This is a genomic window from Wenyingzhuangia aestuarii (genome assembly GCF_011927765.1).
GTDB lineage: Bacteria > Bacteroidota > Bacteroidia > Flavobacteriales > Flavobacteriaceae > Wenyingzhuangia > Wenyingzhuangia aestuarii.
In genome coordinates this window covers 288,358-342,126 of the sequence record NZ_JAATJG010000002.1, presented here as the reverse complement: position 1 = coordinate 342,126, position 53,769 = coordinate 288,358, and the positions used below count along the sequence as shown (strand labels likewise).

Sequence of the window (53,769 nt, the reverse complement as noted above, 5' to 3'; positions counted from 1 at the left end):
ATCGAAAAATTGACTTAGTTACTGAGAAATCATTGAAAAACCCATATTTCATTGAAAGTATTAATGAATCTAAAGAATTAATATATGAAGCGTGAGGTTAAAAAGTATCTTTACGATATAAAAACATCGATAGAATCTATTAATGAATATTTAGGAAATGAAAGAGATTTCTTCAAATACGAAGAAAACAAGATTCTGAGAAGAGCTGTTGAACGTGAAATTGAAATTATTGGAGAAGCGACTAATCGAATATTAAAAATTGAACATGAAATAGTAATTGAAAATGCACGAAAAATAGTTGACACTAGAAATTGGGTAATTCATGCTTATGACAGTGTTGACAATACTATAATTTGGGGAATAGTAACAATTCATTTGCCGAAACTTTTAATAGAAGTTGAACAGTTACTAGAAAAATAAAAAGCCAGCAGTTAACACCGACTAAACTTCATGCGGGTTTTGTGCCAACTTCGAAGTTTTGTGCATATTTATTAAGTCCGCCAAATCTGGCCGATTTCCAAGCCCGTACAAAGCCTAGCCAAAACCGTTGTAAGGCATTTCATAAACTAAGCCTCTATTCAATAACTTAAGGCAACAAACCTTATTGTCTCTATACTTTAGACAGCTATAAACAACGGCTTTCCAGCAAGTATTTAAAACAGAAACAACTTTTATTTTACGGGATACTTAACATAAAAAAACGTTATTCTAAATAGAAATACGTAGTTTTATAAAAAAATGGAACGGAAGCATACCATACAAGAGGTATGGTTATTCGGAAGTTGGGTAACATTAAAAAGTAGCAACGAAAAACTATATTCAATTAGAATTTTATTACTTTTGAAATATGGAAATGAATATTCAAAATACTAAAATAGAATTAATACAATGGTTAACAACTCTTAACGACAAATCACTGATTGAGAAAATATTAGAGCTTAGAAAATCTGAGACAGCAGATTGGTGGAATGAAATTTCTGAATCTGAAAAAAAATCTATTGAAAAAGGTATTATAGATGCTGACAATGGAAATCTAAACTCTCACTCTGAAGCTAGAAAGGTATATGAAAAGTGGTTATAAGGTTGAATGGACAGATAACGCTTTAAATGAATTAAAGGAAGTTTTTGAATATTTAGAATTAAAATGGACTGAAAGAGAATCTAAAAAACTTTCTCAGAAAATTGAAACTACAGTTAAACTAATAGCTGAAAATCCTTCTTTATTTCCTCAGTCTAAACATCTAGAAGTTAGAAAAGCTGTAGTACATAAATTGAATACTATCTATTACAGAGAAAATAACAATAATAAAACTGTTCAAATATTATCTTTTTTTAGTAATCGAAAGAATCCTAATAAATTGAAAGTATAAAACGTTACCCAACACCGGCTAAACTTCATGCGGGTTTTGTGCTTACTTCAAAGTTTTTGCTATATTTACTAGGTCGCCAAATCTTATTGTCCCGATGCTTCGGGATGACTTAGTTTTAACCAAAAGAAACCTAACAAAAAGCTTCGGCTTAGTCCGTGTTCAAAAATCTAGCCGATTTTCAACCCCTCACAAAGCCTAGCCAAAACCGTTGTATTTAATTTATGAGAAAATTTGAAATATTATTTATCACATTTCTAATTCTAGGTTTATTTAAAACTTATTCCCAAGATATTAAAGAAATTGATAGTATTTTAAAACTTGAAAAATTAGAATATTTTGAAAAAGAATTAAGAGTTTATGTTTTTCAAAGTTTGAGATCAAACAATAAGTTATATAGGATATTTAAAAATAAAGAAAGTCAATGGAAGCTTGAAAAATATTTTATCTACGCTGAAATAGAATCTATTAATTATTTTGACGAAAATGGTTCACTCAAAACTTATAAAACTGATAAATTTTCGAAAATAAATGTTATGCCTGCTAACAATTTTGAAAAGGAATGGTTAGAATTACTAGCAACAAATATCTTGAAACTCCCTGATTTTTATGAATATAAGTATAAACTAAGTGAAAAAGAAATTAAAATGGAAAATGGAAAGTATGAATTATTTGATAAAATAATTGAAATTACTGACGGTGATACTTATTTAATAAAAATTAAGAATGAAAATGAATCTAATGAATTGATTGTTCACGAACCTTTATCATATTTTAAATTATATCCTCATGTTGATGAACTAGAATATTTATCAACTTTTTTAAATAAAATAAATAAACTCTTTCATCCAAAAAACTAGATACAACACAGACTATACTTCATTTGAGTTTTGTCCAAACTTCAAAGCTTTGTGTATATTTACTAAGTCGCCAAATCTTGTTGATTTTCAATCCCGAAATTGCCCAAAATAGTAGCAGACGAGATTCAGAAAAAGAAACAAAACCGTTTAAAAGAAAATGGTTAACTCAATGTTTTAGGATTCGTAAACAAGATCTCTACAATGCTTGAAAAAGCATCAATTTGGTAAAACAATGTCCTTACAGAATTGGTATCAACTTAAAGTCTTTAGATATTTCTCATTTCCTACTATTTATTTTATGCATTAAAAACCTCTCCTAATTTTAAGGATAATGGGTATATTGCAACATTCAACCCCTTATTTTGAGACAAACAGACATCTACAACTATTCCATTTTGATATAATTTGCAGTTAAGAACATCTAAAACTATTAACTAACTAAAAATTATTACAAAATGAAAAAAATACTACTTTTTTTAATTACATTATTTTCTATTACGCTAACAAATGCACAGCTATCAGCCGGAGCTGTATTTTCTGATTCCTTATACGATTATCAAGTAACTACTGATACTGAACCTGGCTCTCCTAATACAGTCTCAATTACAGCTGTAACTACAGGTGCAACTCTACCTAGTACCCTAGTTATACCAGCATCTGTTACAGAAGACGGTTTTGAATATGCTATTACATTAATTGCCAGTACAGCTATAAAAGGAAAATCCATCACTTCTTTAACCTTAGAAGGAAATACACAACCTGGACATCAATCTTTTATGGATTGTACTAGTCTTACTACTGTTACACTACCTCTTACAACTACTATTGGTCTACAAGCTTTTAGAAATTGTAGCGCATTAGTAACTTTAAATATCCCTGAAGTAACTCATATTGGTGTACAATCATTTAGAGCTTGTACATCACTTGTAAACTTAAATCTTCCTAAAGTAAAATTTATAGGAGAAACAACTGGTGCAGGTTTAGCATTCTGGCAATCTACAGGAATAAAAACTGTAAGCATGCCAAATATAGAAGCCATTTATGTAGGTGCCTTTAATGGATGTACTTCGCTTGAATCAGTTACATTACCGGCAACATTAACAACACTTGATCAAACGAATCATAATCTATTTAAATTTTGTTCAAGTTTAACAGAAATAATTGTAGAAGGGGAAACTCCTATAACACTTACAGACAATGGTCTATCATCTATATTTGAAGATCCAATTGCTGCAGGTGCTATTTTAACAGTTCCTAACGGTACTAAAAGTGCATATGAGGCTGCAGATGTATGGAAAAATTTTGCGACAATTAATGAAGCTCCTACCTTAAGTAATACTTCTCTAGAAGAATTAGACTGGAGTATTTATGTAAACCCTGTAACAAGTGTAATTTCTGTAACAAACAGCAATTTAAAAAGTGCTACAATTTCTGTTTACAACTTAACAGGTAAAACTCTATTAACAAAACAGTTTAACAGCAAGCAATCAGATATCAATATTTCTGAATTAGCTACTGGTATCTATTTGTTTAAAGTTGAAACTGATAACGGAGCCTTTGTTAAAAAAATTATAAAGCAATAACATCTTTAGAAAAAACCCCCTATTCATAAAGTCCGATTTTAAAAATCGGACTTTTTTTATGTTCTAAAACTTTAGGTATTCCATTGATCTTAGTGTTTATCAAAAACAAAATGACAAATAATTAGTTTATACTTATTCTAAAAAACGGTAGTTTAGCAATTGCTATAGATTTCATAATTATTTAAGTACAAACTAAAAAATACTTTATTGAAAAACATTCCTAACATATCGTTTCAAAGTACAGACAATACAAAGGATTTTGAATTCTTAAATGTATCTAACTTGTTTGCTAGAATTCCTAGTATTTCAGATCACAACCCCACGCAACCCCACAGAGTTACATTTTTTGCTTTGCTTATTGTTACACAAGGAACAGGAACTCATCAAGTAGATTTAAAAGAATACAAACTAGAAACTGGTTCTGTTTTAAAAATTGCCAAAGGTCAAGTACATGCTTTTCAAAAAAATGCTACTTACCAAGGATTCTTAATTTTATTTACCGAGGATTTTGTGTTAAACTATTTTTCAAAATCATCTATCAATATTATTTCCCATTTATACAATTACCACATTACCCCACCTATTGCTAACGACAAAGCCTTAAATCAAACTTTTCTTCATCATCTTTTAGAGAAGTTTAAGGTAGAAAACACCTATGCACAAAAAAACATTATTGCAGCCTTGTTAGATTTGTATTTTTTAAAATTAGAACGCAAATCACACCATAATAAATTACAAAGCAACAATGCAAAACAATACCATCTCTTTATACAATTTAAAAATTTAGTAGAATCTAAATACACCACGACTAGAAATGTTAAAGATTATGCCAACATGCTGTTGATTACAACCAAACTTTTAAACCAAGTAGTCAAACACTTTACCCTAAATACGGCTAAGTCTTTTATAGATGAATATGTTATTCTAGAAGCCAAACGTGCTATGGTAAGTACCGAAAAAAGCTTAAAAGAAGTTGCTTATACCCTTGGTTTTGATGAAGTCACTAATTTTACCAAGTTTTTTAAAAAACACACCCGCAGAACCCCTAAACAGTTTAAAACAGACTTGTAAAAACCACCTGTCTCATATTTACCATTATTAACCTAAGATTCACCTTTCCAATTCTTCTATATATTCCCAATTTTGTTTCAACATTTAAAACCTATAAAAATGAAATCAAAATTAGTCACCACCCTTTTGTTATTTGTATGTGTTATTAGTTTTGCACAAAGTAAGACCTCTAAAGAAAATAAATTTGAATTTGAACAAGCGGAGCATTTCTTAGACGGATATTCGTTAAACTTTCAATACCAGAATGGAACAGCCATACATATGGAATTTGATAAGGGACAAGCACAATATGAATGGGTAGCAGGACCTGCTAAAGGAAACGGAAACAAAGACATTCCTTACCGTTCTCGTAAAATTGGCGATAATTTATATTTAGTTAATTGGCATGAAGTTGGTTTAAAAGATTACCTAACCATTGTTTTTGACTTTAACACTATGGTTGTACATAGTTCTATTATTGTAGGCTATGAAAACAATCCTAAAAGAACTTTAAAAACTGTATTTAGAAGTGGAATTATTGATCATTTAAAAAAAGCTAAATAACTAAACTTTCTTAAAAACAATAAAGATTCAATCTGATAGTGATATACAATCACTATCAGATTGAATCTTTATATCCTAATTTAGCAAACTCAAAAAAAGTCTCACATTCACCATTTTTAGATCAACTTTGATCACTTCTACTGTTTAATGTTTCATCAATTTTGTACTCTAATCAAAACACATTTATAAATGAAACCTTTTAAATTAAAATTTTTAGCATTACTTCTATTCACCATCACAATCTTTTCTTGTAGTAATGATGATGATGACAATGCACAAGTAATTATCGATTTTGGAACGGCTCCAGCTAGCTCTATTATTACCACAGGTACGGTAGATGTAATTACCGAAAACACGGTGAGATATCACACTATTAACTTTAGTACAGAACCTTACACCGTTACACTTGTTGAAACAGAAAACAATATTGTTTTAATAGACTTAGGTCCTGCTCCCGCTTTTGCTGCAGAGTTAAAAACCTATTTTGATGCCATTAACAAACCTGGAACTGTAATTATTACACACAACCATGGAGATCACTATGGTGGTGCAAGTAGTTTTACCGATTTAGATTTTTATGCAGAAAGCGTTGTTGCCGATCAATTAAACAATACGGACGATTTTACAAGCTTATACAGTAAATCTGTAATCTCAGTAAGTGGAACTCAAAAAATTGGAGACTTAACCTTTGCTTTTGACAAAGTATCCAATGCAGAAACTGGTGAAAATGGGTTTATTTACAATGAAGAACATCTAGCTTTATTTTCTGGTGACCTTGTGTACAATTTAACGCACCCATACATTAGAGAGTATACTCCAAAAGATTCTGTAGACGAAATAGACAATTGGATTGCAGGTTTAACAACCTTAAAAACCAACTTTTCAAATTACAATCACTTATTTGTAGGACACAATGGTTCTCGTGCTGATGTAGGAACTGCTATTGATGAAAACATTAACTATTTACAAACAGCAAAAGGTTTAATTAAAGGAACCCAAACACTTACTGCTGGTGGTACAGCTACTACCAATCAAGAAGTAATCGATGAACTTGAATTGTTATATCCTAGTTATAAAGAAGGAGGACTTTCATTATCACTTCCAAATGCCTTTTTCCCTGGAGATACAGGTGCAGATTGGTTCTAATTAACATTTAACTCTAATAGATAGCTGTAGGAATAGGTAGCATGTATTCCTGTTCCTACAGTTTTTACAAAAATAGTATGGAACTTACATTAGAAAACCAAATCAACAACACCTTAAATGAATTGTATCATGAGGCTAAAAAAGATCAATTTAAAATTCTAAAAAAAATAGCTCAAAAGACTCTTAAGAAAATTCAGCCATCAGACTTAAAGGACGTTTATCTTTCTATTTCAAAAAAACAAGGGGAATATTTACAACAATACATAAAGACATACAGGCTAAAAAACATTGTTGAATTTGGAACCTCTTTTGGTATTTCTACCCTATTCTTAGCACAAGGAACGTTAGAAACTAAAGGTCAAATTATTACCACAGAGCTAATTCCCTCTAAGGGGCAAAAAGCAATTGAAAACTTTAAAAGAGCAGGAGTGCACAAGCTGATTGAAGTAAGAATAGGAAATGCTTTACAAACTCTAAAAGACTATCAAAAACCTATAGATTTATTGTTATTAGATGGATGGAAAGATTTATACCTGCCTCTATTTCAATTATTAGAACCCAACTATCACAAAAAAACAATGATCTACGTAGACAATGCAAACATGCTAGAAACTCAGAAATTTTTAGCAACTATAGCTCAAAATTCTAAATACAAAATAACCCCCCAACACAACGGAAAAGCCGCACAAATTACCATGGCTTAGTGTTTACTGAATCTTAATACATCTCACATTTACCATAATTAGCTTAAGATTCACCTTTACCCCTTTTCTATTTCATACCATCTTTGTTAAAAAATATTTATTATGAGTGATGTAGCCTTATGCCCTACTTGTGGCAGTAAATCAAAAATTAAAGAAAAAAACGGAGTCACCACCTACCAAGCCGTACAAGATGAAGAAGCTTTTAAAAAAAAAAGTTCAGCATAAAAAAGCTATGGAAAAATTTAAAGCCAAATCTGAAGCTTTAGAAAAAGAATTGGCCGACTTAAAAGCAACACACTAATTTTAAAAACAACGATGCAATTTATCAAAAAAAATTATGGGTGGATTTTAGTATCCTTATTGGCTTCTCTACCCCTGTTGGTCATTTTTAAAATGGTAGACATTAACTTTTCTAACGGATTCTCTCTGAATCTTATAGAAGGTGCTGGTGCCGAAGGAAAAACAACCTTAGAAATGTTGTATCATGTATCTGGAGAATTTGCCATTCGTTGGATGACAGCCGTACTAACCTGTACTCCCTTTTTTATTTTATTTGGAGTTCACAATCTGTATGTAAGACAAGCCATGGGAATTGCTACTGCTGTGTGGAGCTTTATACATTTTATCATTTTTATATTGGCAGAAGGTTTTTTAGAAACTTTTACACAAGTAAATTATATAGCAGGCTTTATAGCTATTATATTCCTTATCCCTTTGTTTTTTACCTCTAACAAAGGATCTATGAGATTTTTAAAAAGTAATTGGAAAAAATTACAAAGTTTCGTCTATCCAATTATTCTTTTAAGTCTTTTACATATTGTACTTTTAGACAAAACATGGTTAATTTATGCCATTGTTGTAGGTTTAGGAATGATGCTAAGAATACCTTTTGTAAAAAAATATTTTATCCAACGTAGAAAAAAAAGAAAAACAATTAAGTCTTAAATCCTATGAGCATACTAGAAAACTTTTTAAAAAAAGTAGTGTTGCAACAAGCAATTATTTCTAAAAAAACACAACTATCAGACTCCGTATATCACTTACAGCTAAAAAGTGAAAGTATCAAAACAGCTGAATTTCTACCTGGTTATTTTTTACGCTTAGGTATAGGAATTGGAAATGATGAACTTGCTTTTAAAGACAAAGTTAGAAGTTACAGCGTGTGGAACATCAATAAAACGGAAGGAACACTAGACCTAGCCATTGCTACCGAAAGCCATGGAATTGGAGCCCAATGGGTGGCCAATTGTTTGGTAAATGATGTGGTTTATTTTAAGTGGAAAAAAGGAACTTTTGTGCTTGATAAAACTGCTGATAGTTATTTAATGATAGGTGATCTATCTGCCCTATCACACTTGTATGTAATTCACAGATCCTTGCCTAACAACAAACAAGTAGAAAGCCTTATTTACAGCTCAAATACGAATCGTTTTTTTAATGATATTGAGGGTACTAGTCCCTTTAACTTTTATGAATTAGACCCCAATGCCATCACAGAAATTTTACGTTTGGTCAAAGAAATAACGCCAAAAATGAAAGGCACTAAAATGGTTTATATTGCTGGAGATAGTAGAGTATGTATAGCCTTAAATCAGTATTTTAGAAAAGAATTAAATTGGAATACCCAACAAATTAAAACCAAACCTTTTTGAAATCCAGACAAAAAAGGATTGGAATAAATGAAAATAGCCATCACCCAAAAAATTTAATCCCCAATGAATTTAAGTGAATCCTATACAACTATTAGACAGCAAACACTGGATTTTTGCCGTTATCTACAGCCTGAAGATTTTTCTATACAAGTAGTAAAGTTTGCAAGCCCTGCCAAATGGCACTTGGCACATACCACTTGGTTTTTTGAAACCTTTATTTTAAAAGATCAAGTAGACAACTACACCGAATTTGATAAGAATTTTAATTTTTTATTCAACAGTTATTACAACAACGTAGGGAGTAGAATTTTACAAGCCAACAGAGGAAACATGTCTCGCCCCAGTACCGATGAGATTTATGCTTATAGAGCCTATGTAGATGCCCAAATGCAAGCGTACATACAAACAAATCCTCCTAAAAAAATAGTAGATTTAATTGTATTAGGACTCAATCACGAACAACAACATCAGGAATTGTTAATTACCGATGTAAAATACATGTTAGGGCACAACCCTTTGTTTCCTGTTTACAATGCAGATTACAATTTAACAGCCGATAAAAACACGAGTACAGAAAGTGTACAAATTAATGCGGGAGTTTACAAAATAGGTCATCAGAATAAGGACTTTTGTTATGACAACGAACTAGGTGTACATCAAGTATATATAGAAAATTTTGAAATTCAGAACTACTTAGTAACCAATGGTGATTATATCGCTTTTATGGAGGCTGGTGGTTATACCGATTTTAATCTTTGGTTAGATGAGGGATGGTCTTGGGCAAAAAAACTAGAAAGCAAAGCTCCTATGTATTGGCATCAGATTGATGGAGAATGGCATATGTACACGCTTGCTGGATTACAAAAAGTAGACAAAACAGCCATTTTAAGTCACGTAAATTATTACGAAGCTTGTGCGTATGCCGAATGGAAAGGCATGCGTTTGCCTACAGAGTTTGAATGGGAAATAGCTGCACAACAATTAAACTGGGGACAACGTTGGGAATGGACCAACAGTGCCTATTTACCTTACCCCAATTTTGTTAAAGAAAACGGAGCTGTTGGGGAATACAACGGCAAATTTATGAGTAACAAAATGGTGTTAAGAGGAGCTTCTGTAGCCACATCACCCAACCATAGTCGTAGTACTTATCGTAATTTTTTTCACCCTTCGGAACGCTGGCAGTTTACCGGAATTAGATTAGCAAAATAAGATGATAGAAACCTTTAAAAAAGACGTAGATCAGGGTTTAAAGGCAAGCACTAAAACCTTGCCTTCTAAATATTTTTACAACAAAAAAGGGGATGCTCTTTTTGTAGAAATTATGAAACTTCCTGAATATTATTTAACGCGTTGTGAACTAGATATTTTTGAGAATAAAACACAGGAACTAATTGATGGCTTGGACATACAGCCAGAAACTTATTTTGAGTTGATAGAATTAGGAGCCGGTGATGGGACCAAAACTAAAAAATTATTGGCCTCTTTAGCCAATCAAAACTATGCTTTTGATTACTTACCTATTGATATTTCTGCCAATGCTTTGGACTTATTAGAAAAAGACCTTTGCAAAGAATTACCAAAAGTATCGGTACAAACCCAACAAGGAGATTACTTTGAAGTATTGGCTTCTTTAAAAAAGAGCAAAAAGCCCAAAGTAGTTTTATTTTTAGGTTCTAACATTGGTAACATGACCGATGATTTGGCGGCTGAATTTATTTATAATTTAGGAGCTAATCTACAAGCCGGAGACAAGTTATTATTAGGGGTAGATTTGATCAAAGCCAATGATATTGTATTGCCCGCCTATAACGATAGCAAAGAAATTACCGCCAAGTTTAATTTGAATTTATTAGACAGAATCAATCACGAATTGGGTGGGAATTTTAATCAGGAACAGTTCAAACATCAACCTGAATACGATGAAAGCGAAGGAATTGCAAAAAGTTTTATTGTAAGTACTACTCATCAAACCGTAGAAATTAAAGCACTAGGAAAAAGCTATCATTTTACCGAAGGAGAAAAAATTCACACAGAAATTTCTAGAAAATACAATGATGATTTGCTTCAAAAAATCATACAAAACACTGATTTTACTTTAGAAACTAAAATCTTAGATAGCAAAGGCTATTTTGCAGATTACATTCTTAAAAGAAACTAAACATGAACAGCATAAGGTTGGGTATTTTAGGATTGGGAAGTCAGACCACTACGTTTTACATAAGTGAGCTGAATCGTATGTATCATAAAAAACATGGAGGGTATAGCACCTGTCCTTTTGTTTTGTGGAACAGCAATTTTCATGCAATCAACTCTCGTTTGCCAACTATTTCTAAGGAGCTCAACACCCTTGTTCAACAAGAAATTCTACAATTAGAAAACTTAGGAAGTACACATTTAGTCATTCCAAATATCACTTTACACGAAAGTATAGATCAGCTAGAGCTTTCCAAAAAAGTATTACATCCTGTGTATTTAACCGTAGAAAAACTAAAAGCAAACACTATTTCTAAAGTGGTATTACTAGGGTCGGAACACACCATGAACTCCACTTATATTCGTTCTATATTTAAAGAGAATGCTATTGAAGTAACAATTCCCACAGCAACAGACAGACAACAAATTGATGCTTTTAGACAACAAGTCTATGCCCAAAAAGAAACGGCTGAGAGTATTTACAACTATCATCAAATAATTCAGAAATACAGTGCTACAAATCCTGTATTGCTAGCTTGTACGGAATTGTCCATTTTTAAACCCAAAGAAAACAAACAACTAATAGATATGGTTACTGTTCAAATTAGAGCAGCCATCCATCAATTATAAAACAAAAAAGAATATGAAAGTAGCAGTAACATCAGCAAACGGAAAATTAGGATCTAGCATTGTTAAAAACCTAATCCAACTACTAGGAAAAGACAAGGTAGTAGGTATTGCGCGTAGCCCAGAAAAAGCAGCACACTTAGGTATAGAAATTAGAAAAGGAGATTACAACAGTCGTGAAGAATTTGAGCAAGCTTTACAAGGAATTGACAAAGTTATCTTACTTTCTGGTATGGATGAACCGCAAAAAAGAATTCAGCAACATCGCAATGTAATTGAAGCCGCAGTAAGCAATGGGGTGCAAAAAATTGTCTATACCAGTATTATTGGTGATGATGAAAACAATGCATTTAGTCCTGTGGTACAATCCAACCGTCAAACAGAAAAAGACGTTCAAAACGCTGGTCTTGATTATGTGATTGGTAGAAACGGAATTTACATAGAACCCGATTTAGAATACATAGACACCTATGTAAAAGAAGGAGAAATTAGAAACTGTGCAGGTGATGGAAAATGTACTTATACCAGTAGAGAAGAATTGGGAGAGGCTTATGCCAAAATGCTGACTGAAGACAAACATAATGGTAACGTTTACAATTTAGTTGGGGAAGCTATTACTCAAAGTGAATTAGCAGACGGTATTAATAAAGTATTTAACACACAGTTAGTTTTTACTTCTGTTTCTGTTGCCGATTATTTAACTGAAAGAAAAACTGCTTTAGGTGAATTTATAGGTACGATTATTGCAGGAATTTATGAAGGAATTAGAAATGGAGCCAATGAGGTACCTTCTGACTTTGAAAAAGCAACAGGAAGACCCCACAAAACTCCTATAGAAATGATGAACGTATTTAAAAATTAATAATAAAAAACAAAAGTCACCTACAGATTATTTTTCTTTCTATTATGTACATTCAACAAAAAATTCGTATTTTAAAAGAAAGTGCTAAAAAAAAAACATGAAATAGGAAATAGTCAGTATGGAAACACATTATAAATTTATAAAAGAGCATCAGCTTTTAGTCCAAAAAACCTTTGGTAATTATTCCATAGAGGACTATATTTCTTATATAAATTCTATCTACACTAAAGAAAACATGTTACATGTAAAAAAAGTGATTACAGATTTAAGAGGAACAAATTTAGAATTGGCTTTTAAGGATATTGATAAATTAGTGGAGTTAAGAGAACAAATTATTCTTTTTGAATATGTAAACGTGAATATTGTAGACACACCTACTTCCAATGCTGTTGTACATCTTTATCAGAAAAAAATAACTGACAAAAGATTACCCAAACACAAACAACATTACTGTAGTACTCCACAAATGGCTATAGATTTGTTACAAATAGACATGCCCCAAGAAGAACTGACGAACCTACTAGATAGTTTTTAAGAACATCCATATACAAAACTGCTACTAAATATTTAGTAGCAGTTTTTTTTTGATTCCTGTTTAAAAACTATGATGCTGTACGTGTAATGCGTAATTTTATAAAAAATTAGTGGCTTCTAAATGCCCTACACCAAAGCAGTACGCTATGTTTAGACATCAAGGTAAAAACAGAACTTTAAAACACAATCTTCAAATTGCTTCTGTTCTATCTTTTGTTGCTGGAATTGTAAACGTTACAGGATTTTTAGCTTTTAAACAATTAACCACCAATGTAACAGGACATTTTGCATTATTTATTAATGATGTTGCCAATTTTAATGTATGGAAAGGAACCATTTACTTTCTATATATTTTTTCCTTTTTATTAGGTTCTTTTGTCTCTAGTTATTTGATTGAATTTTTTAGAAAAAACAAACAATTGAATATTTATGTATTGCCTACGCTATTAGAAGCCTTGGTATTAATTTCTATTGGAGTTCTTAGCAATTTTAGCCTATTGGCCAGTCCTAACACCACAGTATGTTTATTACTTTTTGCCATGGGAATGCAAAATTCTTTTGTCACCAAAATATCTAATGCCGTAGTAAGAACCACCCATTTAACAGGGCTTTTTACCGATTTAGGAATTGATGTTTCTCACTTATGCTTTCCCAAACTGTACACCCAACGAAAAAAACTAAAAGCCAACATTAAATTAAGATTTTATATTATTTCTTTCTTTTTTTCTGGAGGTTTGGTGGCAGGACTGTTCTATTCTAGATTTCTGTTACAACTAAACACTTTGCTTTTAGCGGCCCTTATTTTAGTATTAAGCTTGTTATACGATGATTTTAGATACAGATTCATCAAAACCAAACGAAAATACCACCAAAGAAAAAGAAGTTCTTCTGCCCCTAGCCCTTTGTAAAACAAGACATTTAAATTTTTTATAAAAAATAAGATAAAAAATTTGCCAACAAACTACTTAATCGTAATATTGCAATATACAAATACAACCAAATGGGATTAATTAAAACGGAAAAATTTAGCAAGGAACAAAATGAAATTGCTTTGATCGCTAAAGTCATTGGACATCCGGCAAGAGTAGCCATTTTGCAACACTTGTTTAAAATAAACGCTTGTGTTTGTGGAGATTTGGTAGACGAAATTGGTTTGGCACAATCTACCATTTCACAACATTTAAAAGAGCTAAAACACATGGGCTTAATTAAAGGAAATGTAGAAGGAACGAGTGTTTGTTACTGTATAGACACAGAAAATTGGTCTAAAATGAAACAAATTATGAGTCAGTTCTTAGATCAAGATGTTAGCAATAGCACTTGTTGTTAAAAAAATTTAATTGTATTCATCGTAAAAACGCAATAAACAAATAATATAGTATGAAATTATCAGAAGTAAAAAACATCTTAAAGCAAGTAAAAACCATTGCTTTTGAATTGCCAAATGGAACTTTGGTTCCCAACCATTTTCACGTAACAGAAGTAGGAGAAATCACTAAAAAATTTATTGATTGTGGTGGAACTGTTAGAGATGAAAAAGTAGTCAACTTTCAGTTGTGGAATGCTAATGATTATGATCACAGACTACATCCAGAAAAATTGGTCAACATTATTGAATTGTCTGAAAACATATTAGGAATTGAAGATGCTGAAGTAGAAGTAGAATACCAAGCCGATACCATTGGTAAATATGGATTGGACTTTAACGGAACGCATTTTTTATTAACCAGCAAACAAACCAACTGTTTGGCTCCAGACCAATGTGGAGTTCCAACCAAACAAAAAGTTAAACTAGCAGATATTCCTGTAAACAACAGCTGTGCTCCTGGTAGCGGATGTTGTTAATCATTTTAAACTCTAAAACAAAAAATAATCAAAATGGCACTATTTAATTCTATTGAAAACTTGCTGTCTACCTTAGACCTAACAACCGTTGCTAACGATCGTAAAGAAACACTACAACCTTTAGTCGATTACATTCAAACCAAAGTCAACGAAAACAAGCCTATTAGAATCAACTTTATTTGTACACACAATTCTCGTAGAAGTCACTTGTCTCAAATTTGGGCACAAACCATGGCTTATCACTTTGGAATTCACAACCTAACTTGTTACTCTGGAGGAACCGAAGCTACCGCCCTATTTCCAATGGTTGCAGAAACCTTAAAAAATTCAGGTTTTGAGATTCAAACCCTTTCAGAAGGAAACAACCCTGTGTACAGCATTAAGTATGCAAACAACGAAGCTCCCATTATTGGTTTTTCTAAAAAATTAGACAGTCCTTTTAATCCTGCTTCAGAATTTGCTGCGATCATGACTTGTTCTCAAGCCGATGGTGGTTGTCCTTTTATTGCAGGAGCCGAAAAGAGAATTCCCATTACTTTTGAAGACCCTAAAGCGTTTGACAACACTCCGCAACAAGCAGCAAAATACAACGAAAGAAGTAATCAAATTGCGACAGAACTATTCTATGTATTCTCACAAATCAACGCTTAAAAATGACTACAAAAAAATTAAGTTTTTTAGACAGTTACCTAACCTTATGGATCTTTTTAGCCATGTTGCTAGGTGTAGGCTTGGGCTATTTTATTCCCACATTTCCTAACATTATTAATAGTTTAAGTAGCGGGACTACCAACATTCCTATTGCTATTGGATTGATTGTAATGATGTATCCGCCATTGGCAAAAGTAAACTATACCTTGTTGCCCAAAGTATTTAGAAACACCAAAATACTTTCTATCTCGCTAATCTTAAATTGGATTGTAGGCCCTTTATTAATGTTTGTATTGGCCATTACCTTTTTAAGAGATTATCCGGAATACATGGTAGGGTTAATTTTAATTGGATTGGCTCGTTGCATTGCCATGGTCTTAGTGTGGAACGATTTGGCCGAAGGAAGTAGCGAATACGGAGCAGGTTTGGTAGCCTTAAACAGTATTTTTCAAGTATTTGCTTATAGCTTTTACGCATGGTTATTTATTACTGTATTGCCACCTTATTTTGGTTTTGAAGGTGCTATTGTAGATATTTCTGTAGCTACCATAGCCGAAAGTGTGGCTATTTATTTAGGAATTCCATTTGCTTTGGGAATTTTAAGTAGAGTTGTTTTAATCAAATTAAAAGGAGAAGAATGGTACACACAAAAATACATTCCTACCATTTCTCCCCTAACCTTAATTGCTTTGCTATTTACCATTGTGGTTATGTTTTCTTTAAAAGGAGAGTTAATTGTAAGCATTCCTATGGATGTACTTATTATTGCCGTACCGCTATTAGTGTATTTTACTCTAATGTTTATTATTGGTTTCTTTTTTACCAAAGCCATGGGAGCTAGCTACGATAAAACGGCTTCTGTAGCCTTTACCGCAGCGGGTAACAATTTTGAATTGGCCATTGCCGTTGCCATTGCCGTGTTTGGATTGAACTCCGGACAAGCCTTTGCAGGTGTAATTGGTCCTTTGGTAGAAGTACCTGCTTTAATTTTACTGGTGCGTATTTCTTTTTGGTTGCGTAAAAAATATTACAAATAAGAATTTCTTATATACACTTAAAATCATCCCGCTAGTTTTTCTAGCGGGATTTTTTTATGCTTAGCATTTGTTAAGAACTTTTAGGCTTTGTGGAAAAGTATCTGTTGATGTTATCAGTCTATAAACGTAGATTTATATAAAAAAAATTGAACTGAAGAATAAGACAATGCAAGCTAGGATTGTTGTTTGGAGGTTAGACTACAATTAAAACTATTATGACACGAGAAGCAGACTATACAATCAAAGGATTTATTTATCAATTTAATAAAACTCTTGAACAAGTATTAGCAGAACCTAATGGAACTGAAATAACTGTAGAAGGAATTATAGAAGATATTGACGTAGTATCAGCTGGAATAACAAAAGCTATTCAATGTAAATATCACGAAACAAAAGATAAATATAAGTCATCTGACATTTCAAAACCAATTTTGCAAATGTTAGTTCATTATGCTAACAATAAAGATAAAAACATTCAATACATACTTTACGCTCACTTCTCAGGTGAAACTGAAGGGGAAAAAACAATTTCTAAAAGTGATATTGAAACAATTTTAAAGTCAAAAGACAAATCTTATCTAAATTATATTTCAGCCCTAAAACCGCCAAAAAAACAAGCAATAAAAGACCTCCTTTTAAAATCTAAAAAAAGTGCAGTAGAAATTAAAACAATTACTACGTATTATGAAACTGCTACAGATTTAGAGTTACAAATAGATATAGACGAATTTTTAAAGCCTGATAAATTTAAATTCATAATTGGAAAATCTTTTGATTCATTAATATTAGATACAAAACAATTACTTGAAACTAAGAGTAGGTTTTCAAAAGATGATATTGAAGAGCTATTTTATCCCAATGCTATCCAAAAAATAGCAGACAAAAGTATTCAACACAACTCGGACGATAGAAAAATTATCAATACAAATTTTATATTAGAATTAGAAAAAAATAAAAAAACAGCAATTACAAGATGGACTAAGGAGCTTTTAACTTATACTGAGCTTTTAAATATAAGAAGAAACCAGTTAAAAAGTAACTTACAAGTTAATCACAGATTAAGATACTTTATTTTCGATGAATCAAACATCAAGGATTTTGATAATAAAATAGTTAAGTTCATTTCAGATTATATCGGTAAATATCACTACAAACCGAAACTTCATAACAAAACCCCAATCTTTTGCATTAAAACACAAAACAAAAACTTAAGATCTGAAATAGAAAGTCGATTGCACAAAAAAGAAATAAAATTTCAAAATGGACTAAAAGGAAATGACTTTTATCAAGGAGAATTTTTAAGAGAGCCCGAAACAATTGCCACAAAATCTTGGAGAGAGTTCCAATTACGAATTTGTGATTATAATATAGAGACTGTCAAAGCTATAAATAGTAAAAAAAGTGATGACCTATTTATAATTGGAAAGGAAGAATTTAAAGAAATTGATACTCAAGATATGAATATTGAATTGTTAGAAGTTTCTAACCTAAAAGAACTGCAATATTTATTAATGCTAACTAACAATTTTGAATAAATGGAAAATAAAGAATTAATAAAAATAGGAACTGTTATTGAAAGTGCTTCAAATTCAATAATGATTAGAATTGAAGATGATGAAACATTTGAAAAAAACAAACACGAAATTCAGATTGGTAAATATCTACAAATTAAAGAAGGTAATCACAATTATGTAATTTGTGTCATTCAAAGTATAAAAATAAATGATGATAACAAAAAGTATATAATCAATTCTCAACCAATAGGTATTTATTCAGAAGACTTCAAACAAGGTAGTTCTATTTTACCTTCACCGACAGAAGAAGTATTTATTATATCAGAATCTGTAATGAGTAAAATTTTTAGTAAAGACAGTAATTACTCATTTAAATTTGGTGAATTAATTCAAAATAGAAATATAAATTTACATATAAATGGAAATAGTTTTTTTAGTAAACACATTGCTGTTGTTGGTTCTACTGGTTCAGGAAAATCTTGTACGGTTGCTAAAATATTACAAGATGTTGTTGGTATAAATAAAAAAACTAACTTAAATAATGGTAATCAAAAAAATGCTCACGTAATTATTTTTGACATTCATTCTGAATATAAATCTGCATTTGAGATTGATAGCAAAGAAAATTTTAATCTAAATGCTCTTGATGTTGACAAATTAAAACTTCCTTATTGGTTAATGAATTCTGAGGAATTAGAGTCACTTTTTATTGAGAGTAATGAACAAAATTCACATAACCAAGTTTCACAATTTAAGAAAGCAGTAACCCAAAATAAAGAAAAACATAATCCTGGCTTATCAAAAGTAAACTACGACACACCTGTTTACTTTAGCATTGAAGAAGTTTATAACTACATTTCAAATATGAATAATGAAGTTATAAATAAAGTGGATGGCGAAGAGCAAAAACCAAAATTACTTGATGGAACTTTAATATCTGATTTGAACAAATACTTTGACAAAAAATTAGATTTTGTAACAACTAGTACAGCCAAAGCAACAAAAGCAAGTAATGGTGCTTTCAATGGAGAATTTAATCGATTCTTATCAAGATTGGAAACGAAAATATACGATAAAAGATTAGAGTTCTTATTACAACCTAATAAAGTTGATGGCACATTATATAAAACTGATGATTTTGAAGAAATATTAAAACAATTCTTAGGCTATTTAGACAAGTCAAATATTACAATAATTGATTTAAGTGGTGTTCCTTTTGAGGTTTTAAGCATAACTGTAAGTTTAATATCAAGATTAGTATTTGATTTTGCCTTTCATTATTCTAAATTAAAACACAGTACACAAGAACTAAATGATATTCCATTTTTAATAGTTTGTGAAGAAGCTCACAATTATATTCCAAAAAATGGTGGAGCAGAATATAAAGCTTCAAAAAAATCAATAGAAAGAATAGCAAAGGAAGGAAGAAAATATGGATTGAGTTTAATGGTTGTCAGTCAAAGACCATCTGAAGTTTCAGATACAATTTTTTCTCAATGTAATAATTTTGTTGCTTTAAGACTAACAAATATTAGTGACCAGAATTATATAAAAGGATTGCTACCAAATAATGCAAATTCCATTACAGATATATTACCAACACTATCTGCTGGAGAATGTTTAATTGTTGGAGACGCAACACCTATGCCAGCAATAGTGCAAATGGAAATGCCTGACCCTGAGCCAAAATCGGAAAGCATTAAATTTCATAGCCAATGGGAGAACGGGTGGACAGATGTTACATTTAGTGATGTAATAACCAGATGGAGGAAAGAATAACTAACATATCGTAACAATTTATATAAAATCACTATATACAATAACAACAACACTCCCATGAAAAAAAGCCTAAGCTATTTGGTTTTAATAGTACTACTAAGTGCTTGTGCTAAAAAAATAAATCCGGTAACGGCCTATAGTGAATTAACCGTTTCTGCTGTACAAAAAGAAAAGTTACCTATTGTTGAATTGGCTTTAGACAAGCCCCTAAAAGCAGAACTAAAATTAGAAGATAATGTAATGGCAAACGACAGTATATTGTCCTATTACCATGAGTATACCTACACTCCTAACGAAACAAAAAACTATACGGTAGAAATTTTTAGCTTGTGTAACTGTTTTGGTTTTAAAAAATATATTTTTAATCCTACTATTAAAGTTGTAGACAAAAACCATCAGGAAATAAAACAAGTACTAGAAACCCAATCTTATGATTATCAAAAGGGACCTATATCTTTAAATAAAAAATGGAGGTTTACAGGAGTTAAAAATCAACCCATAACTATTGTTGTTTTTTCAGACAATTATGCGCTTGAAAAACCTATACATCAATTTAAAGCAACATCCACTTCATTTGCTTCGGGTATGATTATTCCCATAGTAGCTCCCATAAAATTAAAAGCTACATTGGTCGGAAAATACTATATAGAACTAAGCCAAAACACAACAGCTAACAAGCATTAAATTAATAAGAACTACTATTACTGCTGTGCTTTTTTATAATTGAACTAAAACATTTACTTTAGTTTGGTATTAAAACTTAAAAACAATGAATATTAAATATACTATTGTATTCATACTACTTGTGCTTACTACCAACTCCTTTTGTCAACATAAAAAGGACTTATTAATTCGTGCTGAAATTGTTACTAGGTGTTGAACAATTTAATAAGCAATAAAAAAAATTACCTCCTAACATAAGTTGCCCATGAATACAGAAATATTAATTAACGAACTAACGTTTAAAGCTAGTAGAAGTTCTGGTGCAGGAGGACAACACGTAAACAAAACATCTTCTAGAGTAGAAGCTTTTTTTGATCTATCTACAACGCAAGCACTTACGCAAAGAGAAAAAGAAATGATTCTCTTAAAGCTAAAAAACAGAATTAGCAAAGAGCAAACTCTTAGCCTAAGTTGCGAAGAAACTAGATCTCAGCATAGAAATAAAGAGTTGGTTACAGAACGTTTAATTGCATTATTAAAAGCAAGTATAGTCCGTCCTAAAATTAGACGAGCTACCAAACCCACCAAAGCATCGGTAAAGCGAAAAACAGAAAACAAAAAAAGACAGGCCTCTAAAAAAGGCTTGCGAAAACCTCCTACATTAGACTAAGAGTCATGGCTCTATAAAAACACAACCCCAGCATATAACCAGCAATAGCATGAATCCCCAAAAAGAAACCTACATAGCTCAACTTAAAAAAGCGATGCATTCTTATTCCAAAATTTCAGAAGAAACTTGGGAGTTGATGCTTGACCTTTTTGAATTTCAAACCCTTAGCAAAGGAGAAACACTTATAAATGCAGGACAAACAGCAAAGAACATTCATTTTATTTGTAAAGGTATTTTACGAAGTTTTATTACCGATGCTGAGGGAAGCGTATATTCCAAAAACATTTTTTTAGAAAATAGTTTTGCTGCCACCAAAGTTTCTTTGTTGCTAGACACCCCCTCCTACTTTTCTATTGAGGCTTTAGAAGATTGTATTTTACTAAATTTTAACTTTAAAAAATACAAGCAACTTATTAAAGAACATGCAGATTTAAAAGATTTTTACATTGCTTATATAGAACACAATTGGATTGTAGAGAAGGAACAACGAGAAATTTCTTTGGTAATGGACAATGCAAGTGAAAGATATATTAAACTGCTTAAAAAGCACCCTAGTATAGACCAACGAGTATCTAAACAACACATTGCTTCTCACTTAGGCATTACCCCTACCCAATTAAGTAGAATTAGAAAAACATTAAAAAATAGCTAAAATCAACATATGTAAATGCAAGTGTATTTAAATTGGTTCAACTTTGCTGTATGAATCAATACACATTATCTATACTCGCTTTTACAGGAGGTATTTTTTTAGCTGCACAAGGAGGTTTAAATGCACATTTGGGTGTGCTATTAAAAAATCCTTTGTTGGCTTCGGTAGTAGCTTTTTTTTGTAGTGCTATTTTTGCATTGTTGATGGTATTCGTCACATTAAAAACATATCCTAGTATAACACAATTACAACAAATTCCGTTTTACTTATGGTTTACAGGAGGATTTTTTAGTGTAATAGGTATTGGATTGTACTACTACACCATTCCCAAATTAGGAGTAGCCACCATGATTTCTTTTGGACTCTGTGGTCAACTTATTTTTGCCGTAATTGCAGGTCATTTTGGATGGTTAAATTTACCTACCGAACCTATTACCTTAAAAAAAATAATAGGTGTATTGGCTATGATTAGTGGAATTTTTATCATCAATTGGAAATGAAAACAACAACAAACAGCTCAGCAAACATTAAGAACTTAACCTCGCTATGGAAAACAGCAGGAAATTCTTTTGAATCTTACACACAAACATCTCTTTTTGACTATTGCGAAATTAAAGACTCCCAATGGCCTAATAGACTTTGGTTTCATCAAAACATCAATCAGAAAACGATGGATGCTGTAAAAGAACAATTAGCAAGCACAAGCTCTACAATTACCCTACCTATTTGGGAAACAACGGACAGAACTGAACTTTTAGAAAAAAATGGTTTTCATTTAAGGTTTGAACAAATAGGCATGTCTTTACAACCTACAAAACTTTTGGAAGTAAATCCACCTCTAAACATTCAACTCGTAAAAAGCAATGCAGATGCTACATTATGGGCTAATCTATTTACCAAATCTTTTGGGTATGTAATTAGTGCGGAAACCCTCCTAAAAACCCTAAACAATATTGAGTATTATATAGCTTATAATGGTACAACTCCTGTGGGAACAGCAGTGTTATATTACACTCAAAAAGTAGCAGGTATTCATTCTGTGGGAATTCCACCAGAAATGAGACGTAAAGGATATGCAGAACAAATTATGAAACTGTTGATGAATAGGTGTGTAACTAACAACACAGAACTCATTACTTTACAAGCCTCTAACATGGGTAAAAATATTTATCTAAAACTTGGTTTTAAAGAAGAATTTGTGATTAAAAACTATGTGTTGTAAATTCTAAAAAACCGCTAAAATTACTTTTAGCGGTTTTTTTATTGATTGTTATTTTTTAAGAAAACTTTTATGATGCTAGATTCTGAATAGCTATATGAGCAATGGCATCCCCTTGGTTTACAATAGGAGAATGATTCAAACAAATCACAAACCCAGACACAGGTGATTTAATTTTTCTTTCAAAAAAGCCATAAGGATCGGTAATTAAACCTATAACATCTCCTTTGCTAATGGGTTCTCCGTTTTGTACTAAAGATCTATACATTCCAGAAGCATTAGCTCTAATCCACTTAGATTCGTTAAAAATTACTTGCTCTTGAGTTTCCTTAAAAGGGGTGTAATTAGCAGGGAATTTTTTAACCCCCAAAGCCTCTAACACATTTAAAATACCTGTAACTCCCACGTTGGTTACTTTAGGATTGATGTCTAAAGATTTTCCTCCCTCGTACAACAATACTTTTTTACCACTAGCTACTGCCGAAGCTCTAAAAGACTTTTCTCTTTCTGATGAATACTTAACAAACTTGGCTCCAAATATTTTGGCCAAACTAAAGGTTTCATCATCATCATCAGAAATTCTTATTTGCGGATAATTAAAACGAGTATCTCCTCCTGTATGAAAATCGATGCAGTAATCTACATGATCTACTATTTCGTTCATAAAAAAGTGAGCAAACTTGCTAGCTAAGGATCCGTTTTTAGCTCCAGGAAAACTTCTGTTTAAATCTTTTCCATCGGGAAATTCACGGGTTTTAATTAAAAAACCAAAAACGTTTACCACAGGAACACAAATAATAATTCCGGCATCTGGAATATTGTATTTGTTAGCCACAATTTGTCTAACAATTTCTACTCCATTCACCTCATCTCCATGGATTCCGGCACTAATTAAAACGCAAGGTCCATCTTCTTTAGCTCTACTAACAATAATGGGTACTTCTATTTTAGTTCTTGTGTGCAAACGAGCAATATCAGATTTTATCTGATAGGTTTTACCTGGCAGAATTTTTTCTCCAAGTATGGTAATCTTTTTACGCATTTATGTGTATACGGTAACTATTGTTGTTTTTTCTTCTTCTTTTTAACAGGTTTATCTGTAGAAAGTAAGTCTGCTGTTTTGTTCTCTAATAAGTAGTTTGCTAGAATTTTATCTACCAATTCCTCTTTGGTTAAATGATGAAAAACATCTTTTATAGTGGCTTTTACATTTTCTGAAACCGTTCTATTAGGTTTGGTTTTAAAGATTTTTTTAGCCCACAGAATGGTGTTGTTTTCTTCTATGCTTACCGCTGTAGGTTTGGCATAGGTATGCAAATCAATTTCATATTCCTCTCCTAAGAACTTCATTTTTTCAACCTCATCGGCTTGCAATACCGCTAAAGACATTCCTTTTGCTCCTGCTCTGGCTGTTCTACCACTACGGTGAATATAAGTTTCCATTGCATCTGGCAAATGATAATGTACTACGTAAGAAACATTTTTAATATCTATACCTCTTGCTGCCACATCTGTAGCTACCAAAGTATTGATGTATCCTTCACGGAACTGCTCCATAATACGATCACGAATTCCCTGAGTTAAACTACCATGAATGGCTCCTGAAGATATTTTATTGATGGCTAAATTTTTAGCTAATTTATTAACGGCTGCTTTGGTTTTACAGAAAATAATTCCCTGCTCACCTTCTTTACTCGCTAAAAAGTGCAACAACACATTTAGTTTTTCTATAGGTTCTACCACCACATAATTGTGCGCTACATCTTTATGAGCTGTGTATGCGGTTTCTGCTCCAACTTGTGTAACGTGTTTAGACAAATAATTCTGCACCAATTGTTTTACAGAACCCGGTAAGGTTGCAGAAAACAACAACGTACGTTTTTGCTTAGGCATTGCCTCTACAATTTTATCTAAACCTTCTTTTAAAGATAAAACCATTTCATCGGCCTCATCTAACACAAAAAACTGAACCTCTTTTAAGTTGATTTTATCTCTCTGAATCAAATCTATCAAACGACCCGGAGTAGCTACTACCACATGTGTAGTTTCTTGCAAACGCTCTATTTGAGGTTTAACAGGAGTACCTCCACAAATTTCTGCTATAGACAATCCTGAAATATCAGCACCAAAGTCTGTTAAATTGGTATGTATTTGTTTTCCTAATTCTCTGGTAGGAGCTAAAATAACTACTTGAATGTTTTCATTAGCAACCTCTACCAATTGCAACAAAGGCAATCCAAAAGCTGCTGTTTTTCCCGTACCTGTATTGGCCAGTCCTACAAAATCATCTTTCTGGTTTAGAATAACCGGAATGGATTGTGTTTGAATTTCTGTAGGTTCGGTGATCCCTAAACGATCTAATGTATTGATAAGTGTAGTGGATACTCCTAAATCTGAAAACAGTTTTGACATAAAATAAATAATTTGTGCAAAGATAGCAAAGTATCTGCCTTAATAATGACTTCCGTAGCAATCATATTTATTAAATCATTTGGCTACAAAAACTTAAATCTTTCCTTGATAAGTATACAAATCATAATAGCGACCTTGGCTAGCAATTAATTCTTCATGGGTACCACGTTCGGCTATTTTTCCAGCCTCAATTACCAAAATTTGATCCGCTTTACGAATGGTACTCAAACGATGGGCAATCACAATAGTGGTTCTATCTTTGGTTAATTGAGCCAAACTTTTCTGAATTAACACTTCGCTTTCCGTATCTAAATTAGAGGTAGCTTCATCTAAAATAATAATTTTAGGATCGGCTAAAATAGCTCTAGCAATGGCAATACGTTGTCTTTGTCCTCCTGATAGTTTTACACCTCTTTCCCCTATTAATGTATCCAAACCATCTTCAAACCTATCTGTAAACTCCGTTACATAGGCTGCTGTTATTGCTTGTTGTAACTCTTGCTCTGTAGCATTGGGTCTAGGAAATAAAATATTTTCTTTAATAGTACCTTCAAACAAAAATTCATCTTGTAAAACAACTCCTAAATGCTTTCTAAAACTACTTAACTGTACTTTAGACAAATCTTGATTGTCTATGGTAATCGTTCCCGATTTTGGATTTAAAAACGTAGCAGACAAACCTGCAATGGTAGATTTTCCAGATCCTGAACTTCCTACCAAGGCAACCACTGAACCCGAAGGAGCAGTAAAACTAATATTATGTACTACCTCTTTATTTTCTTCATATGCAAAAGAAACATCTTTAAACTCTAAATCTCCTTTTAAAGTTTCCAAAGCAATGGTTCTATTTACATCTTCATCTTCAGCCTGTTTGTTCATTAACTCTTCGGTTCTATCTAATCCTGCCAAAGCTTCTGTTAACTGACTTCCAATATTACTCATTTGTACAATTGGGGCAATCATAAAACCTAACAACAAGGTAAAAGATAAAAAATCTCCCGTTGTTAATTCTCCTGTCATAATTTTATAACCACCAATTCCCATAATACCCGTAGAAGCAATTCCTAATAAAAAGGTAGAAGCACTCGTAATTAAAGAAGTAGCTGTTAAACTCTTCTTCACATTTTGAAACAATAAATCAACTCCTTTTTCAAATACTTTATTTTCTTGTTCTTCGGCATTAAAAGCTTTAATAACTCTAACTCCTGCCAAAGTTTCTGTTAAACGACCTGTAACTTCTGCATTTATTTTACCTCTTACTTTAAAAATAGGTCGTATGTAAGCAAAGGCTTTTAAGGCAATAAAACCAAAAATTCCTACTGGCAACAACACAAAAAGAGTCATAGACAAACTTATCTTTACTAATAAAACTAAGGAAATAACTGCCGTAATGGTACCTCCTACCAACTGTACCAATCCGGTACCAATTAAATTACGAACTCCCTCTACATCGGTCATAATTCTAGAAACCAAAGCTCCGGATTTGGTATTGTCAAAAAAGCTAATAGGCAAAGACAATACTTTCTTTTGCACTTTAGCACGTAATTCTGATATTAAAAACTGAGCTTGTACACTCAATATTTTTGTCAATAAAAAAGAAGTTACAGCTTGTATTAAAATAGCTCCCGCTACTAAAAAAAGTAAGTTGTACAATCCGTCAAAATCTTTATTAGGAATTACATCATCTAACAAAACTTTTGTTTTCCAAGGCAAAACCAAACTAGCCAAACGGCTAAATACAATTAAAATTAACCCTATAAAAACCAATTTTCTTCTTGGCCAAATAATGCTCTTAAAAGCAGAGACCATGGTAATTTTAGACTTTTTTGTTTTTTTGCTAGATTCTGTCTTTTGATAAGATTGCATACATTGTTATTTTGTGAACAAAGATACATTTCAAATCTATGGAATGTGAAAGATCTCTCGTTTAATTAAAAATATCGATTTGAGTAGGAACCCAAACCGATATTCAATTTACATTTATTTAGAGTAGGCCCCAGAAGAATAGGTTAACTCGTAACTATGTGTGTATATTTCGAATACAATTCCAAAAGGATCTTCTACATAACACATTTTAAAAGGCTTGTCATTGGGATAATATTCCCTAATTGGCATTCTTTGTTTTCCTCCGTAAGCTAAAATCTTATTGATTAACTCTTCTATATTTGGATCTTGCACGCAAAAATGAAACAATCCCGTTTGAAATGGATTAAATTCAGGAGCTTCTTTTACTCCGTTAGGAAAAGAAAATAATTCCACCCCAATTCCGTCTGATGTGGCTAAATGTGCTATTTCAAATTCTTCCCAATCATCACCAAAAACATCTATACACATTTGTCCTATGGCAGTTTCTTTTTCTTTTTTTACGGTTGATGGTTCCATTATAATATACCATCCCATGACTTCTCCATAGAATTTTACAGCTTTCTGAATATCGGGAACGGTAATTCCTATGTGAGAAAAGGATTTTGGATAATTTTTAGTTGCATTCATATGTTCTATTTTAGGTAGCAAAATAAATCTATATTTGCATGAATAGCAATAACTTACTTAAAAGTGACATAGTTACCAAAAAGAGTAATTTATAGATTATCAATAAGATACAATTATAAAATGAACGAAATTAATTTTTGCCCGCTAGATTATACCATGAATTTAATAGGTACCAAATGGAAACCTATAGTTCTGTTTCATTTATTAGAAGAACCATTGCGTTCAGGTATCTTACAAAAGAAAGTACCAGGTATTTCTAATAAAATGTTTACCCAAACTGTAAGAGAACTAGAAAAAGATGGATTACTGATTAGAACCGTTTATCCTGTTGTACCTCCCAAGGTTGAATATGCATTAAGTACCCGAGGAAAATCTTTACAATACATATTAGAAAGTTTAGATAAATGGGGTGCAGAGGATTGTAAAAAATAATTATACAATTCTTTAAAAGCTACATTTATTAGCTCCAATTTCTTTTCTTAATAAAAGACCACTTCCTATGTTCTTTACCCCTACCTTCGGTAAAAATTAATGTCGATAGAGCGTAGGGTAGCATTGGTAGAAAAACTTTTTTATCAATTAGAGCAAGAAAGCGCTCAGTTTACAAAAGAGTCAGGATTAGGTTGTGTTTCCGGATGTGGAAAATGTTGTACACACCCTACTATTGAAGCTTCTCCTTTGGAGTTTTTACCTTGGGCTTTTCACTTATTTTTACAAGGAGAAGCAGAAGACACTTTAGAAACACTTAACAAATCTAACAAACCAACTTGTTTTATCTACAAACCTTTATCTGTTGTAAATCAAGGACGTTGTAGCGACTATAAATACCGAGGTTTAATTTGTAGACTCTTTGGTTTTGCTGCTAACACAGATAAATATGGTGTTTTAAGATTGGCTACTTGTAAAATTATTAAAGAAGGACAAGCAGCAACCTACAAATCAACTTCAGAAGCCATAGCTAAAGGATTACATGTTCCTGTTTTTACAGAGTATTACATGCAACTAAATCAGATAGACTTTTATTTAGGGAACAAAATGGTACCTATAAACACAGCTTTAAAACTAGCTTTGGAAGAAGTTTTACAATATTATGCCTACAGACCTTTTCCTGTATTAGATAAAAAATGTAGCTAAAAGCATACAACTCTCCTTGTATTTATTTAGTAATTTTACACCCCATTTTTTAACGTAATAACATGCACTGGATTCTTTTAATTATTGCAGGTCTTTTTGAAGTTGTATTTGCTACTTGTTTAGGAAAAGCAAAAGAAAGCACAGGTACCGAAGCCACTTATTGGTATATTGGATTCTTTGTGGCTTTGGTAGTAAGTATGTTGCTATTGATAAAAGCTACACAACAACTACCCATAGGAACGGCTTATGCTGTTTGGACAGGTATTGGGGCTGTAGGAACGGTACTACTAGGGATTCTTGTATTTAAAGAACCTGCTACTTTTTGGAGATTGTTTTTTATAGGTACTTTAATTAGTTCTATTGTAGGTTTAAAAATAGTTTCTCACTAAAGGGATGTCTGTTTAGGAATCCTAACTACTTTCCTATAAAATTGTTATTTTACAAAGACTAAAAACTTCTAACATTTTATGAGTGTAGACCATCCTATAGTATCAGAAATTTTTAAAGGCATTACATTTACCACAGAAGAAAGCCTTTTTATTCTTTCTAAGTTTGAAAAAATTATTTTGCAAAAAGGAGAGCTTCTATTGCATGCAAATGAAGTTGTTTACTATCAGTATTACGTGCAACAAGGCTGTTTAAGAACCTACTCTATGGACAGTGCTGGTAAAGAGCATACTTTACAATTTGCTATTTCAGATTGGTGGATAAGTGATTATACTGCTTTTTTTAGCAATACAACAGCTATTATGAGTATTGAGTGTATTCAGGAAGCTGTTATATATAAAATATCTAAAGAGCATATGGAACAATTGTTTCTAGAACTCCCTAAGATAGAAACCTTTTTTAGAAAAAAAATGGAGAAAGCCTTTGCTAGTTTTCAGAAAAGAATTTTAGGAACCTTATCTATGTCTGCACAAGAACGATATAACGACTTTATACAGACCTATCCTAATATAGAACAAAATGTAAAAAACTATCACATTGCCTCTTATTTAGGAATTACTACAGAAAGTCTAAGTAGAATTAGAAAAAGAATTGCTAAAACCTAATTTATTACCCTACATCAATTTTTTGACAGTAACATCCCCCTAATTTTGTGATTCTAAATCAATAAGAAATTATCATTTAAATCATAACATTATGAAAAATTTAGTCGTAGCCATTGCAGTTCTTTTTGGACTTGCTTCTTGTAACAACAAAGCAGAAAAGAAACAGGAAAACAAAACAACAAGCACGGAAACAGTACAAGCAAAAAAAATATTATTTGTATTAACTAGTCATGATGAACTAGGGAATACGGGAGAAAAAACAGGTTTTTGGATTGAAGAATTTGCTGCTCCTTACTATTCGCTAAAAGACAAAGGGGTACAAATTACTTTGGCATCTCCAAAAGGAGGACAACCCCCTATTGATCCTAGAAGTGCTTTACCCGATTTTCAAACTCCTGCAACTGTAAGATTTAATAACGATGCAGAAACACAAGCGGTTTTAGCAAAAACAATAAAACTAGAAGAGGTAAAAGAATCGGATTACGATGCTATTTTTTATCCAGGAGGACACGGTCCTTTATGGGATTTAGCAGAAGATAAAAATTCTATTGCAATGATTGAGTCTTTCTATAAAAACAACAAACCTGTAGCCGCTGTTTGTCATGCACCAGCAATTTTTAGACACACTAAAAAAGCAGATGGAACCCCTTTGGTACAAGGAAAAAAAGTAACAGGTTTTTCTAATACAGAAGAAGCTGCTGTACAATTAACAAAAGTAGTTCCTTTCTTAGTAGAAGATATGTTAAAAGAAAACGGAGGAGTGTATTCTAAAGGTGCAGACTGGAGTTCTTATGCTTTAGAAGATGGTTTGTTAATTACAGGTCAAAACCCTTCTTCATCGGAATTGGTAGCAGAATTGTTATTTAAAAAATTACAATAAGAAGATCCTTTCTTATATTTAAAACATAAAAAAGCCCTTTTAGAAATTCTAACAGGGCTTTTTTTATTAGCAAAATTTGACATTCGTATCCTTAATGCGAGACATACCTCTACTCTTCTCCTTTATTTTTTGTGTTGATTTGTATAAGACAAAATCTAATACAACATTATGAAATTTTACTTTCTAATTTTAGCCTTAGTATTTAACCTTTTTAGCTCTTTTGCAACAACTAGTTCTAAAGAAAGCAAACCCAATATTCTAATTATTAATGTTGATGATATGGGTTGGATGGATGTTGGTTTTATGGGAAGTAAATATTATGAAACTCCTAACATCAACCAATTAGCTGCATCTGGAATGATTTTTACCAACGGTTATGCAGCATCTGCAAATTGTGCACCTAGTAGAGCTTGTTTAATGACAGGTAAATGGACAACTCGTCATGGAATATATACCGTAGATTCTTCTGAAAGAGGAAAATCTAAAAACAGAAAAATTATTCCTACAAAAAACACAACGGTTTTACATCCTAAGTTTAATGTTATACCTAAACTACTAAGTAAAAACGGATACATTACCTGCCATGCAGGAAAATGGCATATTAGTAAAAATCCTTTAGAATATGGTTTTCAATTTAATATTGGAGGGAGTCACAACGGACATCCTAAAAGTTATTACCCTCCTTATAAAAATGTAAACATCAATGCAAAACAAGGTCAGTATTTAACAGATGCTATTATGGAAAAAACATTGGAATTTGTAGACCACACAAAAAAACCTTTTTTTTTATACTATGCTCCTTATGCAGTACACACTCCCATAAACCCCGTAAAAAGTCTATTAGATAAATACAACAACAAACCTGCATGGAATGGTCAAAACAATGCCAAATATGCTAGCATGGTAGAAAATTTAGATAGAAATATTGGATTGTTAATTGATAAACTAAAAGAAAAAGGAGTTTACAAGAATACATTAATCGTATTTACATCAGACAATGGTGGATTGTATGGAATTACCAAACAACATCCTTTAAGAGCTGGGAAAGGAAGTTATTACGAAGGTGGAATTCGTGAACCTTTTGTGTTTGTAATGCAGAACAAAATTAAATCGAATACTAAAAGTGATGTACCTATCACCCATTTAGATATATTTCCTACCATTTTAAAATATGCAGGTATTCATAATAAAACAGTACAAACAGATGGAGACAACTTATCTTCTATTTTAGAAGAAACCTCAACAACGTTAGATCGTCCTTTATTTTGGCATTTCCCTATTTACTTGCAAGCATATAGAGTACGCGATAATGAGAACAGAGATGCCTTATTTAGAACTCGTCCAGGATCTGTAATAAGACTTGGCAATTGGAAACTACATTACTATTTTGAAAATAACGAAGTAGAACTATACAACTTATCTACCGATATTGGAGAAAGAAACAATCTTGCTCTAAAAGAACCTAAAAAAACAGAGGAAATGAAAAAACTTCTAAAAAAATGGTGGATCAGCACCAACGCTCCAATTCCTACAGCATTAAATCCTGAATATGTAAAAGCAATCTAAAGGAATCCTTATTTTATATTTAAAACCCTCTAGAAATTCTAGAGGGTTTTTTTGTTGCAATTTTACGATCATCCCTACAGCACTCCTAGGTTAGACCGCTAAAAAAGTCATGTTCTATATTAATAATTTTAGTATCTTGTATACATGCGTTGCTAATACACCCTAAACAGTATCTACATCTGTAATAAATAGCATGCTAAAAAACTCTTTTTTATTTACTTGATTTTAAAGCCAATTATTATGAGTGATGAAAGAATGACACTAGAAAGATTGTTAGCTGAAAATAATCAACTAAAACAACGTCTTAAATATTTAGAAAGAGAAGTTAACAACTCTAAACTTTTAAAAAAATCAGAAAAGTTTTTAATGTCTGTTTTAAACAACTCTCCTGCAGCCATGATTATTTGTGAAGCCCCAGATGGTCGTGTTTCGTATATTAATGATGCTGTTTGGAGTTTTAGAGGAAATACCAATCAAAGACTAACTGGTATTACTGTAGAAGAATATGTAAATAGTTGGACAGAGTATTATCCGGATGGCAAACAATACACAGGAAAAGAAATGCCTATTGCAAGATCTTTACTACATGGAGAAATTGTAAAAAATGAACAATTAATTGTAGAACTAGAAGATGGTACTCAAAAATGGATTGCTGCATCGTCTGCTCCTATATATGATGATGATAAAAAAATTATTGCGGCCATTGTTATTTTTCATGACATTACAGAATATAAACTTTTAGAAGAATCTTTACAAAAAAACAAAGCCTACTTAACCCAGCTTAACAACACAAAAGACAAGTTCTTTACCCTTATTGCCCACGATTTAAAATCTCCTTTTAATAGCATTCTTGGCTTTAGCAATCTTATAGCAGAAGACCTTAAAAACAAAGACTATTCAGATATAGAAAATTATGCTCAAATTATTCAAGAAGCTTCCTTAAAAACCTTAGAACTACTCTCTAATCTATTTGAATGGGCAAAATCTCAAACCAACAAACTAACACTTAATTTAGAAGTTTTAGATCTTAAAGAACTAATAAACAATACCGTTGCTTTAGCCAAATATGCAGCACAACAAAAGTCTATTTCCATTACAGTTAATATAGCTACTAAAACTCCTATTTACACAGATAAAACTATTATAGAAACCATTATTAGAAACCTAGTTTCCAATGCAATTAAATACACCTACAAAAATGGAAAAATTGTAATATCTGCTTCTAAAAACCAAAACGAACACATTATAACAGTAACCGACAATGGTGTTGGAATAAAGAATGAAAATTTAAACAAATTATTTAAAATTAGTGAGTCCATATCTACTTGCGGAACTCAAAACGAAAGAGGCACGGGCTTAGGCCTTATTATTTGCAAAGAATTTGTAGAAAAATTAAACGGAAAAATACAAGTTACAAGCGAAAGCGGAAATGGAAGTACATTTACAATTACTTTACCGATCCGTAATTACTAAACCTTTTGTTCCTAATATTCATATCTTCATACTTCTCTTTTTTAAACTTTCCCCTCTCTAAAAAAGCGCTTAGTACATCTAAATTTCCCCACAAAAACTCTTCTTAATTTTTCTAAAAAGTATTAAAGATGATTTTATTACTTTAGTAAACATGAAAAAGAAATACCTAAACTACTTACTACTATGTGTATGTAATACAATTGTGTATGCACAAACATCTGGAATTGGAAAAACAGTTACCTTAACCTATGATGATGGCATTATTGCTAAAAACAAATGGTACAACATAGAAGATAAAATTGACAGTCTTAAAACCTATTACAAAACAGGCGAATTAAATGAATCTTTTTATTATGATGAAAAAGGGAAATTTCACGGCTTATGTACGCAACAAGACAAAAAAGGAAAACAATTAACTAGTTGGAAATTTGAACACGGAAAATTAAAAGAACGTATAGATCATGAAAAAGTTTACAACAGCAAAAATAAAGAACAAAGACTAAAGCGTTACCAAATCATTGAAAAAAGCAATCTAAGACTAAAAGATAAATTTTATTTTAGTGCTATGATTTCTAGAGCCTATGCCAGGTCTTTTTTAGGAAACTCGGTTTTAGCTGAAAGAGATTTCTTTATCATTAAAAATAGATTTGAAAAATATAAAGAAAACCCTAAAACAGCAAAGTATATTACAGCTAAAAAAATGGCTTCTGTTTACGATGTTATAGCAAGTCAATATGCTAGATACGAAGATGAAGATAGAGCCATACATTTTAAATATTTAGCCTTAAAAACCAATCCAACAGAAGGTAGACTTGTTTATAATTTAGGAAGTTATTTAATCATGATGAAATCTTATAAATTAGGAATTCACTACTTAAACAAGGTTATACAAAAAGCTCCCAAACACCCTTTTGCCAATTGGGCATTAGGAATTGCACATGCGGATTTAGAAAATTACGAATTGGCTCTAACACATATTAACACAGCTTATTTAAACGAAAAAAGCATCAACAAACTAAGCATAGGAACTGCTGAGCGTGATTTAATAACTATGAAAGGTTACTTACAACACAAATTAGGAGATTCTGAACTAGGAATTCAAAATTTAAACGAAGCTTTGGATATCAATTCAGACAATTCTTTTGCTATGAGATATTTAGGAGAAGTTTATTATGATTTAGAAAATTACGAAAAAGCTTGTGATTTATTAACCAAAGCCAAAGAATCTGGTTACGAAAAAAAACACGATAGAGATGATTTACAATATTTTATAGATCAGGCTTGTTTTGAAGTGGAAAACAACTATGTAGCACTTAAAGATTTACCTAGCTTAGCCCCAAACCCGGTGGTTAATTATACAGAAGTGGTAAACTACCCTTATCAAAATTTTAAATTCCAAATAGCTGACTATAACAGTACAATTGTTTTACAAGGTACTGCAGATGGAACGACTATTAATGTATCTACTTTAAAACCTGGATTGTATATTTTATTATTAGAAAATGGAGAGAACCCAATTTCAATTAAATTAATTAAAGAATAGGGACTTGAATTGCTTTTGATTTTTTTGTAAATTAACTAAGAATCAAAAATATAATAAACATGGATACTATTAAAAATATTGTAATTTTTGACGGTAGTCTAGAATTACCCAACCCAGATTTAGATAAGTTTGACAGATCTAAAGCCATTGTAAATAAAGTATTACGATTTCTAAGAAACCGAGATTCTAATATTATAGATAAAATAAACAAAGAAAACGCAGTACTTTACATTAACCGATACAGTGGAGAATGGAAAATTAAAAACGCAAGTAACAAACTCATCAATAGAATTTTTGGATAACTAAAAAAACCGCTCAATTACTTGAGCGGTTTTTGTTTGGTATTTATTTTAATTTGCAGGAATTAATTCCCATTGAGTTCTAGTTCCTGTCCAACTTGCGGGTGCTTGATTTATATTACAATCTGCAGGATTTGTATGTGTTTCAATATCGTTGTCATTTTTAGATTTTAATTTCTTTCCTGATTCTCTATTTACCACAAAAGAATATCCGTCAGAAGCATTACTTAATATCCATTCTGTACCCAATGTAGTAGTAGAAAATGATAAGTTAGAAATAATATCTGCATAATTATTATTTGTTTCTGGTTCTAAATACATTTTTGAACCTTTGTTTCTAAACCTAACATATCCACTGCTAGTAGGTCTTAACTCCCATTGTGTAAAATTTCCTATCCAAGTTGTTGGCACTTGAATTATTGATGAATTATCATTTACATTATCATAAGGTTTAATTCTTTTTCCACTTTCTCTATTCTGAATAAAATAATACTGAGTGAATTTATCTTTTACTGTTTGTCCAGATGCTGACAAAACCCCTGTAGTTTTATTAATTGTATTCCAACTATTGTATAAAACCAGTCCATTGACTCCTGCATCTATAGCCGCATCTATTCTTGTTGCCACTCCTGTAAACTTTACATTGTTGTTGGTTTCGGAATCCCAAACTGGTAACGCCCCAGCTTCTGTAATAAAATCACTCCATGAGTCATGATTAAAACCTAAATTATGAGTGGTAGCTACAGCTATGTAATTTTTAATAGTTGTTTTTTGAAGAACATCTACTCCTGCTGGCACACCCCAAGTACAAGGACCTACCAAATCTGCTCCATTTACTTGACCATGCAAACCTGCATAAATATTATTCATTTGACCTGTATACCAAGTATCACCAGTTTTATCATCTTCATTAAAAGGGCTTATCCAGTCACATGGATACTCTTGTGCAAAAGCCTTTATACGGTCAATAAGTGCATTTGTATGTGCTGTAGTTTTCACACTTGTAACTGTACCATTTAACATTCCTAAAGCAATTCTAGCTCCTCCATGACCTTGTGCCGGATTGGCAAAAATCTTAAAACCTCTTGCTTTTGCTTCAGTATAAAAATAATTATACATAGTTTCATTAGGATTTACTCCATCAGCAAAAATAGCAATACGTATACCGTTAACTCCCATCTCTTCAAAACCATCTAACATATTGTTTACATGACTGTTTGTTGTTAATGCATTTGTAATTTGTGCTTGTTTAACATCTCCTAACACATATTCTAAATTACCAACATAATGGTGTCCTGATGTTGAAGATGGAGAATAATAAGTTGCATTTTCAAAGTTTTTGGTAATTTGAAAAGAAGCATCAATATCTGAATTACTTATTTTTAATTCATTTTCTGTTGAACAAGAAATTGTAAAAAACAACAAGCTTAATACTTTAAAAACACTCAATAATCGATTTATTTTTAACATGATTTTTTAATTTTAATGTTATAAATTATAATATCAACAAACTTTTATCTGTTAATTTCAGAATACAGAAATACAGATAATTAAATATCCCCACATCTCAATTCCTTAATTTTCAACATTTATACCCCCATAAAGAGATTAAGAGACAAATAGGTAATAAAAAATCTAATAGATGAGATTCTAAAAATGAAACAATGTCTCAGTACTGTTGTATTGCAAGTACTTTACACAAAATCATTAAAGTAAAAAAATCACAATAGTTGATAACTAAAAAAACCGCTCAATTACTTGAGCGGTTTTTGTTTGATCTTATCAAAAGGTTATTCTAATCCTTTTAAAATATCATTAAAATCAACCAATTTAAAATTCTGATTGCTTTTTATGTTTCCTTTAGAGTTATCTCCATCTTGTGCTATAAAAAAACCTTTAGAAAAACCTGTAAAACTTACAGAAGTTACATCAATTCCATCGGTATCATACGTTCCATCAATAGTAGCTCCATCTTCTATTTTAAAACTTTTAAGGTACTTATTTGTGACTCTATCAAAAACAGCATAAGAATTATTTCCTTGAGAGGATAAAATTACATAACCTGTATTATTTTCTTGTTTGTAAAGAGTAACACCTTCAAAATCATCTCTCATATTCACATCGGTTGTTTTGGCAATTAAAACACGTTTGTCTTGCTCAAAATTTTCAGAATCGTATTTCCATAAAGCCACATCTTCTTCTGCAATATAAATAGCTTGTAATTCATCATCGGCAACCATTCCTTCTACTTGTGTTCCTAAACTAATGGTTGTTATTAACTCCCCTACAACTCCATTTTCTTTAGCTATTAACTTCCATTTTTCTACATCTCCGTTTTTTCCAGAAACAAAAACATACGTATTATTTTTATTTTGGTACATACACAAACCATATACTTCTTGTAACTTAGAAGTTAATGGCTCTAAAGCAATATTCTCTAAAGTAGTATCTGTATTTACTTTGTGAATGCTTATTGTATTGTTAGTTCTGTTAGAAGCTGTAACTACAGAAATGTTATTTCCTTGATAACTAAAATTAGCTCTAATATCTACATTATTTACTTTTCCTACAGGATAGCTGTGTAACAAGTCTCCATTTAAATTATAGACACACAATCCTTCTTTTTTATTAGTTCCAATAATTAGAGAAGCATCTGTGTTTTCAGGATGAATCCAAATACAAGCATCATCTGCAGCATCATCTGCAGTAACTACAGGAGTTGTTTCTCTGACAGCATTTACTGTAAATACAAGTTCTTTATTTGTTTGTCTTTTATTGCAGGATACAACTCCTAAACAAATAAGTATTAAAATAACTTTTTTCATATTTATAAATATAGTAAAAGCCTATAATTTAAAACTATAGGCTTTTAGTTTCATTTTCTATTTTCCTTAAAAATTGTACTTTACTCCTATGTTCCAATTAACTCCGTAGAATTCAGCTTGTTTTGTTAAATCTTTAGATCCTTGGTAATATCTTAACTCTTGATTGGTTAAGTTTTTAGCCTCTGCAAAAATTCTTAATCCTTTAGTAATTTCATAAGATCCGTTTACATCTAAAAACAATTGATTGTCATAATAACTATCTTCTGAAGCTTCTCCTCCGTACTCATCAATATAATCACCTGCATAGTTTAAAGAAGTTCTTACCGTTAACTTTTCGTTTTCATAAGCAACAGAAGTGTTAAACATATTTTTAACAGCTCCTGCCAAATCTACAGTACCTCTCCCTTCTACTCCATCAGCCTCAGATGCTGTATAAGTATAGTTTAAGTACACATTAATATTTTTAAGAAAATCAGTTTCCATAAAATCTAATTTAGATTGTATAGAAGCCTCTACTCCATATACAATAGCTTGACTTCCGTTTCTTGGTTGAGAGTATTCAAAAGTTTCTCCAGGATATCCTGCATCTACATAGCCATCTTCTCTATAAGTAAAAATAAAATTATCTAAGTTTTTGTAAAAACCACCCAATGATAAAATTCCTACTGATGATAAATAATGCTCAAACATAAGATCTAAATTGGTAGCTTCTGTTGCTTTTAGGTTTGAGTTTCCTTCTGCAAATTCAAAATCATCAGAATTTAAGTTTTGATAAGGAACCAAATCGTAGTAATTAGGACGAGCAATGGCATTAGAATAAGCCAAACGTAAAATATTATTGTTTCCAAATGTATATTTTAACTGTAAGTTAGGCAACCAATTTGCATACGTTTTATTTGCTCTAATTTTTGTAGCATCGGCCACAGATGATGCTGTTTCTGTATCAATTCTATATCCTGTATAATCTATGTCTGTTTTTTCTACACGCAAACCAGCTAATACAGAAAAATGTTCTCCTACTTTTTGAGTAAGCATTCCGTAGGCTGCACTCACTTTTTCATTAGCATTGTAGTTTACAGGAACAAACTCTTCTAAAATAGCTTCACTATCAAACAATGCTGTATTTGTTAAGTTTAAAGATGTTAAGAATTCTCTATTTACAAAATTTCCTGAGTTGTACTTATCTCCTGCTAAAAAATCATTTAACGTTTTGTCTCCATAAGAAACATCACTTAAATTTTCTAAACCAGCAGTTGGTTCGTATTCTGTATAATTGTTTGTTCTAAGCTTTTCTTTGTCTTTGAATCTATATCCTACTTTAATAGTATTTTCAAACTCTCCACCTTTAATTACAGGAATTTCAACATCTATTTTAAATCCTAAATTTTCCTCTTCTGTATATTGATTTTCTTCTGATATTTCTTTCAATTCAAAAGCTGTAGGGTCATTATCATCGGTTCCATTTGCACGAATTAATGGAAATCTTACATCTGATAAATCTTGAGTTACTTCTACACCTTTATTTCTGTAGGTAATATATCTTTCATTAGGTCTTGTTTCAGATGCTTTAGAATAGTTAGCTTTCCAATCTACTTTTATTTCATTAAACAATAAGTGCTCTCCGTTTAATGCGTACTTCTGAATTTCTTGCTCTTCTAAACGAGAATCATTATTTAAACCACCTTTGGTTTCTCTTCTAATTTCAGTTTCGTAAACTCCTGGAGCAACTTCCTCTATATCTTTATAGCTTAATTTGTATCTGTTTTCCCAGTCTTTTCTATTGTTTAAAACCGTATTAAAAAACACTTTATTGTTATCGTTAAACTTGTAGTCTAAATTTAACGCAACACTTTGTCTTTGTCTTGTAACATCATATCTTCTAATGTCGTGCTCTACTAATACAGGTTTTGTTCCTTCTGTATTCCATTCAAATTCTACATTGTCAGATCCAAATTCATTTCTTTGGATAGATGTACTTACCAAAGCTCCTAATTTATCATCTAAAAAACGAGTAGATAAAATTCCTGCAAAGTTATAAACTGGAGTATTTCTAACCGGGTTATGACCATACCCTGCTGTTAAAGTAATTCTATCTTTTTTAGCCGCACGTGTTACCAAGTTTACAGAACCACCAATAGCATCTCCTTCCATGTCTGGAGTAATTACTTTGTTTACTTCTACTGCTTGTACCATGTCCGATGGAATTAAATCTAACTGTACATTTCTATTATCTCCTTCTGCAGACGGAATTCTTTCTCCGTTTAAGGTTACAGAATTTAATTGTGGAGCCAAACCTCTAATAATAATGTTTCTAGCCTCACCTTGATCATTTTGAACAGTAATACCAGGAATACGCTTTACTGCATCTCCTATGTTTGCATCTGGAAATTTTCCTACTTGATCTGCTGCTACAATATTGGTTACGTTAAAGTTTGTTTTTTGCTTGTTTAAGGCCTTTGCTTGTCCTCTTGAATTACTCCCTTTAATCACAACTTCATCCAACTCATTTAATGCAGGATTTAATAGAAAATCAACATCTATAGATTTTCCATCAATCACAATCGTTTTAATTGTTTTTTCACATCCTAAACAGTTTGAAGACAATTTGTACGTTCCATTGTTCACCCCCACAAACACATAATTTCCATCAAAATCTGTAATTGCTGTTCTGTTTAACGATTCAATTTTAATCACAACTCCAGGAATGGGTAAATTGTTAGCATCTACCACGTGCCCCACAATGTTTCCTTTACTCTGTGCAAATCCTGCAATAGCTACTAGGAGTGCAATTAGTAATAAGTTAATTTTTTTCATTTTTAAGTTTTGTTTTGTTTGAGGCACAAAACTAGACAGCACTTAACAGCTCTTAGTTAACAGAAAGTAATCAAACTAAAAAGAGAAGGTTACAAAAAGGTTAACTACAAAACGTTTTGTTAATATAAATTTTCAACGAACAACATATAGTTAACATGCTAGAATTCTTATCAGGAATGCTTAATTTTACACAATGGATTTTAAAGTTGTTTCTAAGTACCAACCTACGGGTGATCAACCTAATGCTATTAAAGAATTAGTAGCAGGAGTTAATAATGGAGATCAATACCAAACATTATTGGGTGTTACTGGTTCTGGTAAAACCTTTACGGTTGCCAATGTTATACAAGAAGTTAAAAAACCCACCTTGGTATTGGCTCATAACAAAACCTTGGCTGCTCAGTTGTATTCTGAGTTTAAAAACTTTTTTCCCAACAATGCGGTAGAGTATTTTGTTTCTTATTACGATTATTATCAGCCAGAAGCTTTTATTCCCTCTACAGGTGTTTACATAGAAAAAGATTTGTCTATTAACGAAGAAATTGAACGTTTGCGTTTAAGCACCTCTTCTTCTTTATTATGTGGTAGGCAAGATGTATTAGTGGTTGCCTCTGTTTCTTGTTTGTACGGTATGGGAAACCCTGTGGAATTTAAAAACAACGTGGTTACTATTGAGGTAGATCAGGCCATTAGTAGAACCAAATTCTTACATCAATTGGTGCAAAGTTTATATGCGCGTACTGAGGAAGAAATGAAAAGCGGAAACTTTAAAGTAAAAGGAGATACGGTAACTATTTTTCCTTCTTATGGAGAATATGCTTACAGAGTTCATTTTTTTGGTGATGAAATTGAAGAAATAGAATCTTACGATTTAGAAAACAAACAAGTAATTGAACGTTTTGAAAAGCTAGATATTTATCCTGCCAATTTGTTTGTGACTTCTCCTGAAACCTTACAAGGTGCCATTCATCAAATTCAAGATGATATGATGAAACAGTACGATTATTTTAATGAAATTGGAAAAACACTAGAAGCCAAAAGATTAAAAGAACGTACTGAATTTGATTTGGAAATGATTCGTGAACTAGGATATTGTAGCGGAATTGAAAACTATTCTAGATATTTAGATGGTAGAGAGCCCGGAACAAGACCTTATTGTTTGTTAGATTATTTTCCTGATGATTTTTTAATGGTGATTGATGAAAGTCATGTAACCATTCCACAAACCCATGCTATGTATGGTGGAGACCGTTCTCGTAAAGAAAACTTGGTAGAATACGGATTCCGTTTGCCTGCTGCCATGGACAACCGTCCGTTAAAGTTTGAGGAATTTGAAGCCATTCAGAACCAAGTAATTTATGTAACGGCAACTCCTGCCGATTATGAATTAGAAAAATCTGGAGGTGTAGTGGTAGAACAAGTGATTCGTCCCACAGGATTGTTAGATCCTATTATAGAAGTTCGTCCTAGTAAAAATCAGATTGATGATTTGATAGAAGAAATTCACAAACGTATTGAGGTAGATGAACGTGTTTTAGTCACTACCTTAACCAAACGTATGGCCGAGGAATTGGCAAAATATTTAACCCGAATTCAAGTACGTTGTCGTTACATACATTCTGATGTAGATACTTTAGAACGTGTAGAAATTATGCAAGATTTACGTAAAGGTTTGTTTGATGTATTGATTGGAGTCAACCTACTTCGTGAAGGATTGGATTTACCCGAAGTTTCTTTAGTAGCAATTATTGATGCTGATAAAGAAGGTTTTTTACGTTCTCACAGATCTATTACACAAACCGTAGGTAGAGCCGCAAGAAACGTAAATGGTATGGCCATTATGTATGCTGATAAAATTACCAAAAGCATGCAGTTAACTATTGATGAAACCGCTAGAAGACGTGAAAAACAAATTGCTTATAACGAAGCTAACGGCATTACTCCTACTCAAATTAAAAAGGATTTTGGAAACAATTTAACAGATAATTCTGGAACCAATTACGAAGAAATTCAACACAATTTAGCTGCTGAAGAAGATTTAGATTACTTATCAAAAACAGCTATTGAAGAACGTATTAGAGAAAAACAACGTGCTATGGAAAAAGCAGCCAAAAACTTAGATTTTATGACTGCTGCTAAATTTAGAGATGAGATTAAAACCTTAAAAAGTAAATTATAAATTAATTTACTTTTGTTTCTTCAAAACTCAGATTTGTTTTTACATTTGTGACTCTTAAAAAAACAACTATTATGTGGTACGAAGTAAAAGTAAAATACAGTAAAATAGACGATAATGAAAAGATTAAAACTTTTAATCAACCTTATTTATTTGATGCATTAACCTTTACCGAAGCTGAAGCTCGTGCTACAGAAGAAATGGGTAAATACCTTTCAGAAGGATTTAAAATTACCAACATTAAGGTGGCTAACTTTTCTGAAATTTTTCCTAGTGAGCACGGAGATCGTTGGTTTAAATGTAAAGTATCTTTAGTTACTTTAGATGAGGACAAAGGATTAGAGCGTAGAACAAATACTTATGTTTTAGTACAAGCTAATGATGTTAAAGATGCTTACGAATACTTATTAGAGCAATTTGCAGATACAGTTTCAGACTTTTCTATTCCAAGTATTACTGAATCTCCAATTATAGATATTTTTCCGTTTTTTGATGGTGACGAAGCTCCTTTAGAAGAGCCTGTTAATACAGAAAACGTATATACTGAAGCTTCTTTTTCTGAAGAAGAAGAAAGTGAAGAAGTTACAGAAGACGAAATTGTTGATGAAACAGAAGAGGTTCTAGAAGACTAATGCAAAACTTAGCATTAATATTCGGAGGGATTTTTGGCTGTACAGCTATTATTTTGGGAGCTTTTGGAAGTCATTTGTTAAAAAACAAATGGTCTAAAGAAATATTGGATAGTTACGAAATTGGAATAAAATACCAAATGTACCATGCCTTGTTTTTAATTCTACTAGAAGTGTCTCTTCCTTTTAACAACACAAGCAGCACTATAGCTGTTATTATGGCTATTGTAGGAGTGTTTTTATTTTCAGGAAGTATTTATGGAATCTGTATTTTAAAAAGTCGTAAACTTCCTGTTAAATTTATTGGACCTATTACTCCATTAGGAGGATTATGTTTACTTTTATCTTGGTTATTTTTTATAGTGGCTTTGACATAAATCATGAGTGAGAAAAAAACATCTAGGTCTTATAGACTTTTTAGGCATTTTATACACAGAAATCGTATAATGGTTACAGATGCCTTAGACATTTTTTTTAACGGATTAAAGAGTGGTGCTAGCGACACTAAAAAAACTAGATTGATTATACAGACCTACGTTAGCAAAGGTGAAATTTCTAAAGAAGAAGAAAAATTCTTAAAATTTTACATTGTAGATATGCTAAAAATAGCAGGAATAGGAATTCCGTTTGTATTACTTCCTGGGGCTAGTGTTATTATTCCTTTTGTAATTAGAGCGGCAGAAAAAAGAAAGATAGATTTAATACCTTCTAACTTTAAGAGTAAATCCAAATAAGCTTCTTTCCCTATTTATTTTTGAAAAACCATTAGTTTTCAGTAACTTAAAAGGAATACAAACCCAAAAACCTTTTATTTATGAACACTAGAAAAATTATTTTTCAAAATGCTGCTAAAATTTATGCAGCTATTGTAGGTTTTTATTTCTTGATAAAACTAATAGGACTCACACACATTGTGGAACTGCGTTTTTTAAATATACTATTTGTTTTATGGGGAATAAACACAGCTATTAAAACAAGTATTAAAGAACAAGACAATAACAATTATATAAGTAATATGTTTCTTGGTTTTTCTACAGGACTTTTAGCTATTATGGCCGTTATTGTTTCTATGACTTTATACGTTAGTTTTATAGATGATTCTTTATTGTTACTATTACAAAAAACATCCTACTGGGGAAATCATTTAACTTTACCTAAAATTGTATTTTCTATGACTATAGAAGCCATGGCATCTTGTGCCATAAGTACCTTTACTTTAATGCAATATTGGAAGAAATACAAAATTAATTCCTACGCATAAACAAATCCATAAAAAACTCAATCATTCTGATTGAGTTTTTTAGTTTTAATAGTACTTTTAAAGCATCAATTCACAGACTTATGATTACTTTAAAAAACTTTAAGATTATAGCATTATTAGAAGGAATTTCTTACTTACTCCTTTTAGGAATAGGAACTCCTTTAAAACACTTTACAGGGAACGACATTATAGTTAGAACCCTTGGAATGCCTCATGGTTTGTTATTTGTAACCTATGTGTTATTTGCTTTTTTACTTAAAAGTGAACAAAAATGGACAACCAAAGAATTTGCTATTATTTTAGTTTGTTCAATTTTACCTTTTGGAACTTTTTATGCGGATAAAAAGTACTTACAAACAAAATAAATCATTCTTATGATAAAATATTTATTACTTCCCTTAATCGTTCTTTTTGCTAGTTGTAACTCAACTCATAAAGGTAAAATATCTTTAACAAATAGACCTATTTACAAAGTACACAAAGCTAGTTCTAACATTAATATTGATGGTAAATTAGAAGACCTATCTTGGGAAAAAGCAGAAGCTAAAACTTTTGATTATTATTACTTAACTGAAAAAGAAGAGGAAAAACAAAAGAGTACTTTTAGAATGCTTTGGGACGAAAAAAATATTTACATTCATTATGATTTTGAAGATAAATACATCAACGCTGCCGAAACAAAAAGAGATGGTGCTCCTTACTTAGATGACTGTGGTGAAATTTTCTTAATACCTGCTCCTAATGGAGAAAACATCCATTATTGTTTTGAAATTAACCCAAACAAAGCCGTAAACGATTTGGTATATGTAAATGATTTTTACAACGGAGAAAATGTAGCTATTAGATCTTTTGATCCTGCAATACAAGTAGAAGTTACCATTAATGGAACCTTAAATAACAATACAGATATTGACAAAGGTTGGACTTTAGAAATGGCTATTCCACATAATACATTTAATGCTGTAGCTAATCAATTCCCTATTCAGAAAGGAAGTCAATGGGCTTTTTTAGCCCTTAGACAATTAAGAGATGATAACAATATTGGTAGAAGAATGATGTCTACTATTTTTCCCGTTGATGATGTTAAAGAAAAAGATGTACATCAACCAGCTATGTTTGGATTGTTAGAATTTGTGGATTAAACCCATCTAACAAAATCAGTTAATTTTACACTCAAGAAACTCCCTATAATCAATGCCTTATTTTTCAAATTTCTCTCTTAAAGACTACAATACATTTGGTATTGATGTAAAAGCTCAAAAATTTATTTCTGTTGCTACACTTTCTCAACTAAAAGAAGTTTTAAAAGAAAATAAGAATATTTTTTTATTGGGTGGCGGTAGCAATATGCTATTAACTAAAGATATTTATAAAACGGTAGTACATGTAAATTTACATGGAGTAATTGTAAACAATGAAACAGACACACATGTTGAAGTTACTGCCATGGCAGGAGAAAACTGGCATGAGTTTGTACTTTGGTGTATTGATCAGAATTATGGAGGAATAGAGAATTTATCTTTAATACCTGGAAACGTGGGTACTTGCCCCATTCAGAATATTGGAGCCTATGGATTTGAGGTTAAAGACACTATTATTTCTTTAGAAGCTTTAAATATAGAAACCTTAGAAATAGAAAAATTCACAAATGAAGAGTGTGAGTTTGGTTATAGAAATTCCATTTTTAAAAATAAAGTAAAAGGAAAATACATTATTACGAATGTTACCTTTAAATTAACCACAAAAGACCATCAAACAAACACATCTTACGGAGCTATTCAAGAGGAATTAAAAGACATTAGCAATCCTACTATTAAAGATATTAGTAACGCAATTATAGCTATTAGAAACAGTAAGTTACCCAATCCTAAAGAAATTGGAAACAGTGGTAGTTTTTTTAAAAATCCTGTAATTACGATTGAATTGTTTGATAGACTTAAAACCAAATATTCTACCATTCCTTCTTATCCTGTTTCAGATACCACAGTTAAAGTACCAGCAGGTTGGCTTATAGAAAAAGCTGGATTTAAAGGTAAATCTTTTGGAAATGCAGGTGTACATAATAAACAAGCATTGGTTTTGGTAAACTATGGAAATGCTACGGGTAAAGAAGTACATGATATTGCAAAAAAAATCCAAAGAAAAATCAAAGCGGACTTTGATATTTCTTTGGAAATTGAAGTAAATGTTTACTAAAAAACTACTCGTTATCGTTTGATATTCTGGTACCTACATATTCATCATCTATAATATCTATAATAATGTTTTCTGTTTTACCGTTGGCAATATAAGTAGGAATGTTGTTTTTAGCTGATTTTTGAGCTACGTTAATCTTAGATTTCATACCTCCTCTACCTTCACCTTCTCCTTTGGTGTTTTCTTGAATGTATTTGTCTAAATTTTCTATAGAGGTAACTTCTTCAATCAATTCAGACTTTTCATCATCTGGATTTCCTGTAAAAACTCCATCAATATCTGTTAAAATAATTAGTTTATCAGCTTCTACTAATTCAGCAATTAAACTTGCCATTTCATCGTTATCTGTAAACATGGTTGATGTTAACGAAACCGTATCATCTTCATTTGCTACAGGAATTACTCCTTCTTCTAATAATCCTTTGTAACAGTTTACCATGTTGTCTCGGTGTACACCGGGCTGAAAATCTCTTTTTGTGGGTAATACTTGAGCACAATTAATTCCATAATCATGAAAAATATTATAATACAAACGCATCATTCTAGGTTGACCAATAGAAGAATATACTTGTCTCCTAACTGACTTATCTTTAATTTTTGAAGGTCCTATAACTTCTTTCCCAGCAATTGCAGAACCTGAAGAAACAAGAATCGTCATGATGTTACGCTCATATAAGGTAGCTATTTGAGAGACTAAGTTTTGAAGGACTGGTCGAACTATTCTATTGTTCTTATTCTTCATTACATTAGTTCCAACTTTTACAACTATTAATTGATCGTACATAAAATTCTATTTTTATTTAAATTTTAAACAAAAATACAAAAACATTGAGCTTTAAAGAGCTCTATATGAGAAAACTTAACAAAAGTTGATGAAAAACAATTTTTATAGCAACTTATAAACACAATAATTTCTTCATTTATTAGTTAGTTTTTTTTGGATAAAATTCTTTTTCTAAAACGGCTACATGCTTAGCAATTCTTGTCATTTCTAACTGTAAAGTTCCATTATACACTCCTCTTATATATCCTTCTGAATCTATCAATAAAAAATTTTCACTGTGAATAAAAGAACTAGGTTTATTTGTTTCTTTATAATCGGCATCTGCAAAATAAGACTCTCTAGCTAGTTTGTATATTTCTTCTTTATTTCCAGTAACCAAATTCCAATTATGAGTCTTTAAGCCTTTAAAATCAACATAATTGCTCAATGTTGCTACTGAATCTATTTTTGGAGTTACTGAATGGGAAATAAATTGCACTAGCGTATCTTTTTCTAGTTTTTGTTGCAGCAATGCCATATTCTTAGTTAACGTATTGCATATACCAGTACAACTCGTAAAAAAGAAATTAGCTACATAAATTTTACCTTTATACTGTTTATCAGAAATAATTTTTCCCTTTTGATTGATCAGTTGAAACGGAGCTATTTTATGTATTTTAAAATCTTTTCCCCATTGTGGGGTAAAATCATACGAATTAAAATAGGGCAAAGTTTGAGTCTCTTTCTTTTTGTTTTCTTGCTGACAAGATAGTAACGCTAAAAAGATTAGAAAAACTACATATTGGGAATTTTTCATATTATTCATCTACTTTATCACATTGTTTAGAACCTATAAGTCCATATTTTTCTCCATTTTTTATCACATAATTAGCTCTGTAAGTTCCTTTACTTGTCCACATTTTCTGACTTCCGTTTTCCATTCCATCTGTATAATGAAATTCTTTAAACAACAATCCGTTAGAAAACCATTCTTTTAACTCTCCTGTTAACAAACCCTTGTTATTAAACTGAAATTGATATTTTTTAACTCCGTTGGGCCACCAACCTTTATGCACTCCCTGTTTAATTCCGTTTGAATAAGATCTATGATCTGCCAATATACCGTTTGGATACCATCTTTTAAAAGAACCATTTAGTTTTCCATTTTTATAAAAAACTTCGGTCTCTAATTTTCCATCATCAGTATATGTTTTTACTCCTCCCGAAAACAAGTTACCTTTATAATACACCAATCTATTTTCTTTATGAAAATCCGAAGACCAGTCTATTACTTTAGAATTGTAATTACAAGAACAAACAAACACTAGCCATATGTAAAGTACTTTTTTCATTTAATTAGAAACTGTTCCTGCTACACCATAAAATCCATCACCATTAATATAAGGAGCATCTGCAGAAATATGGTAGTGATAAATTCCTTCTGGAAATTCTTTAGTTGCAGAAAAATGACCGTGATAATCATCTAAATCATCACTACTAAGTGTTTCTCCATTTTCTAAAGGTCCGTACACAGGAAAACCATCTAACAAAACACCTAACAATGCATCAGCACCATTTTGCTCTGTTAAATATATAGGTTCTATATGATAATGATACATCCCTCTTAAAGTAGGATGTCCAGAATATTGATCAAAAGAAAAAATTTCGTTTGTTAAATCTACCCCACCTGCTGCATACTGGTTAAAAAGAGGAACTCCATTAATGGCAACTCCCATAGGTCCCATAGGTGTTGTAGTTTTGTTGCTAGCTACTGTTGGGTGTAATGGAATTCTAAATTCATAGTCTTGTGTATCTATTCTATTAGGGTTTAAACGAAATGTACTAGAACTATAGGCTTCATATTTTTCGTTTTCCCAATCAGTATCAATAAAATAGGGAGATTTATGGTTAGGAATTCCCGTTGAAAAAATACGCACGTATTCACCATCAATCTCATAACTTACATTCTCCTCTGCCGTTAACTTCCCTATAATGCTCGTAATATCGTAGGTTGTTTTGGGGGTTAACCCCTCATTATCATCTTCTGTTTCATCTGTAGGATCTTCAACAGCTACTGTATCATTAATTGTATTGGCCGCTTCTGTTGTACAAGCCACAATGCTAAAAATTAGTAATAGCAATAATGTTAATTTAGATAAAGTAATTACTCTCATTTTTGTAAACATTTTAATATTGTTACTACTAAAACAAGATACTAAAAAGATACCCTACTTAGTCCTCTAAAATTTATTTGTGGTTCTAAAAAATTGTATCTTTGTTTAAAATATTTTTATATGAAACTATTTCTTATTTCATTAGGTTTATTAGCGTTGGCTTTTGCAGGAATTGCCATTAAAATATGGGGAAAAAAAGGGGGTGAATTTTCTGGTACTTGTGCTAGTCAAAACAGCAACTTTAACGAATCTGGTGAACCATGTGGATTTTGTGGTAAAATGCCAGAAGACTGCGAAAACAAATAACACACCTACTCTCCTTTCCTTTTTATGACATTATTAATATTGACAATTTGTTGTATCATTATTGCTATACATATTGTCTACTATGTATTTGCATTTAACTTTTTTAATTTTTCTAAGAAAAAGGAACAAACCAATACTCCTCCAGTTTCTGTAGTTGTTTGTGCAAAAAACGAAGCTCAAAATTTAAAAAAATTACTTCCAGAACTTGTAAAACAACAGTATCCTGATTTTGAACTTGTATTGATTAATGATCGGTCTTATGATGAGACTGAAGACATCTACAGTGAATACGCAGAAAAATACAGTTTTATAAAACTTGTAAACGTACAAGAATCTGATCATTTTTACGGAAACAAAAAATACGCACTAACCTTAGGAATTAAAGCTGCTACAAACGATTGTTTGTTGTTTACAGATGCTGATTGCTTGCCTAAAAGTGAATTTTGGATTCAGGAAATGGCTAGTCAATACAACGGAGAAACTAAAATTGTTTTAGGTTACGGACCCTACCAAACAACAGCAAACAGTTTACTTAATAAACTAATTAGATACGAAACCATTTTAACTGCATTGCAATATTTTTCTTTTGCCAAATTAGGAATGCCTTATATGGGAGTGGGTAGAAATTTGCTTTACAGCAAAGAGGTGTTTTTAAAAAACAAAGGATTTAATCAGTATGTAAAAATTATGTCTGGTGATGATGATTTGTTAATTAACCAGATTGCAAATGCAGAAAACACCGCTATTTGTTTTGAAGAGCAAAGCCATATGGTTTCTGCTCCAAAAACCACTTTTAAAGAATTGGTTACTCAAAAAAGAAGGCATATTAGTACTTCTGATTATTATAAAAAGCATCATAAATTTATTTTAGGAACTTATGCTTTGAATAGGTTGCTATTTTGGTTGATTCTACCTTTTTCTTTATTTTATGTAGATACTACTAAAAATCAAATATTTATAGCTTCTTTAATTGCTTTTAAATTGATAAGTGAATATATTGTTGTTGGAATTGCAACACACAAACTAAAAGAAAAAAAAATTATTGCTTTTATTCCTTTTTTAGATTTGCTTTTACTCATGTTTCAAATCTATATATTTATTTGTAATTCTGTTTCTAAACCCAAAAAGTGGTCATGACCTCTAAGGATATTCTTTTTACCCATATTAAAGCAGCTCAAAAAGGAGATCAAACTGCTTATAATTACTTATTAAATTTATACTGGAACGATGTTCACGTATTTTTACAATCTAAAATTAGTGACGATAGTATAGATGCTGAAGACATTACTATTATCACTTTTTCTAAAGCTTTTGACAAGATTGATTCTTATGATGATCACTATGGATTTAAAACTTGGTTATTTACCATTGCTAAAAATTTATTGATAGATGAATTGCGTAAAAAAAAGAACAAAACCATTTCTATAGGTAGCGATCATAAAGAAGTTTATCAATTGTTTGATGAAAATCCATCACCAGAAGATAAAATTATTATTGAGCAAAACTTAGCCCAATTAAAAAGAAACATCAAGCAATTAAAACCAAAGTATCAAGAAGTTATTAATTACCGTTATTTCCAAGAACTATCTTATATAGAAATTGCAGCAGAGTTAAAGGAACCTATTAACAATGTTAAGGTAAAACTGTTAAGAGCCAAAAAATTATTGGCAGAAATTATTCTACACAATAATGAACAAGATTAAAGACAAGTTAAAAGCCTTAGGACCTGGTTTATTATTTGCTGGAGCAGCTATTGGAGTATCGCACTTAGTACAGTCTACAAGAGCTGGTGCAGATTATGGTTTTAGTTTGTTATGGGCTTTAGTAATTATTCACATTGTAAAATATCCCTTTTTTCAGTTTGGTACTAGATATGCCAATGCTACAGGAGAAAATTTACTACAGGGCTATAACCGTATACATAAAGGAACCTTAATAGGATATTTTATCATCAATTTAGCTTCTATTTTTACCATACAGGCAGCCTTAACACTTGTTACTGCTGGAATTGTAATGAATATTTTAAACATTCACATAAATCCTGCTATTGTAAGTATCATCATCACAGCTATTTGTGCTGTTATTTTATTGGTAGGTAGGTATCAGTTGTTAGATAAGGTTATGAAATACATTGTACTTACTTTAACCATTACTACCATTGCGGCTTTGTGTATTGCTATTCAAAAAAATGTAGAACCTGTTTCTTTTCTTCAAAAACATCATTTTGAACCTACAGAAGTTGTCTTTTTAATTGCCTTTTTAGGATGGATGCCTGCACCTTTAGATGTTTCTATTTGGCAATCCCTTTGGTCGCAAGAAAAACAAAAAGATATTACTACTAAAAGCAACCTAAAATCTGTCCTATTTGATTTTAATGTAGGCTACTTTTTTACGTTACTTTTGGGAATTTGTTTTTTATCTATGGGTGCCTTAGTGATGTACAACAGTGGAACCGTTTTTCAGAACGGAGCTTTAGGCTTTAGCAAACAGTTAATAGAAATGTACACTCAGAATATTGGTGGGGCTTCTTTTATATTTATTGCTGTTGCCGCATTTACAACCATGTTTAGCACAACTTTAACGGCTTTAGATGCCTCT

General features: G+C 31.5%; 61 protein-coding genes (1 of these 61 only partly in view). 50 read left to right on the top strand and 11 right to left on the bottom strand.

Annotation, left to right across the window (positions count from 1 at the left end; translation table 11 throughout):
• Positions 1-84: 84 nt before the first annotated feature.
• From GGR97_RS03440 to GGR97_RS03305, 29 genes are all read left to right on the top strand, one after another.
• The gene (locus tag GGR97_RS03440; RefSeq protein WP_167897025.1) at positions 85-420 is read left to right on the top strand and encodes a HepT-like ribonuclease domain-containing protein; all 336 of its coding nucleotides are present in this window, start codon (positions 85-87) and stop codon (positions 418-420) included.
• Between the two features lie 433 nt (positions 421-853).
• Positions 854-1,081: a hypothetical protein gene (locus GGR97_RS03435; protein WP_245229442.1), complete on the top strand. Its 228-nt coding sequence runs from the start codon at positions 854-856 to the stop codon at positions 1,079-1,081.
• Positions 1,065-1,370, top strand: coding sequence for a type II toxin-antitoxin system RelE/ParE family toxin (locus tag GGR97_RS03430; RefSeq protein WP_167897023.1), 306 nt, complete (start codon positions 1,065-1,067; stop codon positions 1,368-1,370). Before GGR97_RS03435 ends, GGR97_RS03430 begins: the two co-directional genes overlap by 17 nt.
• Positions 1,371-1,591: 221 nt before the next feature.
• Complete coding sequence (locus tag GGR97_RS03425) at positions 1,592-2,227, top strand: hypothetical protein (RefSeq protein ID WP_167897022.1); 636 nt, start codon at positions 1,592-1,594, stop codon at positions 2,225-2,227.
• Positions 2,228-2,682: 455 nt separating this feature from the next.
• Entirely contained in the window at positions 2,683-3,810 is a 1,128-nt protein-coding gene (locus tag GGR97_RS03420) for a leucine-rich repeat domain-containing protein (protein WP_167897021.1), read from the top strand.
• Between the two features lie 207 nt (positions 3,811-4,017).
• Entirely contained in the window at positions 4,018-4,881 is an 864-nt protein-coding gene (locus tag GGR97_RS03415) for an AraC family transcriptional regulator (RefSeq protein WP_167897020.1), read from the top strand.
• A 99-nt stretch (positions 4,882-4,980) separates the two neighbouring features.
• Positions 4,981-5,424, top strand: a complete 444-nt coding sequence (locus GGR97_RS03410; RefSeq protein ID WP_167897019.1) for a MoaF-related domain-containing protein — start codon at positions 4,981-4,983, stop codon at positions 5,422-5,424.
• A 189-nt stretch (positions 5,425-5,613) separates the two neighbouring features.
• Positions 5,614-6,570 (top strand): MBL fold metallo-hydrolase, encoded by a 957-nt coding sequence (locus GGR97_RS03405; RefSeq protein ID WP_167897018.1) that lies wholly within the window; start codon positions 5,614-5,616, stop codon positions 6,568-6,570.
• A 77-nt stretch (positions 6,571-6,647) separates the two neighbouring features.
• Positions 6,648-7,274 carry an O-methyltransferase gene (locus tag GGR97_RS03400; RefSeq protein ID WP_167897017.1) on the top strand — a complete coding sequence of 209 codons (627 nt, stop codon included), beginning with the start codon at positions 6,648-6,650 and terminating at the stop codon, positions 7,272-7,274.
• Positions 7,275-7,376: 102 nt separating this feature from the next.
• Positions 7,377-7,499 carry a hypothetical protein gene (locus tag GGR97_RS15365; protein WP_262887199.1) on the top strand — a complete coding sequence of 41 codons (123 nt, stop codon included), beginning with the start codon at positions 7,377-7,379 and terminating at the stop codon, positions 7,497-7,499.
• A 90-nt stretch (positions 7,500-7,589) separates the two neighbouring features.
• A complete protein-coding gene (locus tag GGR97_RS03395) occupies positions 7,590-8,219 on the top strand; it encodes a ferric reductase (protein ID WP_167897016.1) in 630 nt (209 codons plus the stop codon).
• Positions 8,220-8,224: 5 nt separating this feature from the next.
• Entirely contained in the window at positions 8,225-8,926 is a 702-nt protein-coding gene (locus tag GGR97_RS03390) for a siderophore-interacting protein (protein ID WP_167897015.1), read from the top strand.
• A gap of 63 nt (positions 8,927-8,989) precedes the next feature.
• On the top strand, positions 8,990-10,138 hold the full coding sequence (gene egtB / locus GGR97_RS03385; RefSeq protein ID WP_167897014.1) for an ergothioneine biosynthesis protein EgtB: 1,149 nt from the start codon (positions 8,990-8,992) through the stop codon (positions 10,136-10,138).
• Between the two features lies 1 nt (position 10,139).
• Positions 10,140-11,087 (top strand): L-histidine N(alpha)-methyltransferase, encoded by a 948-nt coding sequence (locus tag GGR97_RS03380; RefSeq protein ID WP_167897013.1) that lies wholly within the window; start codon positions 10,140-10,142, stop codon positions 11,085-11,087.
• Positions 11,088-11,089: 2 nt separating this feature from the next.
• Positions 11,090-11,752, top strand: coding sequence for an aspartate/glutamate racemase family protein (locus tag GGR97_RS03375; protein WP_167897012.1), 663 nt, complete (start codon positions 11,090-11,092; stop codon positions 11,750-11,752).
• A gap of 13 nt (positions 11,753-11,765) precedes the next feature.
• Entirely contained in the window at positions 11,766-12,611 is an 846-nt protein-coding gene (locus tag GGR97_RS03370) for an SDR family oxidoreductase (RefSeq protein ID WP_167897011.1), read from the top strand.
• A gap of 118 nt (positions 12,612-12,729) precedes the next feature.
• On the top strand, positions 12,730-13,146 hold the full coding sequence (locus tag GGR97_RS03365; protein WP_167897010.1) for a hypothetical protein: 417 nt from the start codon (positions 12,730-12,732) through the stop codon (positions 13,144-13,146).
• Positions 13,147-13,291: 145 nt separating this feature from the next.
• Positions 13,292-14,053, top strand: a complete 762-nt coding sequence (locus GGR97_RS03360) for a YoaK family protein (protein ID WP_167897009.1) — start codon at positions 13,292-13,294, stop codon at positions 14,051-14,053.
• Between the two features lie 92 nt (positions 14,054-14,145).
• Positions 14,146-14,475, top strand: coding sequence for an ArsR/SmtB family transcription factor (locus GGR97_RS03355; protein WP_167897008.1), 330 nt, complete (start codon positions 14,146-14,148; stop codon positions 14,473-14,475).
• 50 nt (positions 14,476-14,525) lie between these two features.
• The gene (locus GGR97_RS03350) at positions 14,526-14,990 is read left to right on the top strand and encodes a DUF6428 family protein (RefSeq protein WP_167897007.1); all 465 of its coding nucleotides are present in this window, start codon (positions 14,526-14,528) and stop codon (positions 14,988-14,990) included.
• A 33-nt stretch (positions 14,991-15,023) separates the two neighbouring features.
• The gene (locus tag GGR97_RS03345) at positions 15,024-15,641 is read left to right on the top strand and encodes an arsenate-mycothiol transferase ArsC (protein ID WP_167897006.1); all 618 of its coding nucleotides are present in this window, start codon (positions 15,024-15,026) and stop codon (positions 15,639-15,641) included.
• 2 nt (positions 15,642-15,643) lie between these two features.
• Entirely contained in the window at positions 15,644-16,678 is a 1,035-nt protein-coding gene (gene arsB / locus GGR97_RS03340; RefSeq protein WP_167897005.1) for an ACR3 family arsenite efflux transporter, read from the top strand.
• A 215-nt stretch (positions 16,679-16,893) separates the two neighbouring features.
• Positions 16,894-18,213: a hypothetical protein gene (locus GGR97_RS03335; protein WP_167897004.1), complete on the top strand. Its 1,320-nt coding sequence runs from the start codon at positions 16,894-16,896 to the stop codon at positions 18,211-18,213.
• Positions 18,214-19,971, top strand: coding sequence for an ATP-binding protein (locus tag GGR97_RS03330; RefSeq protein ID WP_167897003.1), 1,758 nt, complete (start codon positions 18,214-18,216; stop codon positions 19,969-19,971).
• Between the two features lie 57 nt (positions 19,972-20,028).
• The gene (locus tag GGR97_RS03325) at positions 20,029-20,655 is read left to right on the top strand and encodes a lipoprotein (protein WP_167897002.1); all 627 of its coding nucleotides are present in this window, start codon (positions 20,029-20,031) and stop codon (positions 20,653-20,655) included.
• 244 nt (positions 20,656-20,899) lie between these two features.
• Entirely contained in the window at positions 20,900-21,304 is a 405-nt protein-coding gene (arfB, locus tag GGR97_RS03320; protein WP_167897001.1) for an alternative ribosome rescue aminoacyl-tRNA hydrolase ArfB, read from the top strand.
• Between the two features lie 49 nt (positions 21,305-21,353).
• Entirely contained in the window at positions 21,354-21,956 is a 603-nt protein-coding gene (locus tag GGR97_RS03315; RefSeq protein WP_167897000.1) for a Crp/Fnr family transcriptional regulator, read from the top strand.
• A gap of 50 nt (positions 21,957-22,006) precedes the next feature.
• On the top strand, positions 22,007-22,456 hold the full coding sequence (locus GGR97_RS03310) for a DMT family transporter (RefSeq protein WP_167896999.1): 450 nt from the start codon (positions 22,007-22,009) through the stop codon (positions 22,454-22,456).
• The gene (locus GGR97_RS03305; RefSeq protein ID WP_167896998.1) at positions 22,453-23,178 is read left to right on the top strand and encodes a GNAT family N-acetyltransferase; all 726 of its coding nucleotides are present in this window, start codon (positions 22,453-22,455) and stop codon (positions 23,176-23,178) included. Before GGR97_RS03310 ends, GGR97_RS03305 begins: the two co-directional genes overlap by 4 nt.
• A gap of 67 nt (positions 23,179-23,245) precedes the next feature.
• On the opposite strand, the gene GGR97_RS03300 is transcribed toward GGR97_RS03305, so the two are convergent.
• The 4 genes from GGR97_RS03300 to GGR97_RS03285 form a co-directional block, all read right to left on the bottom strand.
• Positions 23,246-24,217 (bottom strand): succinylglutamate desuccinylase/aspartoacylase family protein, encoded by a 972-nt coding sequence (locus tag GGR97_RS03300; RefSeq protein WP_167896997.1) that lies wholly within the window; start codon positions 24,215-24,217, stop codon positions 23,246-23,248.
• A 17-nt stretch (positions 24,218-24,234) separates the two neighbouring features.
• On the bottom strand, positions 24,235-25,587 hold the full coding sequence (locus tag GGR97_RS03295) for a DEAD/DEAH box helicase (RefSeq protein ID WP_167896996.1): 1,353 nt from the start codon (positions 25,585-25,587) through the stop codon (positions 24,235-24,237).
• A 93-nt stretch (positions 25,588-25,680) separates the two neighbouring features.
• A complete protein-coding gene (locus GGR97_RS03290) occupies positions 25,681-27,453 on the bottom strand; it encodes an ABC transporter ATP-binding protein (RefSeq protein ID WP_167896995.1) in 1,773 nt (590 codons plus the stop codon).
• Positions 27,454-27,567: 114 nt separating this feature from the next.
• Entirely contained in the window at positions 27,568-28,080 is a 513-nt protein-coding gene (locus GGR97_RS03285) for a VOC family protein (protein WP_167896994.1), read from the bottom strand.
• A gap of 120 nt (positions 28,081-28,200) precedes the next feature.
• On the opposite strand from GGR97_RS03285, the gene GGR97_RS03280 reads away from it, so the two are divergent.
• The 9 genes from GGR97_RS03280 (at position 28,201) to GGR97_RS03240 (ending at position 36,030) form a co-directional block, all read left to right on the top strand.
• A complete protein-coding gene (locus tag GGR97_RS03280; RefSeq protein WP_167896993.1) occupies positions 28,201-28,512 on the top strand; it encodes a winged helix-turn-helix transcriptional regulator in 312 nt (103 codons plus the stop codon).
• Between the two features lie 99 nt (positions 28,513-28,611).
• The gene (locus tag GGR97_RS03275) at positions 28,612-29,214 is read left to right on the top strand and encodes a YkgJ family cysteine cluster protein (RefSeq protein WP_167896992.1); all 603 of its coding nucleotides are present in this window, start codon (positions 28,612-28,614) and stop codon (positions 29,212-29,214) included.
• 62 nt (positions 29,215-29,276) lie between these two features.
• Complete coding sequence (locus GGR97_RS03270; RefSeq protein ID WP_167896991.1) at positions 29,277-29,603, top strand: DMT family transporter; 327 nt, start codon at positions 29,277-29,279, stop codon at positions 29,601-29,603.
• A 78-nt stretch (positions 29,604-29,681) separates the two neighbouring features.
• Complete coding sequence (locus tag GGR97_RS03265; protein ID WP_167896990.1) at positions 29,682-30,266, top strand: Crp/Fnr family transcriptional regulator; 585 nt, start codon at positions 29,682-29,684, stop codon at positions 30,264-30,266.
• Between the two features lie 91 nt (positions 30,267-30,357).
• Entirely contained in the window at positions 30,358-31,146 is a 789-nt protein-coding gene (locus GGR97_RS03260) for a type 1 glutamine amidotransferase domain-containing protein (protein ID WP_167896989.1), read from the top strand.
• Between the two features lie 168 nt (positions 31,147-31,314).
• A complete protein-coding gene (locus GGR97_RS03255) occupies positions 31,315-32,712 on the top strand; it encodes a sulfatase (RefSeq protein WP_167896988.1) in 1,398 nt (465 codons plus the stop codon).
• Between the two features lie 240 nt (positions 32,713-32,952).
• On the top strand, positions 32,953-34,185 hold the full coding sequence (locus GGR97_RS03250) for a PAS domain-containing sensor histidine kinase (protein WP_167896987.1): 1,233 nt from the start codon (positions 32,953-32,955) through the stop codon (positions 34,183-34,185).
• A gap of 151 nt (positions 34,186-34,336) precedes the next feature.
• Entirely contained in the window at positions 34,337-35,728 is a 1,392-nt protein-coding gene (locus GGR97_RS03245; RefSeq protein ID WP_167896986.1) for a T9SS type A sorting domain-containing protein, read from the top strand.
• Positions 35,729-35,787: 59 nt separating this feature from the next.
• The gene (locus tag GGR97_RS03240; protein WP_167896985.1) at positions 35,788-36,030 is read left to right on the top strand and encodes a hypothetical protein; all 243 of its coding nucleotides are present in this window, start codon (positions 35,788-35,790) and stop codon (positions 36,028-36,030) included.
• A 48-nt stretch (positions 36,031-36,078) separates the two neighbouring features.
• On the opposite strand, the gene GGR97_RS03235 is transcribed toward GGR97_RS03240, so the two are convergent.
• From GGR97_RS03235 to GGR97_RS03225, 3 genes are all read right to left on the bottom strand, one after another.
• Entirely contained in the window at positions 36,079-37,497 is a 1,419-nt protein-coding gene (locus tag GGR97_RS03235; RefSeq protein WP_167896984.1) for an RICIN domain-containing protein, read from the bottom strand.
• A 320-nt stretch (positions 37,498-37,817) separates the two neighbouring features.
• A complete protein-coding gene (locus tag GGR97_RS03230) occupies positions 37,818-38,852 on the bottom strand; it encodes a phytase (RefSeq protein ID WP_167896983.1) in 1,035 nt (344 codons plus the stop codon).
• A gap of 66 nt (positions 38,853-38,918) precedes the next feature.
• The gene (locus tag GGR97_RS03225) at positions 38,919-41,666 is read right to left on the bottom strand and encodes a TonB-dependent receptor (protein ID WP_167896982.1); all 2,748 of its coding nucleotides are present in this window, start codon (positions 41,664-41,666) and stop codon (positions 38,919-38,921) included.
• A 193-nt stretch (positions 41,667-41,859) separates the two neighbouring features.
• Here GGR97_RS03225 and uvrB point away from each other — a divergent pair, with 193 nt between their 5' ends.
• The 8 genes from uvrB to murB all read left to right on the top strand — a co-directional run bounded on the left by uvrB (position 41,860) and on the right by murB (position 47,928).
• Positions 41,860-43,845 (top strand): excinuclease ABC subunit UvrB, encoded by a 1,986-nt coding sequence (uvrB, locus tag GGR97_RS03220; RefSeq protein ID WP_167896981.1) that lies wholly within the window; start codon positions 41,860-41,862, stop codon positions 43,843-43,845.
• Between the two features lie 71 nt (positions 43,846-43,916).
• A complete protein-coding gene (locus tag GGR97_RS03215) occupies positions 43,917-44,474 on the top strand; it encodes a DUF4494 domain-containing protein (RefSeq protein WP_167896980.1) in 558 nt (185 codons plus the stop codon).
• The gene (locus GGR97_RS03210) at positions 44,474-44,848 is read left to right on the top strand and encodes a DUF423 domain-containing protein (RefSeq protein WP_167896979.1); all 375 of its coding nucleotides are present in this window, start codon (positions 44,474-44,476) and stop codon (positions 44,846-44,848) included. The genes GGR97_RS03215 and GGR97_RS03210 overlap by 1 nt, the downstream gene beginning before the upstream one ends.
• A gap of 3 nt (positions 44,849-44,851) precedes the next feature.
• Positions 44,852-45,205, top strand: a complete 354-nt coding sequence (locus GGR97_RS03205) for a hypothetical protein (RefSeq protein ID WP_167896978.1) — start codon at positions 44,852-44,854, stop codon at positions 45,203-45,205.
• An 80-nt stretch (positions 45,206-45,285) separates the two neighbouring features.
• On the top strand, positions 45,286-45,732 hold the full coding sequence (locus GGR97_RS03200) for a hypothetical protein (RefSeq protein WP_167896977.1): 447 nt from the start codon (positions 45,286-45,288) through the stop codon (positions 45,730-45,732).
• An 80-nt stretch (positions 45,733-45,812) separates the two neighbouring features.
• Positions 45,813-46,097: a DUF3817 domain-containing protein gene (locus GGR97_RS03195; protein WP_167896976.1), complete on the top strand. Its 285-nt coding sequence runs from the start codon at positions 45,813-45,815 to the stop codon at positions 46,095-46,097.
• 9 nt (positions 46,098-46,106) lie between these two features.
• The gene (locus GGR97_RS03190) at positions 46,107-46,874 is read left to right on the top strand and encodes a carbohydrate-binding family 9-like protein (RefSeq protein WP_167896975.1); all 768 of its coding nucleotides are present in this window, start codon (positions 46,107-46,109) and stop codon (positions 46,872-46,874) included.
• A 52-nt stretch (positions 46,875-46,926) separates the two neighbouring features.
• Entirely contained in the window at positions 46,927-47,928 is a 1,002-nt protein-coding gene (murB, locus tag GGR97_RS03185; RefSeq protein WP_167896974.1) for a UDP-N-acetylmuramate dehydrogenase, read from the top strand.
• A 4-nt stretch (positions 47,929-47,932) separates the two neighbouring features.
• Here the strand turns inward: murB and proB are convergent, their stop codons facing one another.
• The 4 genes from proB to GGR97_RS03165 all read right to left on the bottom strand — a co-directional run bounded on the left by proB (position 47,933) and on the right by GGR97_RS03165 (position 50,865).
• Complete coding sequence (gene proB / locus GGR97_RS03180) at positions 47,933-48,712, bottom strand: glutamate 5-kinase (protein ID WP_167896973.1); 780 nt, start codon at positions 48,710-48,712, stop codon at positions 47,933-47,935.
• A gap of 139 nt (positions 48,713-48,851) precedes the next feature.
• Entirely contained in the window at positions 48,852-49,508 is a 657-nt protein-coding gene (locus tag GGR97_RS03175) for an SCO family protein (protein ID WP_209272313.1), read from the bottom strand.
• Position 49,509: 1 nt separating this feature from the next.
• On the bottom strand, positions 49,510-50,043 hold the full coding sequence (locus GGR97_RS03170) for a toxin-antitoxin system YwqK family antitoxin (protein WP_167896971.1): 534 nt from the start codon (positions 50,041-50,043) through the stop codon (positions 49,510-49,512).
• Entirely contained in the window at positions 50,044-50,865 is an 822-nt protein-coding gene (locus GGR97_RS03165) for a YHYH protein (protein WP_167896970.1), read from the bottom strand.
• A gap of 120 nt (positions 50,866-50,985) precedes the next feature.
• On the opposite strand from GGR97_RS03165, the gene GGR97_RS03160 reads away from it, so the two are divergent.
• The 4 genes in view from GGR97_RS03160 to GGR97_RS03145 are tightly spaced (at most 24 nt apart) and all read left to right on the top strand, a layout consistent with a single transcriptional unit that may run on beyond the window.
• Positions 50,986-51,171 (top strand): membrane or secreted protein, encoded by a 186-nt coding sequence (locus GGR97_RS03160; RefSeq protein ID WP_167896969.1) that lies wholly within the window; start codon positions 50,986-50,988, stop codon positions 51,169-51,171.
• A 24-nt stretch (positions 51,172-51,195) separates the two neighbouring features.
• Positions 51,196-52,308: a glycosyltransferase gene (locus GGR97_RS03155; RefSeq protein ID WP_167896968.1), complete on the top strand. Its 1,113-nt coding sequence runs from the start codon at positions 51,196-51,198 to the stop codon at positions 52,306-52,308.
• Entirely contained in the window at positions 52,305-52,874 is a 570-nt protein-coding gene (locus GGR97_RS03150) for an RNA polymerase sigma factor (RefSeq protein ID WP_167896967.1), read from the top strand. The genes GGR97_RS03155 and GGR97_RS03150 overlap by 4 nt, the downstream gene beginning before the upstream one ends.
• On the top strand, positions 52,861-53,769 hold the 5' portion of the coding sequence (locus tag GGR97_RS03145) for an Nramp family divalent metal transporter (RefSeq protein WP_167896966.1). 324 nt of this gene lie beyond the right edge of the window; 909 of the gene's 1,233 nt are visible here — the first part of the coding sequence; it begins with the start codon at positions 52,861-52,863; its stop codon lies beyond the right edge, outside the window. Before GGR97_RS03150 ends, GGR97_RS03145 begins: the two co-directional genes overlap by 14 nt.

Excerpts from the sequence above, each read along its gene's own strand:
- GGR97_RS03440 (WP_167897025.1), top strand. The coding sequence starts at position 85 with ATGAAGCGTGAGGTTAAAAAGTATCTTTACGATATAAAAACATCGATA.
- GGR97_RS03435 (WP_245229442.1), top strand. The coding sequence starts at position 854 with ATGAATATTCAAAATACTAAAATAGAATTAATACAATGGTTAACAACT.
- GGR97_RS03430 (WP_167897023.1), top strand. The coding sequence starts at position 1,065 with ATGAAAAGTGGTTATAAGGTTGAATGGACAGATAACGCTTTAAATGAA.
- GGR97_RS03425 (WP_167897022.1), top strand. The coding sequence starts at position 1,592 with ATGAGAAAATTTGAAATATTATTTATCACATTTCTAATTCTAGGTTTA.
- GGR97_RS03420 (WP_167897021.1), top strand. The coding sequence starts at position 2,683 with ATGAAAAAAATACTACTTTTTTTAATTACATTATTTTCTATTACGCTA.
- GGR97_RS03410 (WP_167897019.1), top strand. The coding sequence starts at position 4,981 with ATGAAATCAAAATTAGTCACCACCCTTTTGTTATTTGTATGTGTTATT.
- GGR97_RS03405 (WP_167897018.1), top strand. The coding sequence starts at position 5,614 with ATGAAACCTTTTAAATTAAAATTTTTAGCATTACTTCTATTCACCATC.
- GGR97_RS03400 (WP_167897017.1), top strand. The coding sequence starts at position 6,648 with ATGGAACTTACATTAGAAAACCAAATCAACAACACCTTAAATGAATTG.
- GGR97_RS15365 (WP_262887199.1), top strand. The coding sequence starts at position 7,377 with ATGAGTGATGTAGCCTTATGCCCTACTTGTGGCAGTAAATCAAAAATT.
- GGR97_RS03395 (WP_167897016.1), top strand. The coding sequence starts at position 7,590 with ATGCAATTTATCAAAAAAAATTATGGGTGGATTTTAGTATCCTTATTG.
- GGR97_RS03390 (WP_167897015.1), top strand. The coding sequence starts at position 8,225 with ATGAGCATACTAGAAAACTTTTTAAAAAAAGTAGTGTTGCAACAAGCA.
- egtB (WP_167897014.1), top strand. The coding sequence starts at position 8,990 with ATGAATTTAAGTGAATCCTATACAACTATTAGACAGCAAACACTGGAT.
- GGR97_RS03380 (WP_167897013.1), top strand. The coding sequence starts at position 10,140 with ATGATAGAAACCTTTAAAAAAGACGTAGATCAGGGTTTAAAGGCAAGC.
- GGR97_RS03375 (WP_167897012.1), top strand. The coding sequence starts at position 11,090 with ATGAACAGCATAAGGTTGGGTATTTTAGGATTGGGAAGTCAGACCACT.
- GGR97_RS03370 (WP_167897011.1), top strand. The coding sequence starts at position 11,766 with ATGAAAGTAGCAGTAACATCAGCAAACGGAAAATTAGGATCTAGCATT.
- GGR97_RS03365 (WP_167897010.1), top strand. The coding sequence starts at position 12,730 with ATGGAAACACATTATAAATTTATAAAAGAGCATCAGCTTTTAGTCCAA.
- GGR97_RS03360 (WP_167897009.1), top strand. The coding sequence starts at position 13,292 with ATGTTTAGACATCAAGGTAAAAACAGAACTTTAAAACACAATCTTCAA.
- GGR97_RS03355 (WP_167897008.1), top strand. The coding sequence starts at position 14,146 with ATGGGATTAATTAAAACGGAAAAATTTAGCAAGGAACAAAATGAAATT.
- GGR97_RS03350 (WP_167897007.1), top strand. The coding sequence starts at position 14,526 with ATGAAATTATCAGAAGTAAAAAACATCTTAAAGCAAGTAAAAACCATT.
- GGR97_RS03345 (WP_167897006.1), top strand. The coding sequence starts at position 15,024 with ATGGCACTATTTAATTCTATTGAAAACTTGCTGTCTACCTTAGACCTA.
- arsB (WP_167897005.1), top strand. The coding sequence starts at position 15,644 with ATGACTACAAAAAAATTAAGTTTTTTAGACAGTTACCTAACCTTATGG.
- GGR97_RS03335 (WP_167897004.1), top strand. The coding sequence starts at position 16,894 with ATGACACGAGAAGCAGACTATACAATCAAAGGATTTATTTATCAATTT.
- GGR97_RS03330 (WP_167897003.1), top strand. The coding sequence starts at position 18,214 with ATGGAAAATAAAGAATTAATAAAAATAGGAACTGTTATTGAAAGTGCT.
- GGR97_RS03325 (WP_167897002.1), top strand. The coding sequence starts at position 20,029 with ATGAAAAAAAGCCTAAGCTATTTGGTTTTAATAGTACTACTAAGTGCT.
- arfB (WP_167897001.1), top strand. The coding sequence starts at position 20,900 with ATGAATACAGAAATATTAATTAACGAACTAACGTTTAAAGCTAGTAGA.
- GGR97_RS03315 (WP_167897000.1), top strand. The coding sequence starts at position 21,354 with ATGAATCCCCAAAAAGAAACCTACATAGCTCAACTTAAAAAAGCGATG.
- GGR97_RS03310 (WP_167896999.1), top strand. The coding sequence starts at position 22,007 with ATGAATCAATACACATTATCTATACTCGCTTTTACAGGAGGTATTTTT.
- GGR97_RS03305 (WP_167896998.1), top strand. The coding sequence starts at position 22,453 with ATGAAAACAACAACAAACAGCTCAGCAAACATTAAGAACTTAACCTCG.
- GGR97_RS03300 (WP_167896997.1), bottom strand. The coding sequence starts at position 24,217 with ATGCGTAAAAAGATTACCATACTTGGAGAAAAAATTCTGCCAGGTAAA.
- GGR97_RS03295 (WP_167896996.1), bottom strand. The coding sequence starts at position 25,587 with ATGTCAAAACTGTTTTCAGATTTAGGAGTATCCACTACACTTATCAAT.
- GGR97_RS03290 (WP_167896995.1), bottom strand. The coding sequence starts at position 27,453 with ATGCAATCTTATCAAAAGACAGAATCTAGCAAAAAAACAAAAAAGTCT.
- GGR97_RS03285 (WP_167896994.1), bottom strand. The coding sequence starts at position 28,080 with ATGAATGCAACTAAAAATTATCCAAAATCCTTTTCTCACATAGGAATT.
- GGR97_RS03280 (WP_167896993.1), top strand. The coding sequence starts at position 28,201 with ATGAACGAAATTAATTTTTGCCCGCTAGATTATACCATGAATTTAATA.
- GGR97_RS03275 (WP_167896992.1), top strand. The coding sequence starts at position 28,612 with ATGTCGATAGAGCGTAGGGTAGCATTGGTAGAAAAACTTTTTTATCAA.
- GGR97_RS03270 (WP_167896991.1), top strand. The coding sequence starts at position 29,277 with ATGCACTGGATTCTTTTAATTATTGCAGGTCTTTTTGAAGTTGTATTT.
- GGR97_RS03265 (WP_167896990.1), top strand. The coding sequence starts at position 29,682 with ATGAGTGTAGACCATCCTATAGTATCAGAAATTTTTAAAGGCATTACA.
- GGR97_RS03260 (WP_167896989.1), top strand. The coding sequence starts at position 30,358 with ATGAAAAATTTAGTCGTAGCCATTGCAGTTCTTTTTGGACTTGCTTCT.
- GGR97_RS03255 (WP_167896988.1), top strand. The coding sequence starts at position 31,315 with ATGAAATTTTACTTTCTAATTTTAGCCTTAGTATTTAACCTTTTTAGC.
- GGR97_RS03250 (WP_167896987.1), top strand. The coding sequence starts at position 32,953 with ATGAGTGATGAAAGAATGACACTAGAAAGATTGTTAGCTGAAAATAAT.
- GGR97_RS03245 (WP_167896986.1), top strand. The coding sequence starts at position 34,337 with ATGAAAAAGAAATACCTAAACTACTTACTACTATGTGTATGTAATACA.
- GGR97_RS03240 (WP_167896985.1), top strand. The coding sequence starts at position 35,788 with ATGGATACTATTAAAAATATTGTAATTTTTGACGGTAGTCTAGAATTA.
- GGR97_RS03235 (WP_167896984.1), bottom strand. The coding sequence starts at position 37,497 with ATGTTAAAAATAAATCGATTATTGAGTGTTTTTAAAGTATTAAGCTTG.
- GGR97_RS03230 (WP_167896983.1), bottom strand. The coding sequence starts at position 38,852 with ATGAAAAAAGTTATTTTAATACTTATTTGTTTAGGAGTTGTATCCTGC.
- GGR97_RS03225 (WP_167896982.1), bottom strand. The coding sequence starts at position 41,666 with ATGAAAAAAATTAACTTATTACTAATTGCACTCCTAGTAGCTATTGCA.
- uvrB (WP_167896981.1), top strand. The coding sequence starts at position 41,860 with ATGGATTTTAAAGTTGTTTCTAAGTACCAACCTACGGGTGATCAACCT.
- GGR97_RS03215 (WP_167896980.1), top strand. The coding sequence starts at position 43,917 with ATGTGGTACGAAGTAAAAGTAAAATACAGTAAAATAGACGATAATGAA.
- GGR97_RS03210 (WP_167896979.1), top strand. The coding sequence starts at position 44,474 with ATGCAAAACTTAGCATTAATATTCGGAGGGATTTTTGGCTGTACAGCT.
- GGR97_RS03205 (WP_167896978.1), top strand. The coding sequence starts at position 44,852 with ATGAGTGAGAAAAAAACATCTAGGTCTTATAGACTTTTTAGGCATTTT.
- GGR97_RS03200 (WP_167896977.1), top strand. The coding sequence starts at position 45,286 with ATGAACACTAGAAAAATTATTTTTCAAAATGCTGCTAAAATTTATGCA.
- GGR97_RS03195 (WP_167896976.1), top strand. The coding sequence starts at position 45,813 with ATGATTACTTTAAAAAACTTTAAGATTATAGCATTATTAGAAGGAATT.
- GGR97_RS03190 (WP_167896975.1), top strand. The coding sequence starts at position 46,107 with ATGATAAAATATTTATTACTTCCCTTAATCGTTCTTTTTGCTAGTTGT.
- murB (WP_167896974.1), top strand. The coding sequence starts at position 46,927 with ATGCCTTATTTTTCAAATTTCTCTCTTAAAGACTACAATACATTTGGT.
- proB (WP_167896973.1), bottom strand. The coding sequence starts at position 48,712 with ATGTACGATCAATTAATAGTTGTAAAAGTTGGAACTAATGTAATGAAG.
- GGR97_RS03175 (WP_209272313.1), bottom strand. The coding sequence starts at position 49,508 with ATGAAAAATTCCCAATATGTAGTTTTTCTAATCTTTTTAGCGTTACTA.
- GGR97_RS03170 (WP_167896971.1), bottom strand. The coding sequence starts at position 50,043 with ATGAAAAAAGTACTTTACATATGGCTAGTGTTTGTTTGTTCTTGTAAT.
- GGR97_RS03165 (WP_167896970.1), bottom strand. The coding sequence starts at position 50,865 with ATGAGAGTAATTACTTTATCTAAATTAACATTATTGCTATTACTAATT.
- GGR97_RS03160 (WP_167896969.1), top strand. The coding sequence starts at position 50,986 with ATGAAACTATTTCTTATTTCATTAGGTTTATTAGCGTTGGCTTTTGCA.
- GGR97_RS03155 (WP_167896968.1), top strand. The coding sequence starts at position 51,196 with ATGACATTATTAATATTGACAATTTGTTGTATCATTATTGCTATACAT.
- GGR97_RS03150 (WP_167896967.1), top strand. The coding sequence starts at position 52,305 with ATGACCTCTAAGGATATTCTTTTTACCCATATTAAAGCAGCTCAAAAA.